Annotated in this window: 57 protein-coding genes (1 of these 57 running past the window's edge); 2 read left to right on the top strand and 55 right to left on the bottom strand. The window is 49.8% G+C overall.

Translation table 11 applies throughout. The annotated features are described in order from the left end of the window. The 20 genes from ACQKPA_RS09635 to ACQKPA_RS09730 form a co-directional block, all read right to left on the bottom strand. Positions 1-542, bottom strand: the 5' portion of a protein-coding gene (locus ACQKPA_RS09635) for an acetate/propionate family kinase (RefSeq protein WP_427491596.1). 667 nt of this gene lie to the left of the window's left edge; the window shows 542 of its 1,209 coding nt (coding positions 1-542); the start codon lies at positions 540-542; the stop codon falls past the left edge of the window. Continuing rightward, entirely contained in the window at positions 539-1,411 is an 873-nt protein-coding gene (locus tag ACQKPA_RS09640; protein ID WP_071218369.1) for a 3-hydroxyacyl-CoA dehydrogenase family protein, read from the bottom strand. Before ACQKPA_RS09640 ends, ACQKPA_RS09635 begins: the two co-directional genes overlap by 4 nt. Before the next feature lie 134 nt (positions 1,412-1,545). Further along, entirely contained in the window at positions 1,546-3,048 is a 1,503-nt protein-coding gene (locus ACQKPA_RS09645; protein WP_427491599.1) for an AAA family ATPase, read from the bottom strand. Beyond that, the gene (locus ACQKPA_RS09650) at positions 3,041-3,574 is read right to left on the bottom strand and encodes a hypothetical protein (RefSeq protein WP_427491601.1); all 534 of its coding nucleotides are present in this window, start codon (positions 3,572-3,574) and stop codon (positions 3,041-3,043) included. Before ACQKPA_RS09650 ends, ACQKPA_RS09645 begins: the two co-directional genes overlap by 8 nt. Before the next feature lie 271 nt (positions 3,575-3,845). After that, positions 3,846-4,364: a DUF5590 domain-containing protein gene (locus tag ACQKPA_RS09655; protein ID WP_427491603.1), complete on the bottom strand. Its 519-nt coding sequence runs from the start codon at positions 4,362-4,364 to the stop codon at positions 3,846-3,848. Between the two features lie 31 nt (positions 4,365-4,395). Next, positions 4,396-5,697: an amidohydrolase gene (locus ACQKPA_RS09660; protein ID WP_427491605.1), complete on the bottom strand. Its 1,302-nt coding sequence runs from the start codon at positions 5,695-5,697 to the stop codon at positions 4,396-4,398. Then, a complete protein-coding gene (locus ACQKPA_RS09665; RefSeq protein ID WP_076320998.1) occupies positions 5,672-6,337 on the bottom strand; it encodes a redox-sensing transcriptional repressor Rex in 666 nt (221 codons plus the stop codon). The genes ACQKPA_RS09660 and ACQKPA_RS09665 overlap by 26 nt, the downstream gene beginning before the upstream one ends. Positions 6,338-6,399: 62 nt before the next feature. After that, positions 6,400-9,276, bottom strand: coding sequence for an ATP-dependent DNA helicase DinG (gene dinG, locus ACQKPA_RS09670; RefSeq protein WP_427491607.1), 2,877 nt, complete (start codon positions 9,274-9,276; stop codon positions 6,400-6,402). A 169-nt stretch (positions 9,277-9,445) separates the two neighbouring features. Next, the gene (locus ACQKPA_RS09675) at positions 9,446-10,075 is read right to left on the bottom strand and encodes a hypothetical protein (RefSeq protein WP_194541961.1); all 630 of its coding nucleotides are present in this window, start codon (positions 10,073-10,075) and stop codon (positions 9,446-9,448) included. A gap of 121 nt (positions 10,076-10,196) precedes the next feature. Further along, on the bottom strand, positions 10,197-10,580 hold the full coding sequence (panD, locus tag ACQKPA_RS09680) for an aspartate 1-decarboxylase (protein ID WP_071218377.1): 384 nt from the start codon (positions 10,578-10,580) through the stop codon (positions 10,197-10,199). After that, entirely contained in the window at positions 10,573-11,463 is an 891-nt protein-coding gene (gene panC, locus ACQKPA_RS09685; RefSeq protein WP_427491610.1) for a pantoate--beta-alanine ligase, read from the bottom strand. The genes panD and panC overlap by 8 nt, the downstream gene beginning before the upstream one ends. Next, positions 11,460-12,347 carry a 3-methyl-2-oxobutanoate hydroxymethyltransferase gene (gene panB / locus ACQKPA_RS09690; protein WP_427491612.1) on the bottom strand — a complete coding sequence of 296 codons (888 nt, stop codon included), beginning with the start codon at positions 12,345-12,347 and terminating at the stop codon, positions 11,460-11,462. Before panB ends, panC begins: the two co-directional genes overlap by 4 nt. A gap of 290 nt (positions 12,348-12,637) precedes the next feature. Beyond that, positions 12,638-13,627: a biotin--[acetyl-CoA-carboxylase] ligase gene (locus ACQKPA_RS09695; RefSeq protein ID WP_427491614.1), complete on the bottom strand. Its 990-nt coding sequence runs from the start codon at positions 13,625-13,627 to the stop codon at positions 12,638-12,640. Then, positions 13,614-14,912 carry a CCA tRNA nucleotidyltransferase gene (locus ACQKPA_RS09700; protein WP_427491616.1) on the bottom strand — a complete coding sequence of 433 codons (1,299 nt, stop codon included), beginning with the start codon at positions 14,910-14,912 and terminating at the stop codon, positions 13,614-13,616. Before ACQKPA_RS09700 ends, ACQKPA_RS09695 begins: the two co-directional genes overlap by 14 nt. Positions 14,913-14,955: 43 nt before the next feature. Continuing rightward, the gene (bshA, locus tag ACQKPA_RS09705; RefSeq protein WP_427491618.1) at positions 14,956-16,119 is read right to left on the bottom strand and encodes an N-acetyl-alpha-D-glucosaminyl L-malate synthase BshA; all 1,164 of its coding nucleotides are present in this window, start codon (positions 16,117-16,119) and stop codon (positions 14,956-14,958) included. Between the two features lie 31 nt (positions 16,120-16,150). Next, a complete protein-coding gene (gene bshB1, locus ACQKPA_RS09710) occupies positions 16,151-16,858 on the bottom strand; it encodes a bacillithiol biosynthesis deacetylase BshB1 (RefSeq protein WP_427491620.1) in 708 nt (235 codons plus the stop codon). Continuing rightward, the gene (gene mgsA, locus ACQKPA_RS09715; RefSeq protein ID WP_071218384.1) at positions 16,858-17,277 is read right to left on the bottom strand and encodes a methylglyoxal synthase; all 420 of its coding nucleotides are present in this window, start codon (positions 17,275-17,277) and stop codon (positions 16,858-16,860) included. Before mgsA ends, bshB1 begins: the two co-directional genes overlap by 1 nt. A gap of 18 nt (positions 17,278-17,295) precedes the next feature. Beyond that, a complete protein-coding gene (dapB, locus tag ACQKPA_RS09720; protein WP_427491622.1) occupies positions 17,296-18,099 on the bottom strand; it encodes a 4-hydroxy-tetrahydrodipicolinate reductase in 804 nt (267 codons plus the stop codon). A gap of 17 nt (positions 18,100-18,116) precedes the next feature. Next, on the bottom strand, positions 18,117-18,656 hold the full coding sequence (locus ACQKPA_RS09725; RefSeq protein ID WP_071218386.1) for a tetratricopeptide repeat protein: 540 nt from the start codon (positions 18,654-18,656) through the stop codon (positions 18,117-18,119). A gap of 49 nt (positions 18,657-18,705) precedes the next feature. Beyond that, positions 18,706-19,035 carry a nucleotide pyrophosphohydrolase gene (locus ACQKPA_RS09730; RefSeq protein ID WP_071218387.1) on the bottom strand — a complete coding sequence of 110 codons (330 nt, stop codon included), beginning with the start codon at positions 19,033-19,035 and terminating at the stop codon, positions 18,706-18,708. A gap of 226 nt (positions 19,036-19,261) precedes the next feature. Here ACQKPA_RS09730 and ACQKPA_RS09735 point away from each other — a divergent pair, with 226 nt between their 5' ends. Next, positions 19,262-20,131 (top strand): YitT family protein, encoded by an 870-nt coding sequence (locus ACQKPA_RS09735; RefSeq protein ID WP_427491625.1) that lies wholly within the window; start codon positions 19,262-19,264, stop codon positions 20,129-20,131. Between the two features lie 45 nt (positions 20,132-20,176). Here the strand turns inward: ACQKPA_RS09735 and ACQKPA_RS09740 are convergent, their stop codons facing one another. From ACQKPA_RS09740 to ACQKPA_RS09775, 8 genes are all read right to left on the bottom strand, one after another. After that, entirely contained in the window at positions 20,177-21,034 is an 858-nt protein-coding gene (locus tag ACQKPA_RS09740) for a sporulation protein YpjB (RefSeq protein ID WP_427491626.1), read from the bottom strand. 69 nt (positions 21,035-21,103) lie between these two features. Further along, entirely contained in the window at positions 21,104-21,733 is a 630-nt protein-coding gene (locus ACQKPA_RS09745) for a DUF1405 domain-containing protein (RefSeq protein WP_427491628.1), read from the bottom strand. Between the two features lie 137 nt (positions 21,734-21,870). Continuing rightward, positions 21,871-22,758 (bottom strand): c-type cytochrome, encoded by an 888-nt coding sequence (locus ACQKPA_RS09750; RefSeq protein ID WP_427491630.1) that lies wholly within the window; start codon positions 22,756-22,758, stop codon positions 21,871-21,873. 21 nt (positions 22,759-22,779) lie between these two features. Next, on the bottom strand, positions 22,780-23,451 hold the full coding sequence (gene qcrB / locus ACQKPA_RS09755) for a menaquinol-cytochrome c reductase cytochrome b subunit (protein WP_006209500.1): 672 nt from the start codon (positions 23,449-23,451) through the stop codon (positions 22,780-22,782). Positions 23,452-23,466: 15 nt separating this feature from the next. After that, positions 23,467-24,012: a ubiquinol-cytochrome c reductase iron-sulfur subunit gene (locus ACQKPA_RS09760; protein WP_015734548.1), complete on the bottom strand. Its 546-nt coding sequence runs from the start codon at positions 24,010-24,012 to the stop codon at positions 23,467-23,469. Between the two features lie 181 nt (positions 24,013-24,193). After that, on the bottom strand, positions 24,194-24,619 hold the full coding sequence (locus ACQKPA_RS09765; RefSeq protein ID WP_427491632.1) for a DUF2487 family protein: 426 nt from the start codon (positions 24,617-24,619) through the stop codon (positions 24,194-24,196). A 104-nt stretch (positions 24,620-24,723) separates the two neighbouring features. Continuing rightward, a complete protein-coding gene (locus ACQKPA_RS09770) occupies positions 24,724-24,903 on the bottom strand; it encodes an IDEAL domain-containing protein (RefSeq protein ID WP_006209497.1) in 180 nt (59 codons plus the stop codon). 105 nt (positions 24,904-25,008) lie between these two features. Further along, positions 25,009-26,160, bottom strand: a complete 1,152-nt coding sequence (locus ACQKPA_RS09775; protein ID WP_427491634.1) for a hypothetical protein — start codon at positions 26,158-26,160, stop codon at positions 25,009-25,011. A gap of 362 nt (positions 26,161-26,522) precedes the next feature. Between ACQKPA_RS09775 and ACQKPA_RS09780 the strand changes: the two genes are divergently transcribed. Then, entirely contained in the window at positions 26,523-27,281 is a 759-nt protein-coding gene (locus ACQKPA_RS09780) for a methyltransferase domain-containing protein (RefSeq protein ID WP_427491735.1), read from the top strand. A gap of 70 nt (positions 27,282-27,351) precedes the next feature. Here the strand turns inward: ACQKPA_RS09780 and ACQKPA_RS09785 are convergent, their stop codons facing one another. From ACQKPA_RS09785 to tnpA, 27 genes are all read right to left on the bottom strand, one after another. Next, positions 27,352-27,939 carry a histidine phosphatase family protein gene (locus ACQKPA_RS09785; RefSeq protein WP_427491636.1) on the bottom strand — a complete coding sequence of 196 codons (588 nt, stop codon included), beginning with the start codon at positions 27,937-27,939 and terminating at the stop codon, positions 27,352-27,354. A gap of 28 nt (positions 27,940-27,967) precedes the next feature. Beyond that, positions 27,968-28,570 carry an anti-sigma factor family protein gene (locus ACQKPA_RS09790; protein WP_427491638.1) on the bottom strand — a complete coding sequence of 201 codons (603 nt, stop codon included), beginning with the start codon at positions 28,568-28,570 and terminating at the stop codon, positions 27,968-27,970. Then, positions 28,567-29,160, bottom strand: a complete 594-nt coding sequence (locus ACQKPA_RS09795) for an RNA polymerase sigma factor (RefSeq protein ID WP_015734542.1) — start codon at positions 29,158-29,160, stop codon at positions 28,567-28,569. Before ACQKPA_RS09795 ends, ACQKPA_RS09790 begins: the two co-directional genes overlap by 4 nt. A gap of 411 nt (positions 29,161-29,571) precedes the next feature. Beyond that, positions 29,572-30,660: a prephenate dehydrogenase gene (locus ACQKPA_RS09800; RefSeq protein WP_427491737.1), complete on the bottom strand. Its 1,089-nt coding sequence runs from the start codon at positions 30,658-30,660 to the stop codon at positions 29,572-29,574. A gap of 55 nt (positions 30,661-30,715) precedes the next feature. After that, entirely contained in the window at positions 30,716-31,813 is a 1,098-nt protein-coding gene (hisC, locus tag ACQKPA_RS09805; RefSeq protein WP_427491640.1) for a histidinol-phosphate transaminase, read from the bottom strand. A 41-nt stretch (positions 31,814-31,854) separates the two neighbouring features. Further along, positions 31,855-32,661: a tryptophan synthase subunit alpha gene (trpA, locus tag ACQKPA_RS09810; RefSeq protein WP_427491642.1), complete on the bottom strand. Its 807-nt coding sequence runs from the start codon at positions 32,659-32,661 to the stop codon at positions 31,855-31,857. Continuing rightward, a complete protein-coding gene (gene trpB, locus ACQKPA_RS09815) occupies positions 32,658-33,854 on the bottom strand; it encodes a tryptophan synthase subunit beta (RefSeq protein WP_427491643.1) in 1,197 nt (398 codons plus the stop codon). Before trpB ends, trpA begins: the two co-directional genes overlap by 4 nt. Beyond that, a complete protein-coding gene (locus ACQKPA_RS09820) occupies positions 33,851-34,525 on the bottom strand; it encodes a phosphoribosylanthranilate isomerase (RefSeq protein WP_427491645.1) in 675 nt (224 codons plus the stop codon). The genes trpB and ACQKPA_RS09820 overlap by 4 nt, the downstream gene beginning before the upstream one ends. Positions 34,526-34,537: 12 nt before the next feature. Continuing rightward, complete coding sequence (gene trpC / locus ACQKPA_RS09825; protein ID WP_427491647.1) at positions 34,538-35,347, bottom strand: indole-3-glycerol phosphate synthase TrpC; 810 nt, start codon at positions 35,345-35,347, stop codon at positions 34,538-34,540. Then, positions 35,337-36,377 carry an anthranilate phosphoribosyltransferase gene (gene trpD / locus ACQKPA_RS09830; RefSeq protein WP_427491649.1) on the bottom strand — a complete coding sequence of 347 codons (1,041 nt, stop codon included), beginning with the start codon at positions 36,375-36,377 and terminating at the stop codon, positions 35,337-35,339. The genes trpC and trpD overlap by 11 nt, the downstream gene beginning before the upstream one ends. 19 nt (positions 36,378-36,396) lie before the next feature. After that, the gene (trpE, locus tag ACQKPA_RS09835) at positions 36,397-37,950 is read right to left on the bottom strand and encodes an anthranilate synthase component I (RefSeq protein ID WP_427491651.1); all 1,554 of its coding nucleotides are present in this window, start codon (positions 37,948-37,950) and stop codon (positions 36,397-36,399) included. 357 nt (positions 37,951-38,307) lie between these two features. Beyond that, a complete protein-coding gene (gene aroH, locus ACQKPA_RS09840) occupies positions 38,308-38,682 on the bottom strand; it encodes a chorismate mutase (protein ID WP_009595253.1) in 375 nt (124 codons plus the stop codon). A gap of 3 nt (positions 38,683-38,685) precedes the next feature. Beyond that, the gene (aroB, locus tag ACQKPA_RS09845) at positions 38,686-39,780 is read right to left on the bottom strand and encodes a 3-dehydroquinate synthase (protein WP_427491653.1); all 1,095 of its coding nucleotides are present in this window, start codon (positions 39,778-39,780) and stop codon (positions 38,686-38,688) included. A 1-nt stretch (position 39,781) separates the two neighbouring features. Continuing rightward, entirely contained in the window at positions 39,782-40,951 is a 1,170-nt protein-coding gene (gene aroC, locus ACQKPA_RS09850; RefSeq protein ID WP_427491655.1) for a chorismate synthase, read from the bottom strand. A 168-nt stretch (positions 40,952-41,119) separates the two neighbouring features. After that, positions 41,120-41,923, bottom strand: coding sequence for a CheR family methyltransferase (locus tag ACQKPA_RS09855; protein ID WP_427491657.1), 804 nt, complete (start codon positions 41,921-41,923; stop codon positions 41,120-41,122). A gap of 41 nt (positions 41,924-41,964) precedes the next feature. Next, positions 41,965-42,408, bottom strand: a complete 444-nt coding sequence (ndk, locus tag ACQKPA_RS09860) for a nucleoside-diphosphate kinase (RefSeq protein WP_071218428.1) — start codon at positions 42,406-42,408, stop codon at positions 41,965-41,967. 111 nt (positions 42,409-42,519) lie between these two features. Next, positions 42,520-43,494, bottom strand: coding sequence for a polyprenyl synthetase family protein (locus ACQKPA_RS09865; protein WP_427491659.1), 975 nt, complete (start codon positions 43,492-43,494; stop codon positions 42,520-42,522). Positions 43,495-43,685: 191 nt separating this feature from the next. Further along, positions 43,686-44,288: a UbiX family flavin prenyltransferase gene (locus tag ACQKPA_RS09870; RefSeq protein ID WP_427491661.1), complete on the bottom strand. Its 603-nt coding sequence runs from the start codon at positions 44,286-44,288 to the stop codon at positions 43,686-43,688. Then, positions 44,288-45,160, bottom strand: coding sequence for a UbiA-like polyprenyltransferase (locus ACQKPA_RS09875; protein WP_427491663.1), 873 nt, complete (start codon positions 45,158-45,160; stop codon positions 44,288-44,290). The genes ACQKPA_RS09870 and ACQKPA_RS09875 overlap by 1 nt, the downstream gene beginning before the upstream one ends. After that, complete coding sequence (locus ACQKPA_RS09880; RefSeq protein ID WP_427491739.1) at positions 45,153-45,884, bottom strand: demethylmenaquinone methyltransferase; 732 nt, start codon at positions 45,882-45,884, stop codon at positions 45,153-45,155. Before ACQKPA_RS09880 ends, ACQKPA_RS09875 begins: the two co-directional genes overlap by 8 nt. Positions 45,885-45,920: 36 nt before the next feature. Beyond that, positions 45,921-46,781, bottom strand: a complete 861-nt coding sequence (locus ACQKPA_RS09885; RefSeq protein WP_427491665.1) for a heptaprenyl diphosphate synthase component 1 — start codon at positions 46,779-46,781, stop codon at positions 45,921-45,923. A gap of 112 nt (positions 46,782-46,893) precedes the next feature. Next, positions 46,894-47,436: a hypothetical protein gene (locus ACQKPA_RS09890; RefSeq protein WP_427491667.1), complete on the bottom strand. Its 543-nt coding sequence runs from the start codon at positions 47,434-47,436 to the stop codon at positions 46,894-46,896. A gap of 112 nt (positions 47,437-47,548) precedes the next feature. Beyond that, positions 47,549-48,511: a 1,4-dihydroxy-2-naphthoate polyprenyltransferase gene (locus tag ACQKPA_RS09895; protein ID WP_427491669.1), complete on the bottom strand. Its 963-nt coding sequence runs from the start codon at positions 48,509-48,511 to the stop codon at positions 47,549-47,551. Positions 48,512-48,682: 171 nt separating this feature from the next. Next, complete coding sequence (gene mtrB, locus ACQKPA_RS09900; RefSeq protein WP_071223937.1) at positions 48,683-48,907, bottom strand: trp RNA-binding attenuation protein MtrB; 225 nt, start codon at positions 48,905-48,907, stop codon at positions 48,683-48,685. An 84-nt stretch (positions 48,908-48,991) separates the two neighbouring features. Then, positions 48,992-49,264 carry an HU family DNA-binding protein gene (locus ACQKPA_RS09905; RefSeq protein ID WP_006209463.1) on the bottom strand — a complete coding sequence of 91 codons (273 nt, stop codon included), beginning with the start codon at positions 49,262-49,264 and terminating at the stop codon, positions 48,992-48,994. Between the two features lie 259 nt (positions 49,265-49,523). Then, positions 49,524-51,002, bottom strand: a complete 1,479-nt coding sequence (gene spoIVA, locus ACQKPA_RS09910) for a stage IV sporulation protein A (protein WP_071223935.1) — start codon at positions 51,000-51,002, stop codon at positions 49,524-49,526. Between the two features lie 709 nt (positions 51,003-51,711). Beyond that, a partial coding sequence (tnpA, locus tag ACQKPA_RS09915; RefSeq protein WP_427491672.1) for an IS200/IS605 family transposase occupies positions 51,712-51,976 on the bottom strand: 265 nt, incomplete at its 5' end.

Below are 51,976 nucleotides of genomic sequence, written 5' to 3' on the forward strand. Positions count from 1 at the left end.
CCGTGCGCACCGTAACGACGTACTTTATATTTATTATAAAGTACTCGCGGAATAGCGTACAGGTATGATTTCTCCGGCATCGTCTGATGGAACGCCGTATCAAATACAACCACCTGCGGGACGCCCGGCATATTGGTTTCTGCTGCTTTAATCCCCATCATCGATGCGGGATTGTGAAGCGGAGCCAAATCGAACAAGCGGCGGATTTCCGCTTTGGCGTCACTGTCAACGAGCGCGGATTCTTTAAAAGACTCCCCGCCGTGCACGACGCGGTGTCCAACGGCCTGAATGCTGTCGATGGAATCGATCACACCGTGCTCCTCGTTCGTGAGCATGCCCAGCACTTTGCGGATAGCCGTGGTATGCTCCAGAATTTCGCTGACTTCGGTAACGTCCTGTTTTCCCGTCGGCTTATGCGTCAGAATCGAGGAATCCATGCCGATCCGTTCGACCAAGCCTTTTGCCAGCACGGATTCATCCGTCATGTTGTACAGTTGATACTTCAGTGAAGAACTACCTGCATTAATTACGAGAATATTCATACCCGGTCACCATCCTTATCGTACTTGAAAAAGCCTTCTCCGGTTTTAACGCCCAGTTGCCCTGCGCGGACCAGTTTCTTCAAGACAATCGATGGACGGTATTTCAGTTCGCCGTACTCGCGGAACATGCGCTCCAGCGCAGCGAGAATGGAATCCAAACCGAAACGGTCGGCCATCTCAAGCGGTCCATGCTGGAAGTTATATCCGATTCTCATTGCGTCATCGATATCCTCCGCCGAAGCCACGCCCTCTTGCAGCAAATGCATCGCTTCATTGATCATGAGGGTAATCATGCGGGTTGTAACGAAACCTGGAGACTCATATACCATGATGCCTTTTTTATCCGAAACTTCTTCAACAAAGCGCTTCGTTTCCGTAAACGTGTGATCGGAAGTTTTCAGACCGCGGATGATTTCAACAAGGTCTACCTTGGAAACAGGATGAATGAAGTGCATGCCAATAACACGCTCAGGATATTTGGTAGAGCTGGCGAGCTCCGTCAAACTAAGCGTGGATGTATTACTTGCTAATATCACATGGCTCGGACATACTTGATCAAGCTGTGTAAAGACCTCTTTCTTCGCTTCCAAGTCCTCTATAATGGTCTCAATCACCATATCGCAGGTGCTAAGCTCGGCAAAATGAGTTACTTTTTGAATCCGGTTCAGTATCAATTTCTTCTCTGCCTGGGTAATTCCCCACTTCTCCAATTGTTTATCTAGACTGGTCTCGATCATTCGGTATGAATAGTCCAGTTTCTCTGGAGTTTTCTCTACGAGCAGTACGTCAAGACCTTTGGCTGCCAGCATCTCCGCAATGCCCTGCCCCATAGTCCCGCCGCCTACGACGCCGATTTTTTTGAAGTACATGGTTTCTACTCCACCCTTTCCTTATCTCTATACTTTATTGTACCCCATTTGTCGAAAAATACATTTTCAGAGCACAAAGTATAATAATATCTTAGCACGACAAAAAAGTAAAAAAAAATAACCAGCATAACAATTTATGCTGGTAAAAGCGCGTTTTCACGAAATTGACAACGAAATTGTTCCCCCGAGAGAATTTCTTCCTTCAACAGGATATCAAGAGAATTGTCGAATATTGGCCGTTTCTGTTCCAAGAGATTCTTGGTGCGGTTCATTAACTCTTCCAAAATCACATTATTCTCTTTCATTAACTCTTCAGTTGTTACCATGTTCATGTTAACAATGCCCAGCGACGTCAAACCTGACTTCATCATCGTCTCCACGATGTTCAGCGATTGCTCGAAGTCATTGCTTGAGCCTGTGCTTCGACCTCCGTAAAAGATCTCTTCAGCGGCCGCACCGCCAAGCGCGATCATAATTTGCTCTTCCAGGAAGGTTTTCGTGTATAGATATTGTTCCTCCTGCGGATTATGACGAACATAACCTAGCGCTTTACCACGCGGGCTGAGTGCAACTTGCTTCACACTGCCGGGACGCACAAGCTCTGCCATAATAGCATGTCCCAATTCATGTATGGCAACGCGCTTCTTCTCTTCCAAATTCGATTCACGGTCAGAACGCTCACCCATCATTACCTTGTCAATCGCCATGGACAAATGACGCTGATGGATAAACTGTTCATTCTCGCGCATCGTGTAAATGGCCGCTTCATTCATGACGCTCTCGAGTTGTGCGCCCGAGAAGCCGTATGCTTCCTCGGCGATTTTCTCCAAGTCAACATCTTCGTGCAGCGGCTTATTGCCCGCATGCAGATTCAAGATATGCGTGCGTCCCTTCTTATCCGGCAGATCGACCTGAATGTGACGGTCGAAACGCCCTGGACGCAGCAGTGCGCTATCCAGCATTTCTTTCCGGTTTGTCGCGGCAATGACCAGAATACGAGGAGTATCCTGCGAATAGATGCCATCCATCTCGGTTAGCAGCTGATTCAGCGTCTGGTCGTACTCGCGCTGCTGGCCGCCTTCGCGTTTACCGCCAATGACATCGATCTCATCGATGAAGATAATGGCGTTTTGCTTGTTTTCCTTTGTCGCACGGTTACGGGCATCCTTGAACAAATCCCGGATGCGCCCTGCACCAACACCGACATACATCTCAACAAATTCACTGCCGGATGCAGCGACAAAGATCGAATCCGTGTAATGGGCAGCGGCTTTAGCCATCAACGTCTTCCCTGTTCCCGGAGGCCCGGTGAGGAGAATGCCCTTCAATGGACGAATCCCGAATTTCTTAATGTCTTCATGACGAATCAGAAAATCCAGTGCTTCGCGCAGCTCTTGCTTGGCATTTTCCTGCCCGCCGATTTCTTCGAACGTCAGCTTGGCAGGTCCGCTCTTTTTCCGCTTTCGCTCATTCGCTGCGCCTACAGCGATGCCGCCCTTCATCTTAGCGATAAACAACAAGCCGCCTACAAGTGCTGCAGCGATGAGCAAGGGCACGATGTTCACGCCGACAAATACAAGGAATACCAGCAATACGGGAATAAAGCCTAACATGATTTCTTTAGCTAATTTAGGCATGATTCCACACCTCCATGTTGCCAGACTGACGCGGCAAGATTATAAATTTACCAGACTTGCCGTCTGACAAGCTGACATAGACGTTAGTGTCATCAATCGTTGCTTTTGCTTTCAAATTCGGAGACTGGGCAGCAAGCTGCTCGAGCGATGATTGAATATCGGTATATTGCTTATTATCCATCGCTTCAGCGACTGACAGCATCGCCTTCTCCCACCATTGATCCAGTGCTTCCGAGGAATGGTCCTCCACCAGGATTTTCAATTCCCGATTGCCAATCACAGACTTGCCTTCCTTCTTAATATGCTGAACCAAACCTTGTAAATTTGTATCTGGTGCCAAATCAAGATTCAAAGTAACGGTATTCTGTTTAATATCTATATGTGAATCCTTCACGCCGTCATATTGTGACACAACTTTGGCCAGCGGATTTTGCAAAGCCATCTGCCGATACAGAAACCATCCGCCAAAGAGAACCGATGCTGAGATCACGACAGTCAGCATGATAGGTACAATGCGTAGTTTCATGAAGTTCCTCCTTCATTTCTGTATGAAATTTTGTCTATCATGTTGCAACACAATAATACATATAACAACGATATATAGGGATGCATGTATTTTATATGCTCATTTTGTACAAGTATGAGTATATCACATCTTATATACTTTTTCATGCATGTCTGTGAAAATATTTAGAACAGTTTTTCCATTATCATTTCTGAATACGCTTACAATTATGAGAGAGAAAAAGAGAAGCCCCCTCTTAAATAGTAAGGGACGCCTCTCTTTACTTCGTTTTTTATTGATTTGGAAGAATAATGTCATTACCGATGGTGTTACCGTCTTGAAAACGATAAAACCGATAACCGCGCTGACCGTTGTGTTCATACTGCAGCTGCCAGGCATACTCGCCCTCATACATTCCAGGCAGCAACCGCTTAATTTCTACGCCAGGCAATTCGTTATAAATCTGATCCCGCATCTGGGCTTCCGACATCCCCGTATTCAACAAAACGGATTGGACAGCGTCGGCACCTTCAACAGGTACGTTGTCATCCGTAAATTTTACCCATACCATACGATCTTGATTGTCTTGATCCTTCCCGCTTATCACCCAATAGTTATTATCCTCGCCCCACACCGATTTATAGGTTTTCCCGGACGTAACCAATTGGCCATGCTGTTTGGCGGCAGCAATTGCCATTCTTTCTTCATTCCATGTATCTTTCATAACATATGAATAATAGAGCTGTAAACCAAGCAGTAACAGCAGCACGCCGGATACACTCAGCAATATCCACTTCGTTTTTTTCTTCAAATCCGTCTTCCTCGCTCCCCTTGATTATTCCCTAGAGGGTTGTAAGACGCTCAAAGGCACGCTGCGCTTCCCGGCGGATACGTTCCTCATCGAGAGTAAGACTCGCGCCATTCTTCACGACCTGCTTGCCGTCAACCCATACATGCTCAACATCCTTCGCACTGGCGGAGTAGATAGCATGAGAAATGTAATCCGTCTTCGGAAGGAAGTGCGCCTGATCCGTGTTCAATGCGATCATATCTGCCTTCATACCTACCGCAAGCGTACCAATATCCGTAAGGAAGGCTGACTTGGCTCCATATTCTGTACCCATCCGAAGCGCTTCGGATGCTGGAATCGCGGTTGGATCCCCGCTCACTCCTTTATGGATCAGTGCGGCCAGCCGCATCTCTTCAAACATATCCAGATTATTATTGCTGGCAGGTCCATCGGTACCCAAAGACACGGTGACCCCGGCTTTCAGCAGTGCAGGCACGCGAGCGATGCCGCTGGCAAGCTTCAAATTGCTGCCTGGATTATGCGAAACCATCACTTGATGTTTGGCCAGAATTTCGATTTCTTCATCGGTCAGATGAACGGCATGCGCAAGCAGCGTTGGACGGGAGAACATGCCAAGCTTCTCTAGATGCGCAACAGGCCGAAGTCCGTAGTCATTTACATTCTGAGCGACTTCCGTTTCCGTTTCGGACATATGCGTATGCAAAGGCAGATTCAAATCATGTGACGCCTGCACGAATTTTTCGATGAAATCCGGCGGGCACGTATAGGGTGCATGCGGTGAGATCATCGTCGTAATTCTACCGTCAGCCTTGCCATGCCAGTCTTTCGCGAATGCAACCGCCTCATCCAGCTTCTGCTGCTGCACCTCAGGCGGACATAATCCGATGACACCGCGTGTCAGAACGCCGCGCATTCCGGAGTCCTGCACAACCTTCGCAACCTGATCCATATGATCATACATATCCACAAATGTCGTGGTTCCGCCTTTGATCATCTCCAGCACGGAGAGTGAGGTTCCCCAGTATACATCGTCGGCCGTGAATTTGGCTTCCATTGGCCACATCTTTTCCTGAAGCCATACCTGTAGTGCCAGATCGTCGCCATACCCGCGAAGTAGCGACATGGCCGCATGACCGTGCGTGTTCACCAATCCAGGCAGGAAAAACAGATGGGTTCCGTCGATGATTTCTGTTCCCTCTTGGACAGTCGGCTCTTCTTCACCCAGGTAGGTGATCCGGTCATTCTCCACGACCATATATCCGCGTAACACGGATTTTCCTTCCTCTAGTACCGCAAACGTTCCGTTTTTAACCATCCACTTCGTTGTCGTCATGTGCTGCATCCTCCTTGCCGTTATCCAAATAATAGGCCAAACTCTGCAAATCCGTAGTAAAATCAGCCGTATGAATCCGGATATGGGATGGAGCTTTCAGGATGGTCGGCGCAAAATTCAGGATAGCCTCGATGCCTGCCGCGATAAGCTGATTCGCTACATTCTGCGCCTCAAAATCCGGAACGGTGATAATTCCGATACGAATGCCGTACTCATGAACCGTCTTCTCCAGTTCCTCCATCGGCTGTACGACCAAATTGTTAATTTTCATACCAACTTTGGGAGAATACGAATCGAAAACCGCCACAATCTTCATATTGTCCTTTAGAAATGCATTGTAATTCGATAATGCATGTCCAAGATTACCGGCCCCAATCAATGCGACATTGATCTTCTGGTCCAGCTTTAGAATCTGGCGAATTTTCTCGATCAGATAAGATACGTCATATCCGATCCCTTTCCGTCCAAAATCACCGAAATACGCTAGGTCCTTACGAATTTGAGCAGGATTGAGGTCCAGTTTCTGTCCCAATTCCTGGGAGGAAACCGTGGAGACCTCCCTTTTCTGAAGCTCATTCAAATAGCGCAAGTATACAGGTAATCTGCGGACCACGGCTTCCGAAATTTTTTCCGATTTCATGCATGCTCCCCCTAATAATAGGTTAATAACTACATTTGTTTGTGCTCGTTCATGGTTTCACTTTATTCAGCTTGATTCCCTATGCCTGCCTCTGCCTGCAGCCATTCCGAAATTCGGGGAACGATTCCCTCTGTCGGCATGTGCTCCATCTTCGGTCCCGGCAAGGAATATAAAAAATACTTCCCATAATAGGATTCAATGACCCGAGTATCGTAGACGATGACAATCCCCTTATCCTGCGCGGTCCGTACCAATCGACCAAATCCCTGTTTGAAGCGGATGACCGCTTGCGGGACCGATAGCTTCATGAACGGGTTCTTCTTCTGCTGCTGCAGCAATTCGCTCTTGGCTTCGACCAATGGGTGGTTCGGCGGCTGGAACGGCAGCCGGACGATGGCAAGGCAAGTGAGTGCCTCACCGGGTATATCTACCCCTTCCCAGAAGGAGCTGGTACCCAGCAGGACCGAAGCGCTGCTATCCTGGAATCTCCGGATTAACTTGGTTCGGCTGGTTCCGTCCATCCCTTGTCCCAGTACCGTAATATCGCTGGATGCCAGCGCCTCCTTCAAGGGCTCATGCACCTGACGGAGCATGCGGTACGAGGTGAACAGGACAAGCATGCGACCATGTGTCGCGATTGCCGTATCAGCCAATGATTGCACAAGTGTATTCACAAAGAGCGCATCCCCGACCGAGCCCTTCACGCTCGGAAAATCGCGCGGCACAACAAGGAGTGCCTGCTCCCTGTAATTAAACGGGGACGGCAGCAGAACTGTGTTCAGGTTGCCGCTATCTGCCGCTTCCTGAAGACCCAAGTTCTCGATCATGAACTGAAACGATTTGTCCACAGACAAGGTCGCCGATGTCAGGATCACGCTTTGTTTCTTGTCAAAAAACAATTCCTTTAAGTGGGTGCTGACGTCGACAGGCACCGCGTAAAGCTGCAGCGATTTGCCGCGGAAGTTGCCGTTGGCCTCCATCCAGTACACCGTACCTTCATCATTCAGGGCCATGAAGGACCTCAGGTCCTCACGGTGTGCGGCCAGGTCCTTAAACAGACCCGATAGGTCTGTCAACAGACTGTCCGCGCTGTAGTCGTCCAAATCTTCCTTCATTTCGGCGATCAGCTTGTCACCCTTGCGTACGACATCGCCCAGCGTCAGATGAATTTGATGCTCCAGCTCGGCAAGCGAATCCCAATCCTTCGGCTTCTTCAGAGGCGATAACCGAAGCGAGAATTGACCGGCATCCCCCGGGGTCGCATCTCCGCGTTCCGGAAGTAGTCCGAACAATTGATCGCTGAGCCTGTCCCAGTTCTCTTTGGCGGTGATCAGGTCCGGATAGATCCGATCGATGATGGAAGACCACTCGACAGCCTTTTCATGCGATGATGCTTGCAGCAGCTGGCGAAGAGCCGGAAGCTGACCGCTGCGGCTGTCTTTGTACATACGGGTCAACGTGTGGACAACCGAAAAATATTTCATCTGCAAGCCAAGGTGCTTGCCAGCGACGTCCTCCAAATGATGCGCTTCATCGATGACGAGACGCTCATAACTCGGAAGCAGCTGGTGATTCGCTTTCACGTCGGTGAACAGCTTCGAATGATTCGTAATGACAACATCCGCGATGCCCGCTTCATGTTTGGCCCTGTGATAATAGCATTTGCGGAACCATGGGCAGGCACGGCCCAGGCAGGAATCCGAATCACTGGAAATGGTCTCCCAGAAATCCCCTCCGCGACCGCCAAGGTTCAGCTCCTCATCATCCCCGTTCTCCGTCTGGGTCAGCCAGACCAGCATCTGCGCCGCGGTGATCACATCTTCCTTCGGGGAATGAAAATCTCTTCTATTTATTTTATGTTCAAATTTTCTCAAACACAAATAATGGCCTCTTCCTTTGAAAATAGCCGCTTTAAAAGGAAAAGGAACAACCTGGGTGAGCAGGGGAATATCCCGGTCACGCAGCTGTTCTTGAAGGTTGATCGTATGCGTGCTCACCATAACCTTCTGTTCCTGCTTCACGCTTTGATAAATCGACGGCAGCAAATACCCGAGGGATTTGCCTGTTCCCGTGCCGGCTTCGATCAATAAATGTTTATTCTCATCGAGTGCCTGCATCACTTCCTGAAACATCATGTCCTGGGCATCCCTGCTCTCGTAATGAGGCAGCGTTTCCTTTAGACGTTCACGGACATCATTCATGTATTGCTCAAAGCTTACATCAGCCAAGGGATTAGGCTCCGACTCATCCCGGACAGGCGCAATATCGTTCCAATCGTCAACTGCCATGGCAAATTGACGATAGTACGTATGGGTGTCCCCGGCTTGTACAGCCTGGAGCTCCCTGTCAGCACGGATGCCGTCAAAGAACCAGGCCAAATCGCTGTCCTCGTCGGCAAACAGGTCGCTTAAACGCTGCACGGTAAGCAGAGGAAGCTCATCAATCTCCTCCAGGCATTTCAGCAGCGCATAGGCTGTGGCAAGCGCATCGCTGTCCGCCTGATGCGGACGGTCATGCTCCAGGCCGAAATGAGAGGACACCATCCCGAGCTGATAAGAAGGCAGCGAGGGAAAACATATTTTTAAGAAGTGCATCGTATCTAGAATTCGGCCGCTGAACGGTAAATAACCGCAGCGATCGAGTGCATTTTGCAAAAAGTTAAAATCAAAAGCGACATTATGCCCAACCAATACGACATCGTCGAGCATGGGCACGAGTTCCATCATCATTTCTTCCAATGACGGAGCATCCGCTACATCACTGTCGGAAATGCCGGTCAAACCGGTAATAAAAGGAGGGATCGGAATCCCGGGATTGACATAGGTGCCGTATACGCGGGAGATGCTTCGATCCTCTTCGATGATGGCCAGTCCAACCTGAATGATCTCATCTGCTGACTGGTTGCCCGTGGTTTCAAAATCCAATACGGCAAATTTCATTTCGATAAAATCCCTTTCCTCCAGACTAATTAACAGCATACCAGAAGTTGCGGGTTTTGAACATTCCGGGTAAAAAATCCCCGCTCTCCTCCACCGCTCCATACGGCAAAAAGCGATACCAAAGTCTCAAGGATGAGCTCTGGCATCGCTTCTTGTTTGGGCTTGATTTCTACAGCAAAGAGATCAATTGGCTGCCGTACTGGAGCTCACCGCGATTCTGCTTGCAGACCTCCAGATTGATAATGGGGTCAGGAAGCGTCGGGTCGCTGTGAATCGCCAGTGCGAAATGCTCCTCGGCCTTCCCTTGTTGTCCATTTAACACCTCGATGCATCCAAGCGCATTATAAATCATCGCCCGCATCTTCTTGTTGTCTGCCAGGGGCAGGATGGACACCAACACATCGGATGCTGGTATGGTTTGCCCCAAATAAAGATGGGACATCGCAATATACAGCTTGATCAGAAGGCTATCCGGAAATACCGTGGCGGCCGCCTCAAACTGCTGTATGGCCGGCTGGAACATCAACAACTTGTAATAACCTTGACCGCGAATGAATGCATCAAGCTGCAATTCAGGCGCTTCGGTCGGCGGAAAAACCGGAGGTGAGGCGGCACTCTCGCGGAAGATGGCCATCTTCTCTTCAAAATGGAGCCATTCCTCGATAATGCCCTCGCTCATGCTTTTGAGCATGTTCCAGTTTTGTACCAGCGCCTGTTTTTGGGGACCTTGAGCAGAAGGGTAATGCTTCACGATTTCATCTAACATGTTGTTCATTTCAGCGAATACATGTTGAAACATAGCTGCATCCCACCCTTAGCGGAAAAATGAGATCAGTGCGTCGACCTGAACTCATTTTCTGTAGAAGACGGTCTTTTCATCCCTTTAGGGTTCCGACACATTTTGGTTCTTAGGAGTCCTCTTAGAGAACCGCGGCGTGAACCTCACGGTATTCCGTGTTAACCGGCTTATTCAATTCGTCAACGATCACGACCGTTGGGGTGTGATTGTCGTATTCCTCTTTGGACATCATGGCGTAAGAAATGATGATGACGTTGTCGCCAGGCTGTACAAGCCTTGCAGCTGCCCCATTCAGGCAAATCACGCCGCTGCCGCGTTCGCCTTTGATCACGTACGTTTCCAAACGGGCGCCATTGTTATTGTTCACGATTTGAACTTTTTCATTCTCCAGAAGGTCTGCAGCCTCCATTAGATCCTCATCAATGGTAATGCTGCCCACATAGTTCAGATTGGCTTCCGTCACAGTTGCGCGGTGGATTTTGGATTTCATCATTGTTCTAAACATGGGATCCCCCTACTTTTGGTTGAAGTAACGCATTGTCAATGAGACGGGTGCGGCCAAATCGTACGGCCAGCGCCATAATGATGGTTCTGCCTTCATCCGCAATGCGATATGAATCTTCCACAGGAACAAGTTCCGGGAAAGTGAGCAATTCTGCATAATCAATATCTGCGAGCGGGGACCGGGATATATAATCTCGAAGAAGCGTATGGATTTCTCCTGCCGTCGTCGCTTGTCCCTGCCGGATTGCCTCCTGAGCAGCCCGCAACGAGCCCGACAGCACAAGTGCCTGTTCCCGCTCTTCCGGCTTCAAATAGACGTTGCGCGAGCTTAGAGCAAGGCCGTCAGATTCGCGGATGATCGGACAAGGCACGATGGTCACATCCATGTTCAAGTCCTGTACCATTTGCTCAATCACGGCCACCTGCTGGGCATCCTTCATTCCGAAGAAAGCATAGTCAGGTTTTACGATATTAAACAATTTATTAACAACCGTGGTGACACCGTCAAAATGTCCGGGACGGGATGCCCCGCACAACAATGACGTAATTTCCGATACGGCAATCTTGGTTTTGGTCGGCTGGGGATACATTTCCTGAACTGTGGGAATAAAAACCACATTCACCCCTTCGGATTCCGCCAACGCCAGATCGCGTGCCTCATCCCGAGGATAGGTCTCATAATCCTCACCCGGTCCGAATTGAATCGGATTGACAAAGATACTGACGACCACCGTACCTGCCATTTCCCGCGCCTTGCGCATCAGGCTGGCGTGCCCTTCATGCAAATAACCCATCGTAGGCACAAGTCCTACCGGACCACTGCCTGATTCCCGGCGGTCCTTAAGTTCTAATCTTAATTCCGCAATGGTGCGAATCACTTTCATGATGTTGTGCCTACCTTTTCCTTTTGGCTTCCATATAATGTGGTTGTCGTTTCGGAACCTGCATGATTCTCGGTCTTGAAGACATGCTCCTCGGCCGGGAATGAGCGGTCTTTCACTTCCTTCACGTACTGCGTGATGCCTTCACGGATGATGGAGCCGACATCGGCGTAGGTTTTTACGAAACGTTTGTCCCGATAGGGGGACGCGTACTTCAATATATCATGAAATACCAGCACCTGACCGTCGCAGTAACGACCGGCTCCGATGCCAATCGTCGGTATACTCAGCGCTTTGGATATTTCCGCTGCTGCCTCTTCCGTTACCAACTCCAATACAATGGCAAATGCTCCAGCCGCTTCAAGTGCTTTCGCATCATTCATGAGCCGCTGCGCGTCTTGGGCATCCTTGCCCTGTATGCGGTAGCCGCCAATCTGATTCACCGACTGAGGCGTCAGCCCGATATGACCCAGCACCGGTACGCCGGACTGTACAATCCGTTTCACGGTGCCGGCGATTTCTTCGCCGCCCTCCATTTTCACGGCATGCGCATGGCCTTCCTGCATCAATCTCCGCACCCCGCGGAGACTTTCATCAATATCTCCGTGGTAGGTCATAAACGGCATATCCGCTACGATGAACGTTTCTTCCGCTCCACGAGCGACTGCACGGGTATGGTACACCATGTCGTCAAGCGTTACCGGAATGGTGGAGTTATAGCCAAGCACGACATTACCGAGGGAATCGCCTACCAATATCATATCAATATCCGCCTCCTCCGCCAGCTTGGCGGAAGGATAATCGTACGCGGTCAGCATGGTGATCGGTACACCCTTCTTCTTCATGTTCTTCATCTTTACGATGTTCAGTGGTTGTTTGCCTGCCATTGTGACACAGCCTCCTTTGTGTAAATAAGTTAGACACAATAAAAAAAACCTTTTAGCACATACTTGCTAAAAAGTCCGAAAGGCAAAAAAGAGTCACTCGCGATCGTCCCTTCTGTCTCGGTCCTTTCGGCTCAGAGCAGAATCCAACGTAACCGGCATAACAGTTATGAAGGTGTTCTAAAAAATAATACGGTTCATTACTGCTTGCTGAAGAGTGCAATTCGCTCATGGCGATACCGCCTCTTGGTCATAGTATAACAAATTTGAACCACGATTTCACCATGTTTCATTTACCTGGTATTAAAAAGAATTTCACCGGAATATACGGGGATTAGCTCGTCATCTTGATTGCGAACCAGCAGCGCGCCGTCTCGATTGAGTCCTGTGGCAATCCCGCTAAAACGGTCACGGGCCGTCTGCACATGAACTTCCCTGCCTACCGTGCCGGATAATGCTTCCCAGAGAGAGGCTATAGGTTCGAAGCCCTGCTCGTTGTACAATTCATATAAAACCTCCATCTCCGCCATAATGGACTGGATCAGCCCTGTCCGGTTGACGGTTGCTCCGCCCGCCATGCGAATCGAGGTCGCAACGCTGCGCAGTTCCTCCGGAAAATCCGATTCCTTCAGATTGGCGCTGATTCCGATACCGGCTATGCAGTAGCGCACCCTCTCGTCTTCTGTTGCAGACTCCAGCAGAATGCCGCAAACCTTTTTGCCCTGAAACAGAATGTCGTTTGGCCATTTAATATCAGTCTGCACACCGGCGCACTTCGTAATTGCACGGCATACCGCAACGCCTGTCAACAAGGTGAGCTGCTGGGTTAAATGCAGTGGTTGCTTCGGTCTGAGCACCAGGCTCATCCATATGCCTTTGCCTCTAGGGGAATGGAATTTTCTACCCATCCTTCCACGACCGCCTGTCTGCTCTTCCGAGATCACAAGCGTGCCTTCGGCTGCCCCTTCTTCCGCCAATTGCCGGGCATCTTCCTGAGTTGACGTCGTTTTGTCAAGCAGCTTCAGCGTTTTACCGAAGGTTTGACTGCTCATCCCCGCTGTCAGTTGCTCCACACTCAGTTTGTCCGGTTCATCCATCATCCGGTAGCCAAGCCGTGGAACGGCCTCAAAATCATAACCCAATTGACGGAGCTTATTGATCTGCTTCCATACGGCTGTCCGGCTGATGGACAATTTGCGGCTGATCTCTTCTCCGGACAAAAATTGCCCGGAATGCTCCTGGAACATTTTCAGAAGTGTTTTGTCTTGATCATAATCCTTCATTATGAATTACCACCCGCTTTGCTTCTTCAATCAACGATTCCTTATCGTTGTTAATTAAACCTGCCGCCGCTTTCTCCAGCAATTCCCCGAGAAGTTCTCCAAGCCATGGGCCCCCAAGCTTGTCCAGTGCTTCAAGCAGTTCGTTTCCGGTGATGGCCAAATCCTTCAAACTCCGAATTCGGAGCTCCCGGAGCCAACCGTCAAGCTGTTCGATTAAACTTAGCGGAGCAGAGGCCGCTCCCGTTTGGTTCAACGCCTTCTGCAGCTGCAACCAGCCTTGAGCTGCGTCGGATCCGTGGACAAGGACCAGCTTAATCCATCGGTGCCTGACGCTTTCGGTAGCTTCCACTTCCTGCTTTTGCCGATAGGACTCATGAAGCGCTAGCACCTTAACGATGGCTTCCCGCTGCTTATTGGAGAACGTCCACGATCGCAGCAGCCCCTCTGCTTCCTGGGCTGAAATGCCGCAGGCAAGCAGCAGCAGCGTCCAGCGGATCGTAGAGTGCTCCGGCTCGATCCCATTCATGGCTTCTATCGCTTTCGTGTCATGTCCGGTATATGGAAAGGGCGCCTTCATTCGGGCGTACAAGCCGCTGCGGACAAACAGCTCCAATCCGCGTAAGGGGGCCGGACCTGTTAAAATTTTTTCAAATTCACTGCGAATGCGCTCCATCGCAATCCAGCTTAAGGTGTCTCTCTCCGAGAGAATTCCTCTCCATGTATGAACTGCGATGGAGAAACCGAACACGGAAGCGAAACGGATGCAGCGAACCATGCGCAGGGCGTCTTCGCGGAAGCGGAGACGAGCATCGCCCACGCAGCGGATCACCTGCCTGCCAATATCCGCCCGTCCGCCAAACGGATCCACCCAGGAGCCATCAATCCCTCGGGCCATAGCGTTCATCGTAAAATCACGCCGTCGCAAATCCTCCGTTACTTCTTCGACGAAAGCAACCTCCGTTGGATGACGGTGGTCCTCATATCCGCTCTCAACGCGATAGGTCGTCACTTCGAAAGACTGGCCTTCCATCAGCACCGTCACGGTCCCATGCTTGATTCCTATAGGAATAACCTTGGGAAAGATGGAACAGGTAACTTCGGGCAAGGCGGAGGTAGTTATATCCATATCATTGACCCTGCGTCCCATGTATTCATCACGGACACATCCTCCGACCCAATACGCTTCATGTCCATGCCGAAGCAGAGTCCGGACCACGTCCGCACTCCGCTCAGCCATATCAGGATCCGCGTTGCGCCATCGTATTGAATTAAACATATCTGCCATAGTTTCCCGTTCCTTTATCCGAAAAACAACGAGAGGGTCGAGCTTAGCCGCAGACCGGCTTCAGCTCGCTAACCTCCCGTCCCAATACTCGGTAATATATTTCTTCGTACTTGCCCCGTATCAATTCGTTGCAAAACATCGTTTTGGAACGATGCAGACAAGCCTTGCGAAGCCTCTCACTAAGCGCTTCATCCTTTAATATTTCAAGCACATGCTGGGCCATTGAATAGGTGTCTCCGATCGGAGCCAAATAGCCGGTTTCGCCATGTGTAATCAACTCGGGAATCCCGCCTGCCGTAGAGCCGACGGTAGGGACTCCGCAGGCCATCGCTTCCAGAGCGACCAGGCCAAAGCTTTCTTTCTCAGAAGGGAGCAGCAGCACATCCGCCATCGATATCACGTGCGCAATTTCATCTTGTTTGCCTAGAAAATGCACCTTGCTGCCGAGACCCAGCTCATTGATCCGGCATTGGATTTTCGGAAGCTCCGGCCCTTCCCCGACAAGCAGCAGTTTCGCCGGCATCTGTTCCTGGACCTGCGCGAATATTTCCAGCACGTCTGCTACCCGTTTTACCGGACGGAAGTTGGAAATATGCATCAAAATCTTTTCATTCTCATCTGCATAATCTTTACGCAGCGATTTCGAATCCCGCGGATAATACACCCGGGGATCCACAAAATTGTAGGTAAGGTCAATATCCCGGCTTATATCCAGCAGCTCCCGCGTTTCTCGAATGAGATCCTGAGAGACAGCCGTAACGGCATCACTTTCGTTAATGGCGAGCCGAATCAGGTCCTTCAGCGATTCATCCTGTGCCAGAACTGTGATATCGGTTCCATGCAGCGTCGTGACGACCTTCAGTTGATCTCCGACCATCTGCTTTGCCAAGAAGGCACACACGGCATGCGGCACCGCATAGTGCACATGAAGCACATCAAGCTGCTGCATTTTGGCTACCTGAGCCATCTTTGTTGCCAACGACAAATCATATGGCGGGTATCGGAACACATAGTAGTCGTTCACTTCAACTTCATGATAAAAAATATTTTTATGGAAAGTTCCTAACCGGAACGGAATGCTGTGAGCAATAAAATGAACCTGGTGGCCTTGCTCGGCCAGGAGTTTCCCCAGCTCTGTCGCCACCACGCCCGACCCGCCCAATGAAGGGTAACAGGTAATGCCGATTTTTAATGGTTGTTGATTCATGTCAGGCCTCCTTTACGTACGCCTCTATATATTATGCCTGCTTGGAGCCGAATAGATGAACAACATACGGACTTTTACAAGCGAAACCTTCTGCATAAGGAATAAGCCTGCGCGCTCCAAGCAGTGAATCCCTGGCCCGCACACGCTCTATGTACCCCTCGGTCAGCGGGGTAGAGACTGCATCTTCTTCAGCCTTTTGGAACTGGGAACGGTAACAAGACAGGGCCTGCTCCTTAACGGCGTAATGATCCGTAACGTCAACGACCAGGTCCGTTCTTCCGATATCATTAATGAAATAAAAATAAAGCTCGTCCACCTTAACCGGCGGCTGCTCGGGCATGTAACGACGAAGCTTGGCATTAAATACCGCCTCCTCAACCAATCGGCTGCAAGCCACATGGTCCGGATGGCGATCCTCCCAGTAAGGAGCAAACACAATCGAGGGAGCAAACTTGCGAATCTCGGCTGTGACCACTTCAATGTTCTCGGGCGTCACAAATAAGCCGCGGTCCGGCAGTCCCAGATTCGTACGGACCTTGAGATCCAAAATCCGGGCAGCTTGGTCCGCCTCCTGCTTGCGAAGGTCGACCGTGCCGTTGGACGACATCTCGGCCTGCGTCAGATCGCAGATCCCGACCGACAGTCCAGCTGCCGTATGCTTCGCAATCGTTCCTGCCATTCCGATCTCGGCATCGTCTGCGTGTGCTCCGAAGATTAAAATATCCAGTTGGCTGTTCATTAGCTATCCACACCCGGTTTGTATTTATGAACGAGTTCCCGCCACGCAAAATCGCCACGGTCTAGCGCTTTAACAAGAATCTCGGCCGTTGCCACATTGGTAGCAAGCGGAATTCCCTGCACGTCGCACAAGCGAAGAAGTGCGTTAATGTCCGGCTCATGAGGCTGTGCCATCAAAGGATCCCGCAAAAAAATGATCAGATCCATCTCATTATCCGCAACGAGTGCGCCAATCTGCTGGTCGCCGCCAAGCGGCCCTGAAGCAAAACGGTGAATGCTGAGCTTGGTTTGCTCCATAATACGGGTTCCCGTCGTTCCCGTTGAGTAAAGATTATGATCTTCGAATACATTTTCATAAGCGATAACGAAATTGACCATTTCCTCTTTTTTACGGTCATGAGCGATAAATGCAATATTCATAGTAATTTCTCCCCTAGGTTAGTCGATAAAATGATCAAATCCATAGACCAAGCCGGTGTACCCCATTACCTTCTCTATAGCCATCTTCACACCCGGCATATAAGCTGCACGCTCATAGGAATCATGTCGGATCTTCAAGCTCTGTCCGTAACCGCCAAATATGACTTCCTGCTGGGCAAATACACCCGGCAGACGAACACTGTGAATACGGAAGCCGTTATAATACCCGCCTCTGGCGCCCTCGATGACCTCCTCTTCCTTCGGATTGCCCTGCCGGATCTCCTCGCGGTTTGCGGCAATCATTTCAGCTGTTTTGATTGATGTCCCGGATGGCGCATCGAGCTTCTGGTCGCCATGGGTTTCAATGATTTCAACATGAGGCAAATATTTGGCAGCCGCAGCGGCAAACTTCATCATCAGGATCGCTCCGATGGAGAAGTTCGGTGCGATCAAACCACCGATATTCTGCTCCGTACACTGCTTGTCCAACTCTTCAATTTGCTCTGGCGTGAAGCCGGTTGTGCCCATGATCGGACGCACGCCGTGCTTAATGGCCAGAGCCGTGTTGTTATAGGCAAACTGCGGTGCTGTGAAATCAACCATGACATCGGGTTTCGATTCGACCAGCGCCATCTCCAGATCGGAAGTCACCGTAATGCCGCAGGCAGGAAGCCCCACAAGCGTCCCTGCATCAGCACCTGCATCTGATCGGCCGACAGCGGCAACCAGTTCCAGTTCATCATCGCCCAAAACAAGCTTCACTACTTCTTTACCCATACGGCCGCCGGCACCGACGACCGCAACTGTCCATTTGTTTGCCATTCTACATGTCCTCACTTTCAATCCGATGCTGTATCCTGCATATATGATTTCAAGCGCTGTTTGAGTTCCTCCATAATATGCTGAAGCCCACTCTCCTGCGGGTACAATGAAATGACCTCTTTTAGCGTGGAAATGGCGCGCGCATGCTCATCAAGTTCGCTGTAGACCAGAGCAAGCCATACGTAGGCCTGGGCGTATAAAGGGTCCATCGCTACGGCTGATTTCAGATGAGACACGGCCTGATAGAGCTCAGACTTGGTTACATCCTTGCGATTCTCGACCATTTTTCTGGCACGCTGCACCAGCTCCGCCGCCTTGATATGCTGTAAGTGAAGCGCATATTCCGGTTTGTCCGGCTGCAGCCTGACGGCTTCTTCCGCGTGAGTAATCGCCATCTCCAGTTTGTTGCTTCTGCCGTAGGTAATGGAGCATCGGTAATGCACTTCCGCATCTCCCGGATTCGCAATGATCGCTTGCTCAAACCAACGTAACGCCTCTTCGAAATCATTCTGAAGTATGCATCGATATGCTTTTTGTATATAACTTTCAGGTTTCACGGGCTGTCCCTCCCCACAGCGGGTTTGGTACAGCATATGTAGCAACAGCCTAATCGGTGTTTATTTTCGTCCAACGATCGGCATCACGCGTCGCAAATTTATGCATGACTTTAGCGTGCGCTTCCGCGAGATCAATGCCAAGGGAATTGGCAAAACAAATCGTAATAAACAATATATCTCCAAGTTCCATTTCGATGGAATTGTCTGCTTCATCCGCTTTCTTCGGTTTTTCTCCGAACTGATGATTAACCTCTCTGGCGAGCTCGCCCACCTCTTCCGACATCCGGGCCATCATGGATAAAGGACTGAAATAACCTTCCTTGAATTGTGATATGTATTGATCGACTTCCTGCTGCATTTCAGCCATTGATTTTCCCAAGACTCTATAACTCCCTTCACTGCACAGTCTGCCTCAACTTGTAAATCCAAGCTGAAAGCAGCATTCTCTCATGACGAGCGATTGGTTTTAAACCTATGTTATCGTAAAGCGGATTTGAAAACAAATAATTTTTTATGGCTGGAACATGATCGGCACATACTAGGTGGGTGTACGAGCAACCCAGACATATGGGTAATATCCACCATCTTGGAATGCGAGGGGTCTTATGAAAACATCCAAATTGCTCCATCAGCTTCAAACGATCATTCCGATCATCGTCGGCTCCGCCATTTACGCATTCGGCCTTCTGTATTTCATCATTCCGAATGAGCTCATGGAGGGAGGCGTCACCGGCATTACCGTATTGCTTAACTATGCCTTTAACATATCGCCGTCCATCTCAACCTTGGCGCTCAATATCCCGCTATTCTTGGTCGGCATGAAAATTCTCGGTAAACGCCAGTCTATTTACACAGGTCTCGGCATCGCCTCATTAACCCTGTTTCTGTGGCTGTTTGAAGCGTTGATCGACCGCGGCTATGTCATGCCGTTTCATACCGAACAGGATTATATTCTTGCTGCGCTATACGCAGGTGTCACCTTGGGGGCTGGGCTCGGCATTGTGTTCCGGTTTGGCGGAACGACGGGCGGTTCAGACATTATTGCCAGAATCATCAACCGGAAATTCGGCTTCAGCATGGGCCAGATTATTCTATCTCTTGATATCTTGATCATCGGGCTTTCCTTATTCTTTATCCCGCTCGAGCGGATATTGTATACCCTCGTCGCCGTATTCATCGCTTCCAAGGTCATCGATTTCATACAGGAAGGGGCTTATGCCGCCAAAGCCTTCACCATCATCAGTGATCAGGCGCCCGAAATCGCCCATCGCATATCAACCGAGATGGACCGCGGGGTTACGCTAATCCCCGCCATCGGCGCCTACTCCAAGCAAGCCAAGCATATGGTATATTGCGTCGTATCCCGGCAGGAAATTCGCCGCTTAACGGGAATCGCCAAATCGTTGGACCCTCGGGCATTTATTATCATTAATGATGTCAATGATGTGCATGGCGAAGGATTTAAAGAGGAATAGCCCGGTTCGCACCGGGCCACAATCAGAACAGCTATGGATTCCCGCCTACATTTTGCGAGGGAACATTGGTTTTGAGCTATACTGTTGACCACGGTATTTGCGGTATCCCGCAAACGTTAATGCCGCCAAAATGAAAGCGCCGATGACCAGCTGCCAGGTCCATGGTTCCTTGACCTCTCCCAGCGGAGCTAGGGCAGGTTCATCCTTTTTCTTGCCAAACATCGTGTTGATCATTTCCTCGCCCTGCGGAACCACTTTTTGCACCTGTGCCGTGTCCCCCGAAGACACCAGACCCCCGGCATAGGAAATCCAGGACTCCATCATGTTGACATCCTCAGGCTTTCGCTGTATGACAACGGAAGGACGGATGAGTTCATAATGTTCACTTAGGCTGTCATACGCGCGTCTCATGCCCGCCTGATCCTGCTGGGCGGCATACTCCCCCATGACCCTCAGGTCTTCACGTATGACCCTGTAATATTGCAGCCATAACGCATCTCTGGCATGGATCAGGCTATCGGTTGCCATACGGAGTTTACCTGCGGACACCATCCAGTGCTGCGGCTCCTGCGTGGCCCTTGCCGTGGCTTCTTTCATCTCCAAAATACTCTCAGCCAAAACATGAATACCTTCTACACCGGTCAACCCCTGAAATGACGAAGCCTCAAACAACACGGATACCCGGCGAATATCCTCCAGCACGGCTTGTACATTGCCTTCCTCCACATGACGGTATAGCTGCTCCACTTCCTTGTTCAGCGCCTTGGCCTGTATGGATGCGGCGGGTGAAGTCTCCGACTGTCCGTTAGCCGGGCTCGCCCACACAGGATCACCCATGCTGACGGTAGCCAGCATAAGCAGTGCAATCAGGCACAGCAGGAGCTTCGGAAAGGTTCGAAACATGGGACATCCCTCCTACCGTATATGTATGGCAGAAGGGATGCTCATAGAACCGCGTTGCCTGCACGGCTATCATTGTTTGGAATTCGCATATTTCATGAAGATCCAGCCGGCAAAACCGCTGAAGAGAGTCAAAAGATAGGTAAACAGCTCAACCGCTGAAAGGTCATCATATAACTGACCCGGCAGCCAAGGAAATACGCCGTAGGTATAATCTACGGTGTCATTCAGCAGCGTCCATGCAATGGCCCCGGTAAGTGCTGTCCAGCGATAATGAAACAATCGTACGAACAATAACGCTTCCACCGCCATCGCCGTATGCGAAGCAACGAGCATCCAATCCTGCCATGCCAGCACATCCCCTTGGGCTTGTCCGGCAAATATGATCGCAACAGCCCATATCCCATACTTCACCGATGTAACGACCGCCAACGCCTCAATGAATTGCTGAAACAAGGAGCCCCCAAGCCCCCGAGGCGGGTAAAGGAGCAGCAAAAGCGCTAAACTGAAGAATAAACTGGCCGTCGGGCTGTCCGGTACGAATATGACCTGCCATAGCAAGCCATGATCCACCGTATCGACCATTTGACCCCCGTACCATATGTATCCATAAATCGTCCCAAGGACGTTGCATATGAGCAGCAACCAGAGAATCGATCGCTTGCTTAGAAATTCCCGGCTCCAAAAATACGAAATCGACAAACTCCGTCCTCCTGTCCTGTTCCATGTATTCTTAATGTTACGACTAATGCCGATTATACCTAAACCCCGCAATAATTTCATCTATATATAACATTAAAAAAACCTGACCGCAATGCGATCAGGTTCTTCTATGCATCTTACTCTGCAGCAGCTTCTGCCTTTTGGCTTGCGAGCCAATCAGCCAGCTGATCGAGTTGTTCTTCGGTTACTCCAGCCGCAAGCGCCGTGTCTTTCATAGCTGGCATGCTGCCTTGGCCATTTTCAATAATTGCCATGATCTCTTCTTTCGTGTGGGTATCCCCGACACCGCGAAGCGACGGTCCGGATGCCCCTTTCAAATCTGCAGCATGACAAGAGATACAAGTAGCTGTCTTAAAGGTTTCCATCGCGGGATTATCCTTGTCAACAATCGCTACAATACTGTCTTCAGGCTGTTTCGCATTTGAGGTCGGAAGACCGGCTGCACGTTTCTCGTGAGCTTCTTCTTCCCGCTGAATGTGCTCCGGTTTCTGTCCGGTAGCTTCCAGCTCATGCACATAATGCGTCCAGGCTGCATTCGTCAGATAGATGACTGCAAATAACGACAGAATCATAAGGGCCGAAGTAATAGGCCGCTTGTAGAACCGCCGCTCTTTTCCCGTATCAAGGAAAGGAACTAGGAGCAATGCGCCGAAGGCAACGCCCGAAACACCAATCGTACCAAGTACTACATAATCACCGGAAGCGTACGGAAGCTTCAGGTATTCATACAGGAACAGGAAGTACCAGTCCGGCATCGGGATTACTGAAGCTCCCGGATCCGCCGGATAGCCGAGCGGAGCCGGCTCCGAGATGGTCAGCACAAGGAAACCGACCAGTACAACTACACCAACCATCCATTCCTTCAACAAGAAGTTAGGAATGAACGCTTCTGATTTGCCGGGATATGCGGTGTAATCCGGCGGCGTAACCCAACCGCTGCCTTTTTTCACACGCGAATCGCCGACATAAACTACTTTCTCATCAGATTTATGACCATGTGCCATAAATATGCGCCTCCCTTCTTCTTATAGTGGACCGGAAATACCTTGTCTGCGGATCATGATAAAGTGTCCTACCAATAGAGCAAGAAGGACAGCCGGAAGGAAGAATACGTGAATCGCGAAGAAACGCGTCAACGTTTCGGCGCCAACGATCGTACCGCCTTGCAGCAATTCTTTAATGATAGGTCCAAGCCAAGGTACGGAGTTCGCAATCTCCAATGTAACTTTTGTAGCGAAGTAAGCTTTGTTATCCCATGGCAGCAGGTAACCTGTCAAACCAAGACCGAGCATAACAAAGAAAATGAGCATACCAACAACCCAGTTCATTTCACGCGGCGCTTTGTAAGAGCCGGTGAAGAACACGCGCATCGTATGCAAGAACATCATCACGATTACCAAGCTTGCGCCCCAGTGGTGCATACCGCGGACAATCTGTCCGAAGGCCACCTGCGTTTGCAGGTACTCAACACTGTTGTAAGCGTTTATGATATCCGGAACATAATACATCGTCAGGAACATCCCCGACAGAATCTGGATGACTGTGATAAAAAACGTCAAGCCGCCGAAACAGTACACAAACGCGGAGAAATGATGCGCCGGGTTTACGTGTTCCGGTACCTCGTGATCTGCAACGTCTCTCCAAATCGGCGTGATATCGAGACGTTCATCAATCCAGTTGTAGACATTCTTCAACATCTGAATCTACGCCTCCTATTTAACTACGGTATTTGGCACGATGGCGCCGAGGTAAATCCAGCCGTTCTCGATTTTCGTCTCGTACTGGTCAAGCGGCTTCGGCGCTACTGCCAGGTTCTTACCGTCCGGTGTATAACGCGCACCGTGGCAAGGGCAGTGGTATTCATCAGGGAAATTTTTGTTGTTATTCCATCCAACAAGGCATCCCAAATGCTTACAGATAGGTGAAAGCGCTACAATTTCACCCTGATCGTTCTTACGAATCCACGCCGTCAAAGTAGCTGTACTGTTGTACCAGCCGTCCTGCTGTTTGAGCTCGAAATGGAATTCCTGTGGATCGTTGGTAATTTTGCTCTCTTCCGCGACCTTTACAAAAGACCCTTCTTCTTTATTTTGAAGAATCGGATCAACGGCAAAGCGAAGCATTGGCAAAACTACTCCAGCAGCCATATAAGCTGTGGCACCGCCCAACGTGTATGTAAGAAATTGTCTGCGGGACATCTCTTTCTGTCGGGGTGGATTGTGCGATTCTTCATGCTCGTCATTGTGGTTGCTGCTCATTCTGTGTTCAACCCCCTTTGTCAACCGTTCTTAAGTGTCATCAATGATTAAAATCACACGACTTACTAGGACATACTAATAATATCTTAGGCTCCCAAGACCGTCAAGAATTTGAACCCCAAATTTGGGTTCGCTTCCAATAGCCCTTTCATAAATTGTTGGTTTTTTGTCACATTTAGACTCAGCTTTCCTGCTGCCACATTTCACTGATTTGCCCGGTAACGATGGCTGACAGCGGAATGCCTTCACTGCCTTCCAACCTGCGCCGGGACAGGACCAGCGTGCTTTCAGGCACATCCTCTTTAGAGAGCTCAACATCCGCTGTCATGATAACAACAAATTTAAACCCGCTGGATTTGACATTGTGACAAACTTCATTTAGAAGCTTTATATCTTCAGTATTTCCATATTGTACAGCAGGATATGTAACCAATCTTCCCTTAAACGGAATTTCAGCCAAATCCATAAAATCCCGCAGCCGTTCAAGCGCAGCTGTCGCCTCCCACGGCGTTTCCCTACCCGATAATCCGGTAAACGGAATTAGGCAGGTATCAAAAAAAGGTTTAAGTTCCGGCCAAGTCTGCTCGTCCACTTCACTAAATTTCATGCAAGGTACATCCTTTCTGCTCACTCATCATAATTTTGTTATCATTATACGAGTGCAAGGGCAGGTAAAGCAAAAAAAAAGAAGAAATGCGATATAGCATTTCTTCAATTCAAAGTCCTCAGTTCATCCGTCAGGTTTCGGAAAGCCACTTCGTCGCCGGAAGCCAGCGCTTCGTCAATTTCTTTATACAGCTCTTCACTCCGATGCTTGCGCAATGCTTCGTCCCACACCATTTCGGCCGCCAGACCTAACATAACCTCGTAAGTAACCTTCATCTTATCCATTAGGATGCACCTCCAAACTAAATTTTGCGTATACCTTATATTCTTTCCCTTTAATTGCTTTACTTCCAAAACTTTTTGCGGCTGCTGCGAATGTAACCAAACAACCTAGAGAATCAAATCATTCGAATCGCTGATATGTATGCCGGCTTCCGCGGCCTTCAAGCCAAGCGCTGTCATTTTGTACGAAGTTCCCATACTCTGGCTCTCTCCTATTCTGAGCATCCCCAAATGCATCAGCATGCGGATAATCCGCTGCTCCAAAATACTTTGTGGACTATCATAATAGAAAGGACGGATTAGCCAGCCCAGCGATTCGTAAAGAGAGGCTGCGGTGACCCAATCTCTTGCGCATTGACTGATCCAGTATACAAGAGAATTGATATTGGGAATTGCGCCTTTATAAAGTCTTAACCAAAAGCGGAATATCTGTATCACGCTAACTTGATTTCCTTCTTCCATAAGCGCAGTTCCGCTTTCAGTCAGGATCAACCGGGCGTTGTTTTCCCTGATCCATTTTTTAGCGTAAGCATAATCGTACAGCAGCGCAAAGCGATCGGGATATTCGATGCAGGAGCGGCCATACCCGAACCTCCATGCTCCCTTGGTAATCAGCGGCTCCGATATATGCAGTGTACTCATGAGCTGCTGCTGATTTCGCCTATACATGAATCCTTCCTGATTCAATTCGATATCATGTCTGCCGACATATTTAAGAATCAGCATGAGATCTTCTGCGGCGAGTCCCTGCTCATCCCGGTACACTTCCGGGTCATCGCTTAATCGCTGCAGATTTTGATGAAGCCGTTCACGCAGCACGTCACGAAACCGCTCCTTCAAATCCGAAGGCACTTGAAACAAATACTTGGTGGAATGGGTAAAGCCGTTAAACAACCAGCCGCTTCGGCGATAACGTGCAACCGCCTCACGCGGACTTTCCGTTTTGGCGGCGGCAGCTTTCTTGTTTGAAGAAGCTTGATCCTCTTTCTCCTCCAATTCCGCCGCATGACGGATCGCAGCCGTCAATTCTTCCAGGCTATAGCCTGTACGAGTGTCAAATGCCAGGTTGTTCAGAAAACGCAAATCGCTTGGTGACAAGTTGCTGACCTGCTCCTCGAAAAACTCTCTGCGTCCGAGCTTGGACAGAATACTCTGGATCAGTTCATGCTTTGAATTCCGCTTAGCGTCACAATCATAGTGATTCGCTATATTGCTAAGCTGTCCAATATCGGCATATGTGAGCATATCCGCTAGATTCATCTTCCATCGCCTCGCCGTTTTACAACCATTATGGGAAGGTTTTGGACATTTGATACCTGATACACTTCGGTTTAACGAAATATTTTTTTATTTTTTCTGTATATAGAAATGACTATGCTCTCTTATTAAATGATAGAATACTTACTGATTACTGCTGAGATTTCGCTTATGATGTATTACATCTATATAAATGAAAAAACCGCTTTATATGAAGGTAATGATTGAATCACTACAGGAGGACATGATCGTGAGAACCCCAGAACATGAAATATAACTAGGTGCGAATCGAATCCGCGGACCTCCCTCAAGAGCTTTTGAACAATGAAACAACACTCATAATAAGAGCTTGGAGGTTATGTGAACTGATGAAAGATACAGCGTTTATGACCTTTATTCAAGATATCGATCAACATTTTTCAGGATGGGACTTCTCGCGAATTACAGCAACTGGCCGCATGCAGTCCCATGCACTCCCCTGGTCTTTAGGCAGCATGGTCATTCCGTTCATGCGAGATGCCGGTACGATGCTGGATATGGGGACAGGCGGAGGAGAGTTCCTATCCTCCCTTCATCCACTGCCGAAAAAGGTTTATGCCACTGAAGGGTATAAACCAAACGTACCGATTGCACGACAAAGACTTGAGCCGCTTGGCATAAAGGTCGTCTATTTTGAAGAGGATTCCTCGCTGCCTTTGAAGGATCATTTTTTTGATCTGATCATTAATCAGCACGAGTCCTATTCCGTAGCGGAAATCAAAAGGATTCTTAACGATCAGGGCGTGTTCGTGACCCAGCAAGCCGGGGGAACCGACTGTTATGGAATCAACGAATGGTTTAGTGCTCCGTTAAATGAAGAGTTTGCTCATTGGGATCTGGCAACCGCTGTCCAAGAACTGCAGGATCACCGTTTCAACGTCACCTTCAGCCGGGAAGCCTTTTCACCGCAGCGGTTTTATGACATCGGTGCACTGATCTATTACCTGCAAGCGATTCCCTGGCAGATTCCCGATTTTACGGTGGAACGGTACCTTGAGCCTTTATATCAGATTCATCAGGAAATGCGGACGAAGGGCTATTTCGAGGTGCAGCAGCATCGGTTTATTTTAATAGCGCAAGTGTAAAACTTCATCCTAGATACCAAAAAAGAGCCTTCCCGCGGGAAGGCTCTTACTTCATTAATCAATCTCCATGTTACGACTGTTTTGTCAACAGATGCTTGGTACAGTTAAACAGCAGGGGCGACCAATCATCATCTTTTCTCTCCAGGACGGTGAGCGACAGATTGCCGATCCGCTCGCTCAGAACGCCGCGGCACACCAGCTTGTAGAGCTGCGCTAAAAAACCACCGTGGCTGACAACCAGAATATTGGCGTTTGGGTGTTTATGCCACATATCATCCAAAAAGACAAGCCCCCTGGATTGAAGCTCCAGATCCGTCTCCTGTCCCAAATCGAGCAGGTGCCAATCGGCACCGAACCGGGATTCACGTTCTTCCGCTGTCAAGCCTTCCACTTGACCGTACTTGCGCTCGCGTATACGGTCATCCGGCGGCATTAATGGAATGTCCAGCATGGACGAGATGATCTTAGCTGTTTCTTCAGCACGGGAGAGTCCGCTGCTAACGGCAAAGTCCCACCGGTAAGGCTCCTGCAGTAGTCGATCCCCAAGCAAACGAGCTTGACGACGACCTTCCTCATTCAGTGGAATGTCCGTTTGACCTTGGATTTTGCCTAACGCATTCCAATCCGTTAATCCATGACGAACCAAGCCGATTTGCATGCCGCATCTCCTCCATCCTAACCTTTTTTTATCTTCTGACTCGATTTAATTTCTTCAGGAAAAACATGGCGAATCCAATGCCCAATAGGGATAGTATCATCCAATATTCTGGCTGGGTCGGGCTCATATCAACCACAAAAGGATCAATAATGCCGCTGTTGGTTTTCGGAATCTTGTAATCGTCCTGAGAGTTCAGGGTTTGGGCCGTGTCAGCCACCCCCGTAGGGATGATCCCTGTCGTTACCGCTTCCGGAACTGGCTCCGGCTGATTGCCGGTTGCTGCAAAATAAACGAAGCTGCACACAAACAGAGCCAAAAAGCCGGCAATCATGAGTGTCAGCCGCTTGCGGAACACTCGGCTTACCGCCCGACTCTTAGACGTTTCCTCCACCAGCCATGGGAAATCACGATAGATGCGGTCCATCACGTTGCGGTTGATCTGTTCAGCGTCCATGTCGGGGATCTCATGTTCCAGAACATGAACCATGTTCTGGCTTTCCACCCACATTTCGTACTCCGCTGCACATGAGCTGCAGGTTTGAACATGTGCCATCAGCCGTTGTCGCCGCAGATCATTGTCCGGCAAATCCCAGACAGTTTCCATCAGCTCTTGGGCTTCATCGCAAGTCATCTATTCTTCATCCCTCTCAGATCCTCAAAAACCGGCTCATAAAAATAAGGTTCGAGCTGAATTTTGACACTGCCGCGAGCTCTGAATAACAATGACTTCACCGAACTGACGCTTTGACCTAAAATATCTGCGATTTCCTGATAATCCAGTTGATCATATTCCCGAAGAATCAGCGCCGATCTCTGTTTCTCCGGCAAATTATTAATTGCTTCCCTTACCATATGTACTCGTTCACTGCGTAGGATTGCCTGCTCCGGAGCAACCTCCAGCGGAGCCACAGGCACGACCCCGCTCTCCTCCAGCGGCAATGTGCCGCTCCGATGCTTGCGCAGTTCGCTGAGCACGGTGTTGCGGGCAATGGTATAGAGCCAGGTCGAGAAGGATGCATCCACTTCCCGGAATGAGTGCAAACTCCGGAATGCCTTATAAAATGTTTCCGAACATAAATCTTCAGCCATAAGCTCCATGTGCGAACTTTTTAACATATGATAGACAAATGCTAATATTTTTCTCTGATAACGCCGCATTAGTTCGGAATAAAGTTCGGTATTGCCTTGCTTAATTTCTTGGATTAGTTGGGAATCCGTCATATGATTTTTCGTTCCTCCTTCACCATCCGGTGCCTCTTCCCTGTCCTTTACATCTCCCTGGGATGTAATGATCAAGGATTTGTGCAAAAGTACCGTCAAACCATATATAGTTACGCCTCAAGATGTCTGACTATTCTATGTATTTGGCAATTTCCCCAAATCTTCTACACTAGCACTCTAGCATTATAGCACATATTGGAGAAATGTTCAGGTTAATGGCAGTAGGTTTGCCACGGATAGGAAAAAAGACAAAAAAAATCCGCCTTCAACATTGAAGGCGGTTGCACACAGTGCAATATTTTGGATAGGAGTGGAGAGAAACCATACTGTACTTTTATTATATGTATACGTTTTCATTTTGTCAACACTGAAAACGCATTTATTTCCGGTTGTTTAAAAACAACCGGAAAATTACTGGTACACCGAGTGTCCTTGCGACAGCAGAAGCTCTTTCGCCCGCTCCTGTTCGATTTCATTGCGGAAGGAAAGCCTCATCACGCCAGGCACATCTTCCCGACTCTCGATAATCTGCATGTTGCTGAGGTTGATGCTGTTCGTCCCTAAATCCGTCGCTATGCGGCCAATGATACCCGGATGGTCAGGCACGTCCAGATACAAATCATATTGGGGAACGATCATTCCCTTCCGTCGCTCTGGCAGCACGCTGCGGAATTCCCCCGCTCTGCGGAAAGCCTCCTCAATAGCAGCCCCGTCTCTCGACTCCAGCATGTCCATAAACCGCTGGATTCCTTCGTTCCAGTCTCGTAACAGCGGCAGCATGACATTGCGATTATTTAATAGAATATCCCGCCAAACGACCGGGTCGCTGGACGCGATACGGGTAATATCCCGGAAGCCCCCTGCAGCCAGCGTACGGTACAACGGATTATCGTTGTTGTAGGAGCTGATCTGGTTCACCAAAGCCACTGCGATCACATGAGGCAGATGACTGATAGCTCCAACAATCTCATCGTGCAGCCTTGGCTCCACCTTTACAATGTGAGCACGCGTATACGACAGAAGCTCTACAAGGACGTCCAGCTTCTCCTGAGGGACATCATCCGGCGGAGTAAGCACATAATATGCATTCTCGAATAAGACGGTCGAGGCAGCCCCGACACCGGATCTTTCCGAGCCGGCCATCGGATGTCCTCCGATAAAATAGGCATCCTTAAGCGCAAGTTGGGATGCGCATTCGGCAATACTCGCTTTGGTACTGCCTACATCCGTTATAATGCATCCGGGTTTAAGCCGCAATTCACTCAGACGTTTTATGTACATCTCGAGACTTCCTACCGGAACGCACAAAAATATGACGTCCGCATCCTGGGCAGCTTCTTCGACCGAAAGCGTAACCTTATCGACAACTCCCTTGGCGATTACCTGGTCGGCATATTCCTGTGTGTGGGCATAACCGGTAACGGTTATGCCTGGTTTTCCTTTGAAGTTTAATGCTAACGAACCGCCGATCAAGCCGACGCCGAAAATAGAAATTTGCATGGTCATGTTCTCTCTCTCACTCGTTTCAAGCTGCGATTATTGTTATGTCATTAGATTAAGCTGGAGCATTCACTTCTTGGAGCACTTGTTCCAATGCGCCGATGAAAGCCTTGTTTTGTTCCTCGGAGCCAACGGTTACGCGAATGTAGTTCGGGTAAACCTCAAAACCCGGACGTACGATGATGCCTTTGCTCAGCAGGGATTTGAACACTTCGGTGCCAGGTCTCTTCACATCCACCATAATGAAGTTCCCGTTCGCAGGAAAATAGGATAATCCAAGACGATCAAACTCCCGCTGCACATAAGTGATTCCCTCGGCATTCAATTGACGGCATTTAGCTACGAACTCCTGATCTTTCAAGGCGGCCTTCGCGGCCACTTGGGCCAGGCGTCCTGTATTAAACGGCTCACGCACTCGGTTTATCAAGGAGATAACCTCAGGTTGCCCGATACCGTAGCCGATGCGAAGGGCAGCTAGGCCGTATATTTTGGAGAAGGTGCGCAGGATGACCAGATTCGGATAACGTTCCATTAACTTGATGCTGGCCGGATACGAAGCGTCCGTTACATATTCATAATAAGCTTCATCAAGCACAACCATCACGTGAGCAGGGATTTCATCCAGGAAAGATACCAGCTCGCTCTCGGAAACGATGGTTCCCGTCGGATTATTCGGATTACACACCCAAATGATTTTGGTTTTGTCCGTAACGGTTTTTGCCATGCCCGGCAGATCATGCTTCCCGTTAACCAGAGGCACCTCAATGCTTGTCGCACCTTCAATATCTGCATTCGTTTTATACACCGAGAAGGTCTGATCGGCCATAATGGTTTCGTCTCCCGGCTCCAGGAACGCACGAATAATGAGAGCGATGATTTCATCGGATCCGCATCCGAAAATAATCTGATTGCGTTTAATACCAAGCTGATCAGCAAGCTCCGCCGTTAAATCGGCTGAACTTCCATCCGGATACAGGCTGAGCGTTGCCAGCTCAGCGGCAATTGCTTCGGTTGCGCGCGGCGAGCAGCCATACGGATTCTCGTTGGAGGCCAGCTTAATGACCACATCCAGGCCAAGTTCTTTTTTAACTTCTTCGATGGGCTTCCCGGGTTGATATACAGGAAGATTAACAATTTGCGCTTTCGGTTTCATTCGTCATTCGCCTCACCTTTCATAACTGCTTAAACACAACATTATCCCTTTAATTGTGCCACAAACTCTCTGATTTGCAAAAGTCCCTGCTGTCTCGTCTCTTCCTTCTCAAGGAGGGGAATAGTAGACTCGATCTGACGCACTATGGCACTGCCAACAACGACGCCGTCGCAGATTTTCGAGAATCTGGCAACCTGTTCGCCGGACGAAATGCCAAAACCAATCGCGATAGGCACATTGCTGTACTGCTTCACCGTTTCAAGGAATGACTCCACTCCCGAATAAAAATCGGTGCGCTCGCCTGTTACGCCGAGCGAGGATACGCAATACACAAAACCGGTCGCTTCCGAAGCGATGCTCGCAATCCGTTCATGGGAGGTAGGTGCCACCAGCGGAATCAGGTGAACGCCCGCGGCATGAGCCCGTTTCCGAACCTCTTCGGATTCTTCCACCGGCAGATCCGGAATGATCAGCCCGCTGATATCATGCCTTACCACTTCTTCGAAGAAAACACCCAGTCCGGTCTGCAGAACCGGATTGTAATAGGTGAACAGAATGAACGGCAGCTTGCTCCCCCGTTCTCTTGCCAGGCGCGCGGTCTCCATGCAGGTGCGAATGGTCACCTTGCTCTTCAGGGCGCGCTCGGAAGCACGCTGGATGACCGGGCCATCGGCGAGGGGATCCGAATAAGGAACGCCGAGTTCGATAATATCGGCCCCTGCAATTTCAAGCTCATGAAGGATATCCAGCGTCGACTTTACGTCCGGATCCCCAACGGTCAGATAAGGAATCAGGGCCGTCTTGTTTTGCTGTTTTAACGACGCAAAGGTCTGGTCTATTCGGTTCATTCGGTTATTCCTCCCGTGTAAGCCATGATGGACTCCACGTCCTTATCACCGCGACCGGACAAATTAATGACGACGATATCGTCTTCGGTCCACGCGGACGCCATTTTTACGGCTTGCGCTACGGCATGCGCGGATTCCAGGGCTGGAATAATGCCTTCCGTGCGGCAAAGCAGCTGCAAGGCATCCAATGCCTCTTGGTCAGTTATAGGCACATACTGCACACGCTCAATATCTTTTAAGTAGGAATGCTCAGGCCCAACGCCGGGATAATCAAGGCCGGCAGAAATGGAATGCGCCTCCTGAACCTGTCCATACTCATCCTGAAGCAAATAACTCATCGATCCCTGAAATACGCCCTGGGTCCCCTTGGACATGGTAGCCGCATGAAAATCGGTATCTACTCCTTTGCCGGCCGCTTCGACACCAATCAAACCGACCTCCTTATCTTCCAGGAACGGGTAGAACATGCCGATCGCATTGCTTCCTCCCCCGATTGGTGCAAGAATCACGTTTGGAAGTCTTCCTTCCGTCTCCAGAATCTGTTTGCGGGTCTCGTCACCGATGATCCGCTGGAAGTTCCGCACCATCATCGGATACGGATGCGGACCTACTGCGGAGCCAAGCACATAGAAAGTATCCTCTACGTTGCTGACCCAATAGCGAAGCGCCTCGTTGCCGGCATCTTTTAGCGTTCGGCTTCCCGACGTCACCGGAATCACTTCGGCTCCGAGCATTTTCATGCGGAATACATTCAACTGCTGCCGCTTGGTATCCTCTTCGCCCATGAACACCTTGCATTCGAGACCGAGCAGAGCGGCTACGGTTGCAGTGGCAACACCATGCTGCCCGGCGCCCGTTTCGGCAATGACCTTGCCTTTGCCCATGCGTTTGGCTAACACGCCTTGAGCAATGGCGTTGTTGATTTTGTGTGCGCCTGTATGGTTCAAGTCCTCACGCTTGAGATAAATTTTAGCCTTGCCGAGGTGTTTGCTGAGTCGTTCGGCATAATATAACGGCGTTTCCCGTCCGGAATACTGTTTAAGCAAATAAGCAATCTCCTCTTTGAAGGCAGGATCCTCCGAGAAGCGGTTATACTCTTGTTCAAGCTCTATTAAAGCGTTCATGAGTGTTTCCGGTACGAACCGGCCACCAAACACCCCGAAACGTCCATTACGGTCAGGAAGTTGTGTCATTTCTCCTTCACCCTTTCTACAAATGCCATCACTTTGTTTATGTCCTTCACGCCAGGCTCGCTCTCAACACCGCTGGATACATCCACGCCGTACGGAGCGTATTGACCTATTAGTTGCGATACATTATCCGAATCCAATCCGCCGGCTACAAACAAGGGGATCCCTTGCTGTTTCGCCCACTTCTGGTAAGGCGGGATGAGTTCCCAGGCAAATGTCTTGCCAGAACCTCCGCCATACACCGGATCGTACGTGTCGATCAGCAATCCGTCGATGCCGCCCGCATACGGATCCAGTGCTGACAGACGTTCCGACTCCGGGCGGCCACTCTCGATCGATATCGCCTTAAAAACGGAAACCGGGAAGCGCTTCTTCACTTCCCGGCAAAATTGCGGCGATTCCTGACCATGCAGCTGCACGACGTCGAGCGCTGCTTCTCGTAGAAGCTCTTCCAGCTCATTCAAATCAGGGTTAACCAAGACGCCGACAGCAGCGGGAATCTTGCCATGATCCCATTCCCGCAATACTTGCATCAACTGCGAAGCCTGCTGCGGAGATACCCTCCGCCGGCTCTTGGCAAATACAAATCCGATATAATCCACAGGTAAGTTTATCATAGATTTTAGCACTTCAACGCTTTGAAGTCCACATATTTTTAGCGCCGTACTCATCATCCAATATCCCCTTTATTCTATGTCTGCAGCGATCGGTAAGGGTCCCATCAGATCGTTTACCGCGCGGAACACGTCCTGCTGGCGCATGAAATGCTCCCCGACCAGAACACCATGTGCCCCAACATAATGCAAGTAGGAAATATCGGCGGGGCCTGATATTCCGCTCTCGCTGATCAACGTAACTCCCTGCGGAACTTGTGCTGCGATATCGGCCGTTGTCTGCAGCGAGGTTTCAAAGGTCCGAAGATTGCGGTTGTTAATCCCGATTAGCTGCGCCGTTCCCAGCTCAAGAACCGATTCCAGCTCCTGCCCATCATGAACCTCAATCAAGCAGTCCAAGCCAATAGAGCCGGCGATGTCTATAAACTCCGCGATCCGTCGCGGCTCCAGTATGCTCGCTATCAAGAGAACCGCGTCCGCACCTAACAGCCGCGCTTCGTAAATCTGAGTCTCGTCAATAATAAAATCCTTGCGCAGCAGAGGAATATTGACTGCCGACCTTACCGCCTTCAAATACTCTCCACTACCCTGAAAATAGTCCTTGTCGGTCAGCACGGATAGGCAATCGGCATCGGCTGCCTCATAAGCCTTGGCGATCATAACCGGGTCAAAGTCCGGACGAATCAACCCTTTGGACGGCGAAGCCTTCTTCACCTCCGCGATTAACCCCATGCTGCGTTTACGCCCCGTGGACAACGCCTTCTCAAAACCGAGAGTCGGCGGTAAATCCGCTATTTGCCTCTCCGCTTCCGAGATGCTGAATGTATCTCGCAGCCGAGCAACCTCTCTGCGCTTCGTTTCTACTATTCGATCAAGATACATAACTCATTTCCCCCGTTCTTGAGATCAGCTGCTCCAGCTTGGACTGAGCCAGCCCTGAATCGATGGCTCCCGCTGCGCGCTGCACACCTTCGGCCAAACTATCCGCAAGCCCCGACACATAGATGCAGGCACCGGCATTGGCAAGCACGATATCCCGGTAAGCACTGCGCTCACCACGCAGCACCGATCCGATGATGGCTGCGTTCTCTTTTGCATCGCCGCCCAGAATATCGCTCATCGGATGAACCGACAGTCCCAGATCATGCGGATGAATATCATAAGTTCGGACTTCTCCGCCGCGGAGCTCGGATACTCGCGTAGGCGCAGAGATGCTGATTTCATCCAAACCGTCATGGCTGGTTACCACCATAGCCCGCTTCAAGCCAAGCTCTTTGAGCACCTGCGCGATGGTTTCCGTTTTGTTCATATCGTAAATCCCGAGCATCTGCCGATCTGCGCCTGCCGGGTTTGTCAAAGGCCCCAGCATGTTAAATACGGTTCGAACTCCGAGCTCTTTGCGAGGAGCAGCCGCATATTTCATCGACGGATGATAGATCTGGGCAAACAGGAAACAGATTCCGATGTCATTCAAACAGGCTGTGGCTTGCTCTGCCGTCAAGTGAATATTGACGCCCAGTGCCTCCAGCACATCGGCGCTGCCCGCCCGTCCCGATGCCGAGCGGTTGCCGTGTTTGGCCACTCTGACCGAAACCGAGGAGGAAATAATGGCAGATACGGTAGAAATGTTAAACTTATGAATCCCGGATCCTCCGGTGCCGCATGTATCCAGCAGCTGGTTTCGCTCGGTAACGACGCGCCCGCCCGCACCACGCATCGCCTCGGCGAAGCCGGTGATCTCATCGACTGTCTCCCCCTTCATTCTCAAGGCAGTAAGCAGCGCCCCGATTTGAGAATGGGTTGCCTGGCCTTCCATAATGGACTGCATGACCCCGCGCGCTTCCTCCCGGCTCAGATCTTGACCTTGAATCAACTTCGTAAGGCTGGATTGCATCGTTTCCATGACGTTCATTACGTTCTCCTCCTTCGGTTTAAGGTGTGTATTGGTACAGGTAATCCTGATTAATTAAATCGTTAGCACCCGCGCTGGACGGGAACATCGCTTCCGCGACGCGGATCGCCTTCAGCATCCCTTTAGCTTTGTTGACGGTTTCTTCATATTCCTTCTCCGGTACCGAGTCCCATACGATGCCTGCCCCCGCCTGAACATAAGCTTTGCCCTGACGAAAAATGATCGTACGGATCGTAATGCAGGAATCCATATTACCGCCAAAGCCCAGATAACAGATGGCCCCCGCATACGCGCCTCTGGCCTCCCGCTCCAACTCGGCAATGATTTCCATGGCCCTTAGTTTCGGAGCACCGGATACCGTTCCTGCCGGCAAGCAGGACAGAAAAGCATCAAAGAAATCCTTATCCTCACTCAGCTGACCGGAAACGCTGGATACCATATGCATCACGTGGGAGTATTTTTCAATCTCCATGAACGTGTCGCACTTCACCGTGCCGAACTCTGACACACGGCCCAAGTCATTGCGACCCAGATCCACCAGCATCAAATGCTCGGCGCGTTCCTTCTCGTCCTGCAGCAGATCATCAGCCAGCGCCTGGTCTTCGGCCTCATCACTGCCTCTAGGTCTTGTGCCTGCAATCGGTCTTGTTTCCAATCTTCGTCCATCCACCTTCACCAGGGCTTCCGGGGAGGTTCCTACGATAATGTCGTCGTCCATTTTGAGATAATACATATACGGCGAAGGATTCAGCGTTCTCAGCACCCGGTAGACGTGAAGCGGCGATACTTCGGTCTCAATATGGAAGCGCTGGGACAATACCACCTGAAAAATGTCACCAGCACGAATGTATTCCTTCGCTTGCTCCACATTGGAGAGGTACTTCTCTTTTGTCATATTGGATTTAATGTCGCCCATATCAACATCCGCCGGAATGCCTTTGGAGTTCACGTTCTCCCGCGGTCCCTGTTCTTGCAGCTGCTCGGCTGCGGCTTCCAAGGTACGGCATACATCCCGATAGCTTTGCCGGATAGCTTCGTCCGAATCCCCCGGCTTCACGTGTACGTTGCCAACCAGCATGATCTGCTGCTTCACATGGTCGAAGACAATGACTTGATCGCAAAACATGAACCGGATATCATCCATTCCGAGATCGTCCATCGCATGTGCCGGAAGCTTCTCATAATATTGGAGAAGGTCATATCCGAAAAATCCGATAGCCCCTCCGGTAAAAGGAGGCATCTCCTTCAGCTGCGGGCTGCGGTACGTTCGCAGCAGCGCCTTTAACTCCTCGACAGGCTTTCCTTTCAGCAGGGAACGCTCTCCGTTCCTTTCAATTTCGATCTTTCCTTTTTTACCCGTAATCATTAAGAAGGGGTCTGTTCCGATAAACGAATACCGTGCCCACTGTACTCCGCCCTCAACGCTTTCAAGTAAAAATGCCCGCTTCCGTTCCGCATATCGTTGAAAAATGCGAATCGGGGTTTCCATGTCGGCTAACAGTCTGATCGCTACCGGAATCAGGTTATATTCACCTGCCATAGCCACCACTTGCTCCATTGATGGATTCGCCATGTCAATCCCTCCTTAATTGATGGTATACAACAAAAAAACCTCTACCGAAGTAGAGGTTAACGTTCAGAATAAGTCTATGAAAAAAGAGCGCGGTCAAGGATTTCGAACCCATTCAACGACGAACTACAGCCGCTATTGTTCCAAATGACGGATACAAGAAATAGGACTGTAACCATCCGTGCGAACATGCTGTACTATTCATCATGAAATCAAGTTCACCCTTAATCCCGATTATGTTATTGCCTAAAATGCCTCAGCTCTTCTCAACTCAACTCATCTGTAAAACCTAACTCTACTCAGCTATTCTGATTTCACTATACAGGATGAAGCCGTGTTACTGCAACCCTAAATTTCTCATCAGGCGTTGGAGCCTGATAAATCCGGCCGCAGCCGCTTGGCTTCATTCAAATACACATGCTTGATCTCGCTCTGGCTTTTATCCGTATTGACTTGAACCATAAATCGGATGCAGCGCGGCAGACTGCCTTGAACCGGTATTTCAACCGAACACATCAAAGGGACAAGATCCCAGCCTTCCAGCTGGCGTATCGCTTTGGCCGGAAACGTCGCGTCCAGATCCTGTGTCATCGTAATCCATATATTGCTGATATACTCCGGCTGGAGCTCGTTGCGTCTCACCATCTCTTCAAGCAGCCTCAGCGTTTCCTGTACAATCTCCTGCTCATCGTTGCGGGTGACGGTTGTCGCACCCCGGATTCCCCGATTCATCATGAACTATCCCTCTCCCTTCAACTGTTCAACCACGGATCGAACAGCTTCTACCGGTACATCCTTAACGATGCTGACGGAGCCGATGGATTCCGGTACGATAAATACCATATTTCCCTCGGCAAACTTTTTATCATGCTGCATAGCGTCCATAATTCGCTCAACCGAGACGTCACCCGGCAAGGTTACCGGCAGATTCACCGCCTTCAGCATGCTCACCGTCTCATGGTGCAGATCCGCAGGTCTGCCAAGCTTTTCGGCAAGGCGGGCCGAGCCCGCCATTCCGATGGCAATTGCCTCGCCGTGCAAGAAGCGTCCGTAGCCGCCAACGGCTTCAATGGCATGACCGATGGTATGCCCCAGATTAAGGATGGCACGCAAACCGCCTTCCCGCTCATCCTGGGATACGACGTTCGCCTTGATCGCGCAGCCGCGCTCCAGGCCATATATCAACGTATCAGGATCCAGGCTCAGCAGCTTTTGCCCGTTCTCCCGGCACCAATAGGCAAAATCACGGTCCAGGATCAAACCATGCTTCACCATTTCCGCAAGACCAGAAGATACCTCGCGCGGAGGCAATGACATCAGCGTGTTCACATCGTAAACCACCATAACGGGCTGATGGAACGCGCCGATCATATTTTTGGCTAACGGATGGTTGACCGCCACCTTGCCGCCAACGCTGCTGTCATGAGCCAGGATGGTGGTCGGGATCTGAACAAACGTCACGCCGCGCATATACGTTGCCGCGACGAATCCGGCCAAATCACCAACAACGCCTCCACCCAGCGCAAATACTGCCGAGCTGCGATCCAGCTTGCCGTTGATTGCTGTAGTCATTACCTCTTCATAGACTTGAAGCGATTTGGAGGATTCACCGGAAGGGACAATATGGGAAATTACCGTGTATCCTTCTGATTTTAACTGCTCCTCCACTCGAGACAAATAATGAGGCGCTACTTTATCATCCGTTACAATCAAATGCGGGCTCTTGCGAGTAATTCCATGCTTCGCGCTCAGCTCACCGATGGTATCCAAAATGCCAGCTCCGATATAAATCGGATATGAACGCTCTCCTAGTTCCACCTGAAGTGTTCTCATATTAGTAGTTCTCCAGCTGCTTCAGGTAGTTCTGGTAATTCGCATGAATTTCTTCCATCGAATCACCGCCAAACTTCTCAAGAAAAGCCTTCGCTACCTCCCAGGTCACAACATGCTCCATGACAACGCTGGCGGCCGGAACCGCACAGGCATCCGAGCGTTCAACCTGAGCCGTGAAAGCTTCCCTTGTATCAATATCCACGCTTTGAAGCGGCTTGTACAGCGTCGGAATCGGCTTCATGACGCCGCGAACGACGATCGGCATGCCGTTGGTCATCCCGCCTTCAAATCCGCCCAGGCGATTGGTTGCACGGTGGTATCCGCGCTCTTCACTGTACATAATCTCGTCATGCACCTGGGAACCGGGCAATTGGCCTGCTTCAAATCCGATTCCGACCTCAACGCCCTTAAAGGCATTAATCGACATCACGCCCTGTGCGATGCGGCCATCCAGCTTGCGGTCATATTGGACATGGCTTCCCAAACCGACCGGCACGCCTTCGATGATGCATTCCACGATGCCGCCGATGGAGTCGCCTTCTTTTTTGATCTGGTCTATGTAGGCTTCCATTTTCTTCTCTGTCTCTTCGTCCACCACGCGAACCGAGGAGGCTTCCGTACGCTCGATCAGCTCATCCATCGTGAGATTGTGCGGGGGAGCTTCGATCTCGCCAATCCGGATGACCTGGCCTGCCACTTTGACGCCGAATTGTGCCAGGAATTGCCTCGCGATAGCACCAACCGCTACGCGAACCGTGGTTTCACGGGCACTGGAGCGTTCCAGCACGTTACGCAGATCCTTCAAATTGTACTTCAAACCGCCGTTTAAGTCGGCATGTCCCGGTCTTGGACGGTGTACCCGTCTTTTTACCTCGTCGTTGCCCTCAATCGGCTCCACGTTCATAATGTTCTGCCAATGCTTCCAGTCATTATTCTGTACGACCAACGCGATGGGCGCACCGGTTGTATACCCGTGACGCACGCCCCCAAGGATTTGAGCAGTATCCTTCTCGATCTGCATGCGGCGTCCCCGGCCATATCCCTTCTGTCTCCGATGAAGCTGAAAGTTCAATGCTTCGAAATCAAGCTCCAAATTGCTTGGAAGTCCTTCGATTATGGTTGTCAGCTGAGGACCGTGCGTTTCCCCGGCAGTTAAAAAGCGTAAGCTCATGATGCTTTTCCCCCTTTAAACTTTTAAGCGTTAAACCGCTAAACTCCGTAAATATCTTCTGCTCATTATAGTATAGGTCCAACGCTTTGACAAGAATGCCGCAAGACAAGCAAAAGCGCCTCTCATCCTCCGGATTGAAAAGCGCTTATGCGTTATGATTAGCTGTCTCTATTGAATTTTACGGTAGAAAAAGGTCTCGTTGCTCTCCAGGCCATATTGTCCCGGATTAAAGATCTGTTCCGTACTGCCCACAAACAAGAATCCGCCTGGCTTCAGGCTTGAGGCAAACTTCTGGTACAGCTTATGCTTGGCCCCTTCCGTGAAATAAATCATCACGTTTCGGCAAACAATCAGATCATATCCAGTCTCAAAGCGGTCCGTCAGCAGATTCTGCTTATGAAAGGTTACTTCCTTCTTCAAATGCTCACTGAAGCGATACACCGAACCTTCTTCCTTAAAATAGCGGGCGGCTACATCCGGAGGCACATCCTTTAATGACCTCTCGACATATAGGCCCTCCTTCGCTTTATGTAATGCGCCGTCATCAATATCTGTTGCCACGATGCGCGCACGGCTCAGCATCTTCTTTTCGAACAGTATCATGGCAAGCGTATAAGGCTCCTCACCCGTGGAGCAGGCGGCGCTCCATATTTTCAATACCCCGGGATTCTGCCGGGATATCTCCGGCAATATTTTGTCACGGAGAACTTCCCACCGGTTGGGATTGCGCCAAAACTCCGAGACGTTAATTGTCATTCGGTCTAAAAACTCATGAAATAATGGCTTGTCCTTCATCATCGCGTCGTAGAAGGCCGAAAAGGTTTCAAAACCCTTCTTCAAACGCAGCGTTGTCAGCCTTCGCTTCATCTGCGCCTCTTTATAATCTGCGAGATTGATCCCCGTGCTTCGTTCGATGCTGCGAACAAAGCCGATATAATCCGGATCATCCAGCACAGGTTCATGTTCCGTCATCGTATCATCCTGTTTAATCAGATTATTCCGCTTTCCTTAGCTTACAGCCAAGGGGACAGCGTCTTGTTATATTCAACCAGTTCCTTCGCTTCAAAGAAATTGGCAATTTCACGTTGCGCGCTCTCCGGTGAATCCGATCCATGAATCAGATTGTGCGGCGTATGAGCTGAAAAATCCCCTCGGATCGTCCCGGGCAGCGCATCCTTCACATTCGTTTTGCCAATCACTTGGCGGGACAAAGCAATGATGTCGTCCCCTTCCCAAACCATCGCAAACACCGGTCCGGATGTTATAAACCTAACCAGGTTCTCAAAAAAATCTTTGCCTTCATGTTCCGCATAATGGCGCTTGGCCTGCTCGTCTGAAATCTGCAGGAACTTGCCTGCAACCAGCTTGAATCCTTTATCCTCCAAACGGCCGACGATTCGGCCGATCAGCCCACGCTGTACACCATCCGGTTTAATCATTAAAAAAGTACGTTCCATTGGCCTCATCACGCTTCCCCTCATTCTAGGATATTGAACAATCATTCCATGCTCAGGTGATGTTACATGTTTGTACCCGTATTTTAACAGAAAGCAACCTCATGGTTAAGGCTAATATGACCGCTTTGTAATAAAATTTGCGATATCTCTAAGCTGTTTTTTGGTCTTGATGTCAGGCAAAGTATCCAATGCGGCCAATGCTTTACGGATATACCGATCAGCCAACGCCTCAGATCTCGATATACCATCGCTTGAGGTTACAAGCTTCACGGCGTCAGTCACATCACACTGGCCATTCAGTGCATGAATCCGATCCAGCTCTTGCAGCAGCGGCTCCCTCCGTATGCGATCTTCGAGGGCGAATATAACGGGAAGCGTAATATTCCCCTGCCTCATATCGCTCCCCGGCGGTTTGCCAATCTGCTTCTCCGTCCCGCACAGATCCAGAAGATCGTCCTGAATCTGAAAGGCCATGCCGACGTTATATCCGAATCGATACAGGCTGTTTGCGACCTTGCGGTCCGCATCCGCGGCCAGTGCTCCGAGCTGGCAGCTGACGGCAATCAAGAGCGACGTCTTGCGGCGAATACGCAGAAGGTACCTTCTGACGTCCTGATCGGTATTAAAGAAATCACGAATCTGCTCCATTTCCCCGATGGACATCTCGACCATAGCCTTGGCGAGAATTTGATGAATCTCTGGCTGCTTCAGGTGGGTCGTCAACTCCAGCGCCTTGCCGTATATATAGTCGCCGGTATACATGGCAATCCGGTTGTCCCATTTCGCCTTTACCGTTGGCTTACCTCGCCGCGTGTCCGCATCATCAATCACGTCATCATGAACGAGCGATGCGCTGTGAATCATCTCGAGCGGCACGGCCACATGCTTCAGCTTGTCAATGTCATAGTCGCCGAACTTACCGCCCATCAGCACAAAAACAGGACGGAGTCGCTTGCCTCCTGCTCGAAGCAGATGCAAGGAAGTCTCGGTCAGTTCGGGGCTGTCGCCTTCGACGCTGAGATAGAGTTCCTTCTCGATAACGTCCATATCTTTTTTTAATGTTCCGAATATGTCAAATCGTTTCATCTTTTCACCCGTATGCTTAGATTCTCATTCCATAACTCCGGCACTACCTTGCGATCTTAGCAGGCCAAGTTCATCCACGAACTTGAAATATAAGCGTAACCCTTCTTTGTTGTCGTTCGTCAAAATCGTAGCACAGGTTCGTTAAGTCGTCATGACAACAGCCGCAAACCCCTTGGATGCGGCCCGGCCTGCTATTCTCCCCATCTCGTATACAATTGATGTTCAATGCGCAAGCTGTCCAATACCTTGCCGACCAGAAAATTCACGATATCATCAATGGTCTTCGGTCCGTAATAGAACGCCGGCATCGCGGGGATGATTTTGACGCCAAGCTTGGCCAGCGCCAACATGTTCTCCAGGTGAATCGCATGCAGAGGCGTTTCTCTCGGAACCAGCACCAGAGGACGGCCTTCTTTCATCATCACATCCGCGGCGCGTCCCATCAGATTGTCGGAAGAGCCGTGCGCCACCGAGGATAAAGTCCCCATGGAGCATGGCATGATAATCATGCCTTCGACAAGGTAAGATCCACTGGCTATCGTTGCCCCGATGTCCGAGATCGGATGGTAGATGACACCCCCCTCGTATCCGCCGAATTTCTCGGCCAGCACTTCTTCGCGGTTGCCTGCCTGAAAGCCCATTTCCTCCTTCAGAACACGCCAGCCCGCATTGGAAATGATCAATTGCACATCATAGCCCAGCGAGAGCAGGCTCTCCGTAAGGCGAACTCCGTATATGCTGCCGCTGGCTCCCGTTATCCCCACAACCCAGCTTTTTTTGCGCAAGGATTTCATCAGATATACCGCACCACCAAATCAATCAGAGTGAATACAAACAGAATGATGCTCAGTGTACTGTTCATCGTAAAAAAGGCGGTTTGCAGACGGCTCATATCGTTTGGCGACAAGATGTAATGCTGATAGAACAAAATTCCGCAGGCGATGACCATGCCGATCAGATACCACCAGCCAACCGGTGTGACAAAGAAAAGAATGATAAAGCCAATAGCCGTTACTACGTGAAAACCGCGCGCGAACCATAACGCTTTATGCAAACCGAACCGGGAAGGAATCGAGTACAGCTTTTCTCTTGCATCAAACTTCTCATCCTGGCAAGCGTAAACAATATCAAATCCCGCCGTCCAGAACGCAAGCGCGATATAGAACACAATAGCCTTCCAGTCAATTTGACCGGTTACCGCAACCCATCCGCCGAGCGGAGCCAACGCTGTTGTAAGCCCGAGCACCAGATGGCAAAGCCAAGTAAACCGTTTGGTATATGAATAAATAATAAGCATAAAAATAGCGATAGGCAGCAAACGGAATGCAAACGGATCCAGCATGTAAGTGGCCCAGAAAAACACCGCGAAAGACAGAATAATGAATAAGATAACTTCCAGCGGTTTTAGCAGGCCTGCCGGAATGGCGCGATTTGCGGTGCGGGGGTTCTTGGCATCGATATGCTGGTCCGTGAGCCGATTCAATCCGAACGCAGCGCTGCGTGCACCGAACATGGCAAGAAAGATCCACCCGATATCTCCCCAGGATGGTAGTTGGTCAAACACGACGGCCGATCCTAGAATCGCCCCCATAAAAGCGAAAGGCAGAGCAAACAGTGTATGCTCCACTTTAATCATTTCAAGATAAGTTCCTATTTTCTTAAACATCCAGATTCTCCTTGATCCCAATATGCAAGGCTGCTATGCCACCAGTCAAGGGATAGGCCTGAACCTGTTGAAGTCCGGTCTGACAGAAAGCTTCGGCAAGCTCCTCTCGTCCTGGGAACAATGCCAGCGATTCCGGCAGCCACTTATACTGCTCGTAACGCTTGGCTACCAGTTTCCCCATCCGAGGCAGCACTTGTTGAAAGTAGAAATAATAAATGCCTTTGAACGGCTGCCAAGTCGGCTTGGACAGTTCCAAACATACAACCATCCCCCCAGGCTTAACCACGCGTTTCATTTCATGCAGAACCTGCATGTAATCCGGCACATTGCGCAGACCGAAACCGATCGTTGCGTAGTCGAACTGATTGTCTTCGAACGGCAGGCTCATGGCGTTTCCCTGTACCAGCTCTACCTGTTGGTCCAGCCCATGTTTGGCAACCTTCCCCCGGCCGACATTCAGCATCCCCTCACTGAAATCGAGTCCAACTATGTGTCCGGATTCACTTGCCTGTGCCATACTAATCGTCCAGTCGCAAGTACCGCAGCATAGATCGATGGCCGTATCGCCATGGCGCATGTTCATCTTCTTCATCGTAAACTTGCGCCAAGCTTTATGTCTTCGAAAGCTGAGAATATCATTCATAATATCATATTTTCCCGAAATGCTTTCAAAGACGGAATGGACGTATTGCTCTTTCGGATTTTTGCCGTCATGCTTACTCATGTCTAACTTGGTTGTTTGATTATCCACAGCATCCCCCTACCCTTCACTTACGACGGACCGGTACGTGCTTAGCCGTTTCAGGAACGGGTCCAGCATACCGGCGTACGGGCTCTCTCCTACACGGTTTGCCAGCAGCAGTTGAACGGCATTTACGGACTCGCGCAGCTTGTCCAGCAGCTTCTCCGAAACCTTGTGCTTCAGGATCAGCTTCCTCCAGTCCTTCATATCCGTTTTCTTGCCAACCAGCATCTTTCGTTCCTCGTCACTCCCTGACTCGATCAGATGCCAGTACACGTAACCACATCTGCCGACTTCAGGCGTCGCACAGCGTTCCATCTCCTGCACAAGCGTCTCACATTCCGTAATTTCCTTGAGCAGCTTCTCCCATGTTTCTTGTACGGACACCTCAAGCAGCGGAGTAAAAGAAAGAAACAGCTGCATATTCAGCTGTACCGTTAGCCTTAGATATTCTTCAGAAGGAAGCAGCGTTTTTTTCATTTTGCCGTATAATCTCATCTTCATCACGTTAACATCGCTGACAGCCTTGCTAAGAAGCGAGATGACAGCAATTTCGCCCTTTAAGGCAAGGAGTTGATAAAAACGGCTGCTGAAATAATCCCCTGCAAGCACTTTTAACTGCCGGGATCGCATCATCGCCTCTCCTTGATTGCCCTCCATAACGTCGATGCTCTCATGCGTATCGAGTCCCACCTGAACCAGTGAGGTAACCAGTGCGTACAATTCTTCATGTCCGGCAAGATTTCGTCCCGAATCCTTTAAAAATATGTATAGCAAATGAACACGGGCATCCGGAAAATTCGGAAGTTCCGTGTGGTTCTGAATCATATCATAATTTAAATATTTCTCTGCCAGTTCTGGTACGCGATACGGTTTCATTCTCAGCCTCCGTGCACTTGATGTTCTTTTGTCCAATTGAGCCCACAATCCAATCTATTATAACACATGTTCAAGGCACGTACATGCCCTGTCATCTACTATTTTACCCCTTTCATGGGCTGCTGAACTGCTTTAGCCAAAGATTCGTAAATGTTAGGTTAAGAGCGGCCGCAATGGATGGCGGAACCTCGCCGTTCTCAAGCTGGGTTAGAGCTTCTGCATTGCGTAAGTCCCAGGCATCCTTGTTCATGTTCGAAGCCAGCAGCATATACCGCTTCCCTCCCCAGCGATCGATGGCTACCACTCTTAGATACAACTGCTGCACATTATCCGTTCCTTCGAACGTAAATGACATAATGCTGGCGATATCCTCATACACCTCGGCGGCCGTTTCCGGGGGGTCGCTTAATTTGATATCCAGCGTCAGGGCTCCGTCTTCATAATCTGCCCGGCTTATTTTCAGATGAAGAGGAAGATTCATAAGGGAGTCCACGAGTCCGGCATCGCTTAACTCCCGACTGTGATAGGGAATCGCCGCTGCCACAGCGCCGACCTTATAACGGGCTTGCGATTGAAGCCCCATTAACAGTGCGAGCATGATAAATGCAATCGCCGCGGGCAGGAGTACGGCTCGTACGGATTGCCAGTGCTTCATGTCCTAAACCTCCTCTATTCCTAGTTTCTTCCGCTCCTCATGAGTCCATACCTCATTGTATAAAGAAAAAAAGCAGGCTATGCCTGCTTCAAGTAAAACGAGCCGATTCGGTTTAGAAGAACGATCGAGAAGTCCATGCCACTGCTACTCCCAGCGCGGCGATCCTCGCCAGATTCATGAGGACAAAATTTTGCACCGCGATCACAAATGTTTTCTCTTTGGAAGGATGGGCGGTGAATAGGGCGCTTTTTTTATATACCGGGACTAGGGTGGCGAACACCAGAAGAATTAACACGGGGTGCACCTTCATCAGGAGAAGAGCCACCAGATCCAGATAAGCAAGGCAGTACAGAATTCGGAACAGCTTTAGAGATGGCCTGAATCCTATATACACGGGCAGCGTATACCGCTTGTTCTCCATATCCTCATCCATGTCGCAGATGTTGTTGGCCAGCATGATGTTGGCAATCCCAAGAATGGCCGGCAGTGATACCACCAGCAGCAGCAATACCTCAGGAAGGTTCACCTGAAGGGACAGAACGCCGTCCTGGAGGTCCAGAACCGCCAGATGGCCCCCCTCCACATGGATCCATGCCGAAATAAATAGAATGACAAATCCCATAAACAATCCGGAGAACAGCTCGCCTAGCGGCATCCGCGAGATCGGAATCGGTCCGAACGAATATAATATCCCTACGGCAAAAGACAATCCCCCCAGCAGCAGGATTAACCAGCCCGTAGATAAGAACAGCGCGATTCCTGCACCAACGGCTGTCAATAGCAGTACGATGATGACGGACACGACCGCAGACTCCTTAAGGTTATAACGTACAATGGCATTGTGCTGCTCGTAACCGAACCCGTTCTTTTTAATTGCTTTTTTATAGTCGTAATAGTTATTGATCGCCGTCGTTGCCATATCAAACGACAGCAATGCTGCCAGCATCAGGGCAAAATGATACCCATCGAACTGCTGAAAACGAAACAATGCATACAAAGTTCCGAACAGGAACGGAATCATGCTGGCTACCTTAGTCTGAATTTCCACCAGTTTAAAAAAAGCTCGGATTCCCATGACCATCATCCTTTATCCAATTGATCTGATTTCAGATTAAAGGATTTCATGGCCGCGGTCTGTTGGAATTGTACTTGACAAACGAGTTTGCAAAAGTGACGAATGTTACTTTTGGAGCGAGATCAAAAAGCCCACCAATTTGGTGGGGCTTTGCCAAGATGGTAATTCTATTCAGATACCGGATTCAATCTTCCCGTGCTTGGTCATGACCTCTGCTTTGCCGCGTATTTTCACCGCAGACGTATGATCCGTGAACTGGGCGATGATGACCTCGCCTTTGTCCAGCTTCTCGGTATGATGAAACCGGGTGTCCTGACCGCGGGTAAGGCCGATCACCTGCACGCCATGGTCCAGTGCTTTGACAATAAAATAATCCCCGTTTTGAACGTTCTCCATTTTTCAGACCTCCTCACCGTAAGCTAAAAGAAAAGGCCGTGAACGAATTCACGACCTGTGCTCTTAGGTAATATGTAGAAATCTTTATTTGATTCCGTCTTTGAGCGCTTTACCAGGTTTAAATGCAGGAATTTTGCTCGCAGGGATTTCGATTTCTTCACCTGTTTGCGGGTTGCGGCCTTTCCGTGCGGAACGCTCGCGAACCTCGAAGTTGCCAAAGCCGACCAGCTGGACTTTGTCTCCACTTTGCAACGCTTCGGAGATTGCATCGAAAACGGCATCAACCGCTTTAGTTGCATCCTTCTTGGAAAGCTCAGTAGATTCAGCTACTTGTGTAATCAGATCCGATTTATTCATTCTTTCACCTCCCTAACAAGGAATGTGCTCCACTTGCTATTCACTGTTTCCGTTTTACCGCAAATTATACGTGCAATCGGGTATTTTACCCCTATCTCGCGTTTAGAATGCATGACGCGGAACAAATTTATAGTAATACAGCCATCTCATAATTTCAAGCGTTTTGCTTTGATGAGCCAAAGAAAACACGAAAAACAGCCGCTAATCGGGACTTTAGACCCGTTAGCGACTGCGTATTCAACACCTTGGCGATACTCACTTAAAGAATGATCGCGATCAAACCGCCGGAACCTTCGTTGATGATCCGCCCCAAAGTTTCTTGCAATTTATATCTCGCATTATCAGGCATCATTGCGATTTTGCCTTGAATTCCTTCACGGACGATCGAGTGCAGCGAGCGTCCGAATATATCGGATTCCCAAATCTTGATCGGATCGTTCTCGAAATCCTGCATCAGATAGCGCACAAGCTCTTCGCTCTGCTTCTCTGTGCCGATAATCGGCGAGAACTCGGATTCCACGTCGACCCGAATCATATGGATGGAAGGCGCGGTCGCTTTCAATCTTACCCCGAAGCGAGTGCCTTGACGGATAAGCTCAGGCTCATCCAGCGCCATCTCAGCCAGGGAAGGAGCAGCAATACCGTAACCTGTCGTTTTAACCATTTCAAGCGCTTCTGCGAAGCGGTCGTATTCCCGTTTGGCATGGGAGAACTCCTGCATCAGCTGCAGCAAATGATCTTTACCGCGAATCTCGACACCCACAACCTCCATCAAGATCCGGTCATACAGTTCGTCAGGTGCAAAGAGATCGATCTCGGCAACGCCCTGACCCATATTCATGCCGCTAAGTCCGGCATGGTTGATGAAGTCATACTCCATGAACTGGCTGACCACCCGATCCACGTCACGCAGACGGCGGATATCTTTCACGGTATCTCTGACCGAGTTCTCATAGTTGCTGCGCAGCCAGTGGTTCTCGTTAAGCACCATAACCCAGCTAGGAAGATTAACGTTCACTTCATGCACTGGGAACTCATACAATACTTCACGAAGAACGCCGGTTACATCATCTTCGGTCATCGTGGCTGCACTCAGTGTCATCACCGGAATGTCGTATTTCTCTGCCAGCTCATTGCGCAGCTGAAGCGCTTCTTCGCTGCGTGGACGCGTCGAGTTAATGACTACCACGAATGGCTTGCCGACTTCCTTCAGTTCCTCGATGACGCGCTCCTCTGCCTCGACATAAGAGCTGCGCGGAATTTCCGCAATGCTTCCGTCTGTGGTGACAACGACGCCAAGCGTGGAGTGCTCCTGAATGACTTTGCGGGTTCCGATTTCAGCCGCTTCCTGGAACGGAATCGGCTCTTCGAACCATGGCGTCGAGATCATTCTCGGACCATTCTCATCCTCGTAGCCCTTAGCGCCTTCAACAGCATAGCCTACACAATCCACCAGTCTGACGTTGACCTCAAGACCTTCCGTAACTTTGATCTGTACCGCGTTGTTCGGCACGAATTTCGGCTCGGTTGTCATGATCGTTTTCCCAGCAGCACTTTGAGGCAGCTCATCGACAGCTCTTACTCGATCCGCCTCATTCGTAATGTTCGGGAGAACAACCGTCTCCATAAACCGCTTGATGAAGGTTGATTTTCCCGTACGGACGGCACCGACAACACCTAAGTAAATGTCCCCTCCGGTCCGTTCGGCAATGTCCTTAAAAATGTCCACTTTTTCCAAAAGAGATCCCCTCCTCAAATTACTCCGAAGGAAAAATGCTTTAAGAGCATCCGCTTCGTGTTCCACTCATAGCCAAAGCCATTGCAACAGATGAGCAGCCTTTACAATGTCGCCAGCATCCCGCCGCCGGTATTCCATGAGTTTTGATGGAAACGGCAAAGCGGCGTAACTCGTACATGCATTTGGACTAGTAACATCATATGTACCGGGTTCAAAAATATGACGGTTGCCCCTTAAAGTCCGTCCAGTTTTTTTTAAGATATCGAATAGGCCTATACCAACTAAACACCGCCATCGAATACCGTAAAGAAAAACTACCGCTGGAGCCCGGTTTGTCTTCATGCAACGCGCCTTCAGACGTTTTCGTATGCCTCATGATGTGGGCAACCGGCTCTGCCCGCACTACTCTTTCAGATTATGAATATGCGCGCACTTTAATAGATATTCCAAAGAGATTCAACCATTTTCAAAAAAATCTATCGAAGAAGGTTCTCAAGGAAAAAATGCAAACCGCATCTTTGCTTCCGTGTGCTCATTCTTCAGGAGATATCGGTAACCATCCGGGGTCAATCATGACCACCCGTCCAACGGGTGGTTTGCTCTTGGGGTATAACCCCCTGTTGCCAAACTGCGCCTAAAGACGCTAGCCTGACCACAAATCCGTTCAGGCTCAGTGTTTTTGCCACTTTCACTTACCAGTTAAACTGGTTTATTTTTTCTTGTTCTTGTTGCTGTTGAACGGATCTTCGTACTCTTTTACACTCAGTTTATCCACGGCTTGATCATGTGCCTCTTGTTCACGAATGTACTTCGCTACAGTTGCTTCATTTAAACCCACTGTACTTACGTAATATCCTTCTGCCCAAAATTTTCGATTCCCGTATTTATATTTTAGTTGTGCATGCTTCTCGAAGATCATCAACGAACTTTTCCCCTTTAGATATCCCATAAATGATGAGACTGAGATTTTCGGT

The organism is Paenibacillus sp. NPDC093718, from assembly GCF_050279985.1.
Classification (GTDB): domain Bacteria; phylum Bacillota; class Bacilli; order Paenibacillales; family Paenibacillaceae; genus Paenibacillus_AQ.

Coding starts and splice junctions, on each gene's coding strand:
- ACQKPA_RS09640 (WP_071218369.1), bottom strand. CDS start 1,411: ATGTACTTCAAAAAAATCGGCGTCGTAGGCGGCGGGACTATGGGGCAG.
- ACQKPA_RS09645 (WP_427491599.1), bottom strand. CDS start 3,048: ATGCCTAAATTAGCTAAAGAAATCATGTTAGGCTTTATTCCCGTATTG.
- ACQKPA_RS09650 (WP_427491601.1), bottom strand. CDS start 3,574: ATGAAACTACGCATTGTACCTATCATGCTGACTGTCGTGATCTCAGCA.
- ACQKPA_RS09660 (WP_427491605.1), bottom strand. CDS start 5,697: ATGACGACAACGAAGTGGATGGTTAAAAACGGAACGTTTGCGGTACTA.
- ACQKPA_RS09665 (WP_076320998.1), bottom strand. CDS start 6,337: ATGAAATCGGAAAAAATTTCGGAAGCCGTGGTCCGCAGATTACCTGTA.
- dinG (WP_427491607.1), bottom strand. CDS start 9,276: ATGAAATTTGCCGTATTGGATTTTGAAACCACGGGCAACCAGTCAGCA.
- ACQKPA_RS09675 (WP_194541961.1), bottom strand. CDS start 10,075: ATGTTTCAACATGTATTCGCTGAAATGAACAACATGTTAGATGAAATC.
- panD (WP_071218377.1), bottom strand. CDS start 10,580: ATGTTTAGAACAATGATGAAATCCAAAATCCACCGCGCAACTGTGACG.
- panC (WP_427491610.1), bottom strand. CDS start 11,463: ATGAAAGTGATTCGCACCATTGCGGAATTAAGATTAGAACTTAAGGAC.
- panB (WP_427491612.1), bottom strand. CDS start 12,347: ATGGCAGGCAAACAACCACTGAACATCGTAAAGATGAAGAACATGAAG.
- ACQKPA_RS09695 (WP_427491614.1), bottom strand. CDS start 13,627: ATGAAGGATTATGATCAAGACAAAACACTTCTGAAAATGTTCCAGGAG.
- ACQKPA_RS09700 (WP_427491616.1), bottom strand. CDS start 14,912: ATGGCAGATATGTTTAATTCAATACGATGGCGCAACGCGGATCCTGAT.
- bshA (WP_427491618.1), bottom strand. CDS start 16,119: ATGAATCAACAACCATTAAAAATCGGCATTACCTGTTACCCTTCATTG.
- bshB1 (WP_427491620.1), bottom strand. CDS start 16,858: ATGAACAGCCAACTGGATATTTTAATCTTCGGAGCACACGCAGACGAT.
- mgsA (WP_071218384.1), bottom strand. CDS start 17,277: ATGAATATTGCATTTATCGCTCATGACCGTAAAAAAGAGGAAATGGTC.
- dapB (WP_427491622.1), bottom strand. CDS start 18,099: ATGGCAAACAAATGGACAGTTGCGGTCGTCGGTGCCGGCGGCCGTATG.
- ACQKPA_RS09735 (WP_427491625.1), top strand. CDS start 19,262: ATGAAAACATCCAAATTGCTCCATCAGCTTCAAACGATCATTCCGATC.
- ACQKPA_RS09740 (WP_427491626.1), bottom strand. CDS start 21,034: ATGTTTCGAACCTTTCCGAAGCTCCTGCTGTGCCTGATTGCACTGCTT.
- ACQKPA_RS09750 (WP_427491630.1), bottom strand. CDS start 22,758: ATGGCACATGGTCATAAATCTGATGAGAAAGTAGTTTATGTCGGCGAT.
- qcrB (WP_006209500.1), bottom strand. CDS start 23,451: ATGTTGAAGAATGTCTACAACTGGATTGATGAACGTCTCGATATCACG.
- ACQKPA_RS09760 (WP_015734548.1), bottom strand. CDS start 24,012: ATGAGCAGCAACCACAATGACGAGCATGAAGAATCGCACAATCCACCC.
- ACQKPA_RS09765 (WP_427491632.1), bottom strand. CDS start 24,619: ATGAAATTTAGTGAAGTGGACGAGCAGACTTGGCCGGAACTTAAACCT.
- ACQKPA_RS09770 (WP_006209497.1), bottom strand. CDS start 24,903: ATGGATAAGATGAAGGTTACTTACGAGGTTATGTTAGGTCTGGCGGCC.
- ACQKPA_RS09775 (WP_427491634.1), bottom strand. CDS start 26,160: ATGAATCTAGCGGATATGCTCACATATGCCGATATTGGACAGCTTAGC.
- ACQKPA_RS09785 (WP_427491636.1), bottom strand. CDS start 27,939: ATGCAAATCGGCTTGGTTCGTCATGGATTAACGGATTGGAATGCGTTA.
- ACQKPA_RS09790 (WP_427491638.1), bottom strand. CDS start 28,570: ATGACTTGCGATGAAGCCCAAGAGCTGATGGAAACTGTCTGGGATTTG.
- ACQKPA_RS09795 (WP_015734542.1), bottom strand. CDS start 29,160: ATGACGGATTCCCAACTAATCCAAGAAATTAAGCAAGGCAATACCGAA.
- ACQKPA_RS09800 (WP_427491737.1), bottom strand. CDS start 30,660: ATGCAAATTTCTATTTTCGGCGTCGGCTTGATCGGCGGTTCGTTAGCA.
- hisC (WP_427491640.1), bottom strand. CDS start 31,813: ATGAAACCGAAAGCGCAAATTGTTAATCTTCCTGTATATCAACCCGGG.
- trpA (WP_427491642.1), bottom strand. CDS start 32,661: ATGAACCGAATAGACCAGACCTTTGCGTCGTTAAAACAGCAAAACAAG.
- trpB (WP_427491643.1), bottom strand. CDS start 33,854: ATGACACAACTTCCTGACCGTAATGGACGTTTCGGGGTGTTTGGTGGC.
- ACQKPA_RS09820 (WP_427491645.1), bottom strand. CDS start 34,525: ATGATGAGTACGGCGCTAAAAATATGTGGACTTCAAAGCGTTGAAGTG.
- trpC (WP_427491647.1), bottom strand. CDS start 35,347: ATGTATCTTGATCGAATAGTAGAAACGAAGCGCAGAGAGGTTGCTCGG.
- trpD (WP_427491649.1), bottom strand. CDS start 36,377: ATGAACGTCATGGAAACGATGCAATCCAGCCTTACGAAGTTGATTCAA.
- trpE (WP_427491651.1), bottom strand. CDS start 37,950: ATGGCGAATCCATCAATGGAGCAAGTGGTGGCTATGGCAGGTGAATAT.
- aroH (WP_009595253.1), bottom strand. CDS start 38,682: ATGATGAATCGGGGAATCCGGGGTGCGACAACCGTCACCCGCAACGAT.
- aroB (WP_427491653.1), bottom strand. CDS start 39,780: ATGAGAACACTTCAGGTGGAACTAGGAGAGCGTTCATATCCGATTTAT.
- aroC (WP_427491655.1), bottom strand. CDS start 40,951: ATGAGCTTACGCTTTTTAACTGCCGGGGAAACGCACGGTCCTCAGCTG.
- ACQKPA_RS09855 (WP_427491657.1), bottom strand. CDS start 41,923: ATGACGGAACATGAACCTGTGCTGGATGATCCGGATTATATCGGCTTT.
- ndk (WP_071218428.1), bottom strand. CDS start 42,408: ATGGAACGTACTTTTTTAATGATTAAACCGGATGGTGTACAGCGTGGG.
- ACQKPA_RS09865 (WP_427491659.1), bottom strand. CDS start 43,494: ATGAAACGATTTGACATATTCGGAACATTAAAAAAAGATATGGACGTT.
- ACQKPA_RS09870 (WP_427491661.1), bottom strand. CDS start 44,288: ATGAAATCCTTGCGCAAAAAAAGCTGGGTTGTGGGGATAACGGGAGCC.
- ACQKPA_RS09875 (WP_427491663.1), bottom strand. CDS start 45,160: ATGTTTAAGAAAATAGGAACTTATCTTGAAATGATTAAAGTGGAGCAT.
- ACQKPA_RS09880 (WP_427491739.1), bottom strand. CDS start 45,884: ATGAGTAAGCATGACGGCAAAAATCCGAAAGAGCAATACGTCCATTCC.
- ACQKPA_RS09885 (WP_427491665.1), bottom strand. CDS start 46,781: ATGAAACCGTATCGCGTACCAGAACTGGCAGAGAAATATTTAAATTAT.
- ACQKPA_RS09890 (WP_427491667.1), bottom strand. CDS start 47,436: ATGAAGCACTGGCAATCCGTACGAGCCGTACTCCTGCCCGCGGCGATT.
- ACQKPA_RS09895 (WP_427491669.1), bottom strand. CDS start 48,511: ATGGGAATCCGAGCTTTTTTTAAACTGGTGGAAATTCAGACTAAGGTA.
- mtrB (WP_071223937.1), bottom strand. CDS start 48,907: ATGGAGAACGTTCAAAACGGGGATTATTTTATTGTCAAAGCACTGGAC.
- ACQKPA_RS09905 (WP_006209463.1), bottom strand. CDS start 49,264: ATGAATAAATCGGATCTGATTACACAAGTAGCTGAATCTACTGAGCTT.